The organism is Ruegeria sp. AA6 (assembly GCF_056542865.1).
In genome coordinates, this window is record NZ_JBQGAN010000029.1 from 1 (window position 1) to 46,248 (window position 46,248).

A 46,248-nucleotide genomic window follows, 5' to 3' on the forward strand; every position below is an offset into this window, starting at 1 on the left:
GCGCGACAAGCACGGCGTCGCAACGCAGGCCGCGGAATAAGCACGCCTCAATCCAAACATCAGCGCCGCCCCAACAGGGGCGGCGTTTTTCGTTTTAAGCAGGGGTCGCTTCCTGCAAACAGATATCGCATTCAGTGAGGTGCAATGACCGCGAATCCCCCAGTTTGGAATACAAGATTGGAGGATTGCCTATGAACATCCGAACCGCGTCCCGCGCTGGTGGACGCTCGGCACGCCGCGCCCTGCGAACTGCACCGAACTTTGAAATGTTGCCTGGACTGACCCGCGGCATCCCCCTGTGCGAGGTAATGGACAGCGCGCAGGTTGAACGCATCGACAACGCCTCGATGGACATTCTGGAAAATGTCGGCGTCCAATTCCGCGACCCCATCGCGCTGGAAGACTGGAAGAAAGTCGGCGCGAAAGTTGAAGGCGAATTGGTCTATCTGGACCGGGGGTTGGTGCGCGAGCTGATCGCTACGATTCCAAGCGATTTCACCTATCACGCGCGCGATCCCAAAAAGAACGTGCGGTTGGGTGGAAAGCACTCGATCTTTGTGCCCATGACCGGTGCGCCGTTCCTGCGCGATTTGGATGATGTGCGGCGCAATCCAACGCTGGACGACTTGGCGATGTTCCACAAGCTGAGCCACATGATGCCCGCGCTGCATTCCTCGGCCCACCACATTGTCGAACCTTATGATCACCCGATCAGCCAGCGGCATCTGCGCATCACTTACTCGTCGATGAAACACTCGGACAAGACGTTCATGGGTATGACCACCAGCCCCAAGAACGCCGAGGATGTGATGGATATGTGCGCGATCCTGTTCGGTGAGGAATATCTTGAGGATCACCCCGTCACGACCGGTAACTGCAATGGCAACTCACCGTTGGTCTGGGACGAAACCATGCTGGGCGCGATGCGGGCCTTCTGCCGCCGCAAGCAGCCTGTTCTGTGCTCTCCCTTCGTGCTGGGCGGTGCCAACACCCCCGCATCTGTCCCCGCCACTGTAGCGCAGCTAAACGCCGAGGCGCTGAGCGCGCTGGCCTACACTCAGGTCATTCGCAAGGGTGCGCCTGCGATCTATGGTCACTACCTGTCGACCGTGTCGATGAAGTCCGGCGCTCCGATGGCGGGTACGCCCGAGATCAGCCTGATGAACTTCATGATTGGTCAGATGGCGCGGTACTACGGAGTGCCGTGGCGCACCTCGAACACTTTGGGCGGGGCCAAGACATTCGACGCACAGGCCGGATACGAATCCGCCACCACGCTGCAAGCCGTTGTCCACGCCGGGGCCAACTATATCTGGCACAGCGCAGGTTGGAACGAGGCCGGGATGCACTGTTCCGTCGCCAAGTTCATCGTCGATGCCGAACAATGTGCCATGGCCTATCGCATGGCCGAAGGGCCGAAGTGGCATGATTTCGATCAGGCCCTTGCGGCGGTGCCGGACGTTGGCCCGGGCGGGCATTATCTGGGCCACCCGCATACGCAGGACAACTTTCAGAACGCGTTCTTCATGCCCGAACTGTTCGACAATAACTCGATCGAACAATGGCAGGCCGAGGGCAGTGTCGAGATCACCGAACGCGCCCTGAACCGGGCCAGGTCTTTGCTGGCGGAATATCAGGAACCGAAACTGGATGAAGCCAAGAACGAAGCCTTGCTGGACTACATTGCGCGGCGGGAACGAGAAATTCCTGCCGCCGACGAGCTGAACCAAAGCTACTAAAGCATTTTTTTCCCGCAACTCACCCGCCCAGTCCACTGGGCGGGCTTTTTGAATCCCTATCGGAGGATCGATGGAACTAATTGGTAAAACAGCACTCGTGACCGGAGCCGCGGGCGGGATCGGAGCCTCGATTGTGCAGCGCCTGCGACAGGCTGGGGCGCGGGTTGCGGTTGCCGACCGGACGGTCGACGGAATCGAAGCGGACGCCCATCTGCCTGGTGATCTGCTAGACGGTGCGTATACGGACGCGCTGCCCCAGGCCGCAGCAGATGCTTTGGGAGGGTTAGACATTGTGATCAACAACGCTGGCGTTATTTCGCGCGGTGCGGTCACTGAGACGTCGGATCAGGACTGGTCTCTGTCGCTGGGTGTCAATGTCGAGGCACCATTCCGCATCTGTCGCGCAGCGATCCCAATTATGGCCTCAGCGGGCGGCGGCGCGATTGTTAACACGGCCTCGTGCTGGGGGTTGCGGCCCGGCCCGAACCATGCGGTTTATTGCATGACCAAAGCAGCGATTGCATCCCTGACCCAGTGTATGGGCATGGACCACGCCCACCAGGGTATCCGCATCAATGCCGTCTGTCCGAATGAGGTCAACACGCCGATGCTGCGCTCTGGCTTCGAAAAGCGGGGGTTCGATCCCGATTCTGCCGTTGCCGAGTTGGGCCATACTGTGCCGTTGGGGCGCATCGCCGAACCCGAGGATATCGCTGATGTGGTCATGTTTCTGGTCTCGGACGCGTCACGCTATATCTGCGGGGCATTGCTGGAGGTGAATGGAGGAAAGCCCGTATCATGACCAGATTTGACGGCAAAACTGCGCTTGTCACCGGTGGGCGCAGCGGTATCGGTCTCGCCATTGCGCGGCGGCTTCGCGATGATGGCGCGCGGGTGTTTACCGCCCAGCGAGGGGCTGATCCCGAATTTGAGGGTATCGAGGTCGATTTTAGCGCTTCTGGCGGTCTGCAATCCGTGGTCGATCAGGTCGTTGACCGGGCAGGGCAATTGGACATCCTGATCAATAATGCAGGCATGATGCAGGAAGCCTCGATCGAGGATATGAGCCTGGACGACTGGCAGCGCAATCTCACGGTAAATCTCACCGCACCCTTCCTGCTGATCCAAGCAGCACTGCCCCATCTTCGTCAGACCAACGGAGCAATTGTAAATATCGGATCCATTGAAGGGCTGGGCAGTAATCCCGGACACGCGGCCTATTGCGCGTCCAAAGCCGGATTGCATGGTCTGACCCGCGCGGTAGCTGTGGATCACGGGGTTGACGGCATTCGTTGCAACGCCGTTGCCCCGGGTTGGATTGATACCGAGCTGAACCTGGACTTCATCGCCTCGATGCCGGACCCAGAGGCATTTCAGGAAGACATAAAGCGTATCCACCCTGTGGCCCGAACTGGGGCCCCGGAAGAGGTTGCTGCGTTGGTTGCCTTTCTTGCCTCGGACGACGCAAGCTTTGTCACTGGGCAGATTTACACCGTTGATGGTGGCCGGATGGCTAAGTTGAGCCTGCCATAAGGCAGGCTCATTCCTTACCTGATCGCCATTCTTTCCAGATCAGATAGCTGTTCGCGCCCAGCGAAGCCAAAGGTTCGGGCGGAAGGCGCGGCGGCATTGGTTGTGTCAGGAAGTGATCGGCGACATCGGACCCGCCCTGCGCCACCAGTTCAGCAATGCCCATGCCCTGCAACGTGCCTCGGGCGATACCCAAACCATTCTGACAGCAGGCGGAATAGACCCCGTTGTCCAGTTCTCCAAACGCGGCAGAGCCGTTGCGGCTGAGGCACAGCATTCCGGCCCAACGGTGTTCCATCCGCACATCGGGCAGATGCGGGAACCGTTCGCGGAACTTACGATCGTGCACCCATCCTGCATTGCGCAACCGCATCTGGCTGGTCTCAAGCGTCGGGTTGAAGCTGGAACATGTACGGATCAGGATGCGATCCCCATAGCTGCCCGAAATGCGCCGCACCGACGTGCCCATAGGGTCTGCCGGTGTCACGGACCAGCGCGGCTGACCACCCATCGTTTTGATCTGCTCGGGCGTCAGCGGTTCAGTCATCGAGGCATAGAGGCAGATATGCATCAGCCGACGCTGATAGAAGCCAAAGCTTTCCAGATGGCCGTTATTGGCCAGAATGATGCGTCCGGTAATCACTTTGGCCTTGGCCGTCTTGACCACCCAGCCAGCGCCCTGACGTTCAAAACCAGTAACGGGGGAATTTTCGAAAACACCGATGTCGTCTGACAGCCGCGACGACAGTGCTCGGACATAGGCGGCAGGCTGGATCATGACCGTACCCGGTGCATAAAGGCCTGACGTGTAATGCGGGCTGCCGGTTATCTCCTGCATGTGCTGCCGATCATACAGCGTATGCGGCTCTCCCAGTCGTTCAAGATGAGCGGCGAAGTCGTGATTGTGCTGATCGCCCGCCCGGGTCGCGGCCGCATTGAATTTACCGCAAGGGTCGAACATTTCCTGCGGTAGATCGCACTCGGTTGCGAGATCAGAAGCAAACGCGATGGCCTTTCGGTTCAGCGCAATCGCAGCCCGGTCCGCGTCCAAACCGGAACCTGCATAATTGTCCGAGGACAGATCGTGCGGCAAGTCGATCATGAAGCCCGAGTTGCGCCCGGCCGAACCCTCGGCAAACCGATTGGCTTCCAGCAGAGTGATCTTAAGGCTTGGGTCCAATTGCCAAAGTCGCCGCGCCGCGGATAGGCCGGCAAAACCGCCGCCGATGATGGTGACATCAGCGGTGTGATCCTCGGTCAGCTCGGATAAAGCCTGTTGCGGCGGCAGAATGGCATTCCACCCCGCCGCACCTGTCTGCCGTGGCAGGCGTTTTGCGGTGTAGGCCGTCAATCGACGGCCTCGTCAGCGTCGTCAGCCAGATCGATCCAGATGGTTTTCAACTGGGTGTACTGGTCATGTGCGTGGATCGAGTTGTCGCGCCCGCCAAAGCCCGATTGTTTGAAGCCGCCAAAGGGGGTGCTGATGTCGCCTTCGCCAAAGCTGTTCACCGTCACGGTTCCCGCCCGCAGCGCCCGCGCACCACGAATGGCGCGCTTGCCATTGGCCGTAAAGATCGAGGCGCACAGGCCGTATTCCGTGTCATTGGCGATTTTGATTGCTTCGTCAAAACCGGACACCTCGATCACCGACAGCACCGGGCCAAAGATCTCTTCCCGCGCCAGCACCGAGTCGTTGCCCGGGACTTCGACAACCGTGGCCTCGACGAAACCGTTATCCGCCTTGCCGCCGATCACAGGGTTTTCAGCCTGATCCAGATAGCCGCAGACCTTGTCAAAATGCCGCTCGCTGACCAAAGCGCCCATGCGGGTTTCCGGGTTCAGCGGGTCGCCGACATTCCACTGCTTGGTGTGATGGGCGATGCGCTCCAGCAGTTCGGCCTTGACGTCCTTGTGCACGATCAGACGGGACGAGGCAGAGCAGTTCTCGCCCATGTTCCAGAACGCCCCATTGACCACATGGGCCGCCACGCGGTCCAGGTTTTCTGCGTCGTCCAGAACGATGGCAGGGTTCTTGCCGCCCATCTCAAGCACGACTTCCTTGGCGTTGCTTTCGCCGGAATAGGTCAGGAACCGCTTGCCGGTCACGGTCGAGCCGGTGAACGACACAAGGTCGACATCCATATGCCGACCGATGGGCTCACCCACAGCGGCACCGCCACCGGGCACAACGTTCAGAACGCCGCGCGGCAGACCGGCTTCGGTCGCCAGTTCCGCCAGACGCAGCGCAGTCAGAGATGTTTCTTCGGCCGGTTTCAGAACCACCGAGCATCCCGCCGCCAGCGCCGGTCCGATCTTCCACGCCACCATCAGCAGCGGGAAGTTCCACGGCAGAACCAGACCGACCACGCCGATCGGTTCGCGCACCACCATGGCGATGTGATCATCGCTTGCAGGGGCCACCTGATCATAGATCTTGTCGATCGCCTCGGCATGCCATTTCAGGCAGTGGATGGTCTCGGCCACGTCCACGGTTTCGCAATCAAAGATGGGCTTGCCGCTGTCGATGCTTTCCATAACCGCCAGTTCGCGCGCATTGCGGGTGATCAGCTTGCACAGCCGGATCAGAACGTCCTTACGCTCGGACGGGTGCATCTTCGACCAACGGCCGTCGTCAAACGCCTCGCGCGCCTTTTCAACTGCAAAGTCCACATCTTCTGCACCGCAAGACGCGATGTCGGCCAGCTTTTCGCCGGTGGCCGGGTTCACGGTTTCGAACGTCTCACCCGAGATCGCCGGGCGGCATGCGCCGTCGATATAGGCCCCGTTCGGCAGGGTCAGGCCCGCAGCGATGGATTTGTATTCGTCCTGTGTCAGCAGATCCATGTCTCTTACCCTTCGGCCACGACGTCAGCGATTGTTTTCTTGAGCACGCGTGTAACTTGTTCCAGCGCGCGTTTGTCATCCTTATTAAGACCCTTCAGCGGAGGCCGCATCACACCCGCGTCGATCCCGTTCATGGTCACGCCATGCTTGATGGTCTGAATAAACTTGCCGCCCTGTTCCAACACCCGCATCAGCGGCATCATCGCGTTCATGATGCGGCGGCCCTTGACGAAGTTCCCCTCGATTACACAAGCGTTGTACAGCGCCACGTGTTCGGCTGGCAGGAAGTTCGACCCGCCGCAGACCCAGAAGGGTGCGCCCCAGGCGAAGAATTCCAGCGCCTGATCATCCATTCCACAGCCCAATTGGATATGCGGATAGTCCCGCGCCAGCAGGTGTACCCGGTTGATATCGCCCGAGCTTTCCTTGATGCCGCAGAAGTTGCGGCTGCGGCCCACACGGTCGAGGAATTCCTCATTCATCATCGTACCGGTGCGGTGTGGATAGTTGTACAGCATCACCGGCAAGTCAGCAGCCTTGTCGATTGCCAGCGCGTTCAGTGCGTTTTCCCGGTCGGTGGGCACCGAATAGGGCGGGCTGGCCAGCAGGATCGAGTCCGCACTGATTTCGCGCGCGCCCGAGGCCAACGCTATCGAATCCGGCGTCAGCATCGCTCCGGTCCCAACGACCAAGGGCAAACGCCCCTTCAGCCGCTCATGCGTAAATTTGGCTAGCTCCAGCCGTTCTTCGACGGTCTGGGCATAGTTTTCACCGGTCGACCCACCCGAGATAAGGCCGTGTACGCCATTCTCGATCAGGTATTCGATCACGTCGGACAGGGCGTCCCAATTCACGCTGCCATCGTCGTGATAAGGGGTCACCACGGGGGTATAAATCCCCTCAAACTTGAAAATAGGGTTCATTCCGTCCTCATGCAGGTTTCGATATCGGCGAGACACCCAAAGGGATGTCCAGCGCGTCAGGCATCACGAACAGTTCGATCTGATCGCGTGACAGGTTCCAGTGGTCCTCGGCCAGCTGCGCAGCAGCCGCCTCATCGCCCGCCTCGATGGCGGCGATGATGGCGTCGTGCTGGTTGCTGGCCTCTGACAGGTTTTCGGTCATTTCAGCGGATTGGGGGCGATAAAAAGTCATCCCGATCCGAGCGTGATCAATGAGCAACCGGTTGAATGAAGGCAGCAGGTAAACATTGCCAGACATCTCTCCGGTCACATCGTGAAAGCGGTTGTTGGCCAGCGCAGACTCTTCGGCGGAGCCCGAGCGCAGCGCAGCCTTGAATGCCTGCTGTGCCTCTTTCAGCGCGTCAATTTGGGGGCGCGTGGCGTTCTGTGCGGCCAGACGCAGCACGGCAGCATAGACCATCGGGGCAGCAAGAAAGAAATCACGTAGCGTGGTATAGGACATCTCGGATACCCGCGCGCTGCGGTTGGTGCGCAGATCCAGATAGCCTTCGCCAGCCAGTTGTCGGAACACCTCGCGCAGTGGGGTGCGCGACAGACCAAACGCATCGGACAGATGCGCTTCGTCCAGATCGGTGCCGGGTTGCAGGCGGAGGGTCAGGATCGACACTTTGAGGTGCTCCATCAACTCGGCTTTGCGAGACTTGGCATCGTCTTTCATCTTGCCTCTCCCTTTGTGCCTGCGCGAATCACGACAAATCTTTGCTGCGCGGAATGTATTCTGAAAAAATACAACTTGTATACAGAAAAAAATCGTGCAGCATAGAACATCGACCACGCCAAGCTGAACGGGGCACCAATGCGCCAAACGCGCCACATAACATTCATCCTGATCGAGGAATTTTCACACCTCGCCTTCTCCTGCGCGGTCGAGCCGCTTCGAATCGCGAACCTGGTCAGTGGCGAAGACCTCTATGAATGGACCTTCCTGTCCGAACATGGCGAACAGGCAGTGTGTTCAAACGGATCAGTGACTTTGGTCCATGGCGGCTTGGATGTCCTGCCGAAAACCGACCTGGTGTTTGTTCTTTCTGGCATCCATATGCGAAACCACGTCACGCGGTCGTTGCTGGCCACCCTGCGCCGCGAGCGGGCAAGGGGAACGGCCATAGGTGCGCTGTGCTCAGGTGCTTGGATCTTGGCCGAGGCGGGATTTCTGGACGGAATGCAGGCCGCAATTCATTGGGAATACCATGATGCGTTCATGGAGGCCTTCCCAGAGGTGAACCTTGTCCGAAGCGTCTTCGTGGCCGATGAGAAACACATTACGGCCTCTGGTGGTACTGCTACGGCTGACCTGATGCTGCATCTGATCGGGCAGGATCATGGTGAAGAACTGGCCATCGCGGTCGCCGACCAGATGGTTTACAATGCCGTGCGCAATGCCACCGCCAAGCAGCGTGTTTCACTACAGTCGCGAAATGGCATGCGAAATGCGCATTTGGCCAACGCAATCCATATAATGCGGGACTGTATCGAAGCACCTGTGTCGCCGTCGCAGATCGCCGAGGATCTGGGTATATCTACACGACAGCTTGAGCGGCTGTTCGGGAAGTATCTGAACACTTCACCCAAGAAGTATTTTATGGAACTTCGTCTGGAGCGCGCCCAGAAATTGTTGCTTCAGACCGAAGCGTCCGTGACCGAAGTGGCCATGGCGTGCGGTTTCGAAAGCCCCGGTCATTTTTCGCGCGTCTATCGCTCCAGCTTTGGCGTCACGCCGCATGCACAGAAAAGCAAGATTGACTGACCGTAAACGGCGGGGGGAGCTGCTCTGACCATTGGCGAGCCCGGGTGATCATGCGCTCACCCCCTGTTCCCGCTCGTACCCCCTCGTTAAATTCAAACTCGTAAACTGATCAGCAGGATTAAGTATTAGTATGCGACGAAAGGGGCATAACTATTACAAGAACGTGTCAGAGGTATGTATCTTTTGGCCTAAATCGCAGGCGCTGCCTTATTTCCAGGTGCGCGATTTATCAAAGGCGATGTCAAGATTTGCGCTCGTCATGCCACTTTTGTTTGCGTTAAAAACCCATTTATGACATTTTTGTTTCGCCAACGAAGGGACGTTTTCTGCGAAAAATGGCGTTAAATCGCAACAGAATTTCTTTAAGGGTTTCTATGTCCTCATCAGGAGTTAGTCTTGGAGGATCCGTATGAATTTGGAATCCCACGAAGCCGCAGCGGTATTTGCGCCGCGCGTAATCTCAATAGCCAAGCGCGAGCAGCAAATATGCCAGGCATCCCAAGCTGCTGAGGCCGCTTTCGAGCGTATTTCAAATGTGGCCACTGAAGACGCATTGGTTCGCGGCGAATTGCAAGATCGCGTGTTTTCCATCTTTCGGTGGTATTTCTTGTCGGCCTTTTGCACGCGCCTTTTGACCGATGCTGCCCATCGGCTAGAGCATCAGACTTTACAGGTTTCCGTAGACATCTTCAGTGCGGTGAAAATGGTTCTGACCGAAAGCGAAATCGAGCGGTCAATGGCTCTGGTCAGCATCGAGCACACGTCTCCGGCGCTGGTGCGGGCGAATGACATAGGAAGCCGGGGGCACACCGTGGGGTGGGTTGCCGCTGGGTTGCATGAAAAAGGCCGGGATTTCCCCAGCGAGATCAAGAACGCGCTGGCCGGTGCAATGGCTGCTTCGTCTCGGATCAACTGATTGCCTGACATTCACCGGGGATTTCTCCCCGGTGATAATAGCGTGGATTTCTGCGCGGAACAGACGGCGATCAATTGGCAGGGTCAACCGTTTCAGTTGATATTCAGTACCAGCTTGCCCGTCGTTTCTCCTGCTTCCAGGCGTCGATGAGCTTCGGAAGCTTCGGTGATGGGCAAAGTGGTGATCTGCGGCCGTAAGACGCCCTGTCCGAGTAATTCAAAAACAGTCGCCAAATCACGGTTGAATGCTTTGGGGCGGTTGGTGAAGTAGGTATAGATGTCGCTGACACGCACCGCGACGGACTTTTGGAAATGCTTGGCGAGGTCTTCACCAAAGGTACCTGCAGGGGGGCCGGCCAGAAAGCCGAACAACACAACAGTGCCAAGTGGGGCCAGTGCTTCTAGATCCGATTTCAGACTGTCACCCGAAATCGGATTCAAAGACAGATCGACGCCGCGCCCGTTGGTTATTTCCATCACGCGGGCGACGACATCTTCCGAACGGTAGTCGATTACGTAGTCCGCGCCTTGCGCGCGTGCGTAGTCGACCTTGCCTGTGCTGGCCGAGGCAATCACCGTCATGCCCATATGTTTGGCGATGTGCTGGATCATGGTTCCGACACCGCCTGCGGCTGCGTGGACCAGCACTGATTTACCTGGCGCTGCTCCGCCGAGGTTAACCAGCATGTGATAAGCGGTCATCGCGTTTACCGGAAGCGCGGCAGCCAGATCAAAGTTAATATTATCTGCAATCCGCGTGACGTAGGATGCACCAATGACGGAGTGACTGCCATAGCCGCCCGCGCCAATCGGCCCCATCCATGCAACCCGATCTCCGACCATGAAACCCTCGACATTCGCACCGATGGCTTCGACCACGCCTGCGCCCTCGACCCCCGGCACATGCGGCAATTCGGGCATCATACCCTCGGGCATCTCACCACGGCGGATGATTGTGTCGATAAAGTTCACGGCACCGGCTTGGTTGCGGATCAGGATTTCTCCGGCATCTGGTTGCGGAGCGCTGCGTTCTGCATGGCGCAGAACGTTTGGCGCGCCGGTTTTGGTGATTTCGATGGCGTAAGGCATTGGGTATCTCCTTTGTGTTGCTAAGAAGCTATCAATGCCGACCAATGGAGATAATAGTTGATAATGAGAGTAATAATCCCAAAAATAAGATAATGATATACAATGATCTCGCTCTTTTTACCGCCGTCGCAAGATACCTCAGCTTTTCGGACGCGGCCGAGCATTTGAACATCCCGCTTAGCCGTGTCAGCCGCCGAGTGGCCGAATTGGAAGAGCATCTAGGTGCTAAATTGTTCGAGCGCACCACCCGTCAGGTGCGGCTGACGGAAGAGGGGAGGCGGCTTTTGGATCGCTGTCAGGAGCCGATAGAGGCGTTGCAAGGTGTCGCTGGTTTTGCAGAAGACACCAGACATCACACGATCCGCATCACCGCCCCACCACTGGCCGCGCGTACGACCATTGGCCCGCGTCTATTGGAATTTGCCGCGCAGAATCCTGAGATTCAGATTGATCTGACCACGACCAATACAATGCTGGATTTCTTTCGGGACAATATCGACCTGGCTTTCCGCCTCGGCCCGCTGAGCGATTCAAGCCTGGTGGCAAAGCGGCTTTGGACGGTACCCTATTGCTTTTGCGCGGGGCGCGCTTTCATTGCCGAGCACGAGTTGCAAGATGGATTGTCTCGGCAGCGTTTGCTGGAATTGCCTGCCTTGTCAGCCGGTCAGCCTTGGGTGTTGGAAACTGGCGAGTTGGTCCAGCCGCTGCATGTTGTTCACAGGTTGATTGACCTTGATGTGGTGGCCGAGGCCGCCCGTCGCGATCTAGGCGTTGCCATGCTGCCGACAGACATGCTTGGGCGCGGCTTACGGCCATTGGAGGTTGCGGGCACGACCCCCATGATCCGCGACATGTTCGCCGTCTATCCTGACCGTCGCCTGCTGCCTGCGCGCATCAGGAAACTGATAGATTTCATGGCGGATAAGTGACGCCCACATTGAGGCACGGGGCGGCACTTTCGGGGCAAGGGTATTAAGCTATTTCCGATGCTATCCTTTTTTCACATCCCCGGAAAATCGCGCTGCGTTCTCTTTTGCAAACGCGCTGGCATCTGCATCGGCGTCCCAGAAATGCGGGTTGGGTTTTGGGATGGTCAACGCTTTTTGCACGGCGGGGCGTGCATCGATGCGATTGAACCATGCCTGCAAGTTGGGCAGATCAGCCACATCGACTCGCGCCCAGACATAGGCGCGTGCCCAAGGGTACAGCATCATGTCGGCGATGGTGTATTCATCAGCGGCGATCCATTCCCGCCCCTTTAGTCGAGCGTCCATTACTTCAAGCAAACGGCGGCTTTCGTCGACATAGCGCCGGATCGAAAATGGCTCGACATGGCCATTAGGGGCGGCGATGTGTTGGAAATACATGGCCTGACCCATCATTGGGCCAATATGGCCAATCTGAAAGATCATCCATTGCATCACCTCTGACCGTTTGGTTGGGTCAGAGGGCAGGAATTTTCCGTATTTTTCGGCTAGATGCCACAGGATTGCGCCGCTTTCGAAAATTGCGCGACCTTCGGACCGATCCACGATCGTCGGGATTTTACCATTGGGGTTCAGCGCAAGAAATTCCGGCGTTTTTTGCTCCTGCTTCGAGAAGTTGACGTGTGTCAGATCATAGGGAACGCCGGCCTCTTCCAAAAAAATGACCGGCTTGTACCCGTTCATCGTACCCGCGGTATAGAGATGGATATCAGGCTGGGACATGTTCGACCTCTGCAAAAGCGTGTTTCAAATGGGTTTCAAAGCGGGCGAAATCGGCTTCGATACTGGGGTTCTTCATGACGTCAAAAGCCGCGAAGGTGGGCAAGGGCTGCAGGGCTATAAATCTTGCCGTCAAGTGCAGCGGACGCAGTAGATCGTCGACACTGCTACCGGCAAAGAATGGCTCGGCTGAGTTGTCAAATGCCTCCTTTGGTGCGTTGAACGTTACGGAAAGCATGTATTTCTTATCAGTCAGTTTGCCACCCATGCCATAGTTCGCCTTGGGTGCATCAGAGGTTCGCCCATCGCCATTTGCAAACCGACCATCCATGGCAGACGTATAAACTTCGTCCATGTATTTCTTGAATACCCATGGAACGCCCATCCAGTTCACTGGAAACTGCATGATGATCACGTCTGCCCACAAATGCGCGTCTATTTCTGTGTTCACGTCATAGCCATCAGCAACATTTGTGACGCGCACCATGTGACCCATTCGGGTCAGGCTATCGTGCGCCAGTTCCGTCAGGCTGGCGTTCAGGGTTCCGGGGGCTGAATCATAGGGCTGTGTGCCGTTTACGATCAGAAACTTGCTCATGTCCGTGTCCTTGTTCCGAAGCGCACCACATGACTTGTGGGGGCTGACAAAAAGGTGTGGGTTGCGGTTTATAAAAGCAACCAGTATACTTTTTGTAACCTGGATTTTTGTGAGGGCAACTTAGATGCGTGCGCAAATCAATTCTGACGAAAACGGACGTAAACGGGCTGTGAATGCGTGTCTTGAGCCTTGCCCGATTGAACGCGGAATGCGGATTTTAGGCGGTAAATGGACAGGATCGATCCTGTGGCACTTGAAAGATGGGCCGACGCGTTTCAATGATCTGTCCCGCCTGATCGGAGGCGCCAGCAAGAAGATGATCACAGAGCGTCTGCGTCAGTTAGAGGCGCAGGGTCTGGTTGCGCGCAATGTTCTGCAGACTTCACCGGTTTCGGTCGAATACTCGATCACAGAACTGGGGCAGACAGCACTTGGGTTTTTGGACGAGTTGCGAAAGTGGACAGATTCCTTACCTGCGTCCGTTTCCGGCGTCGAACAGCCATAGTTTGCAAAAAGAGAAAACTGATCTACGATAATTCCGCATACAGGCGTTTGTGGCTCCTGCCTCTTGATGGGTAGGGTGCTGGCATGTTTCAATTTTCTGGCCAACCCGGTGTATCATGCCGTTGGCCAATCGCTCGGGAAGCTTCGCTTGCCGACAATTGCCTGAAAGGTGCGCCACGGTAAAACCGAAAAAAACAAGCACCACAGACGACCAACATGGAGATATCAGATGAAAAAAATTGCAACGCTATTGGGAGGCGCATCAATGGCGATCGCCGGACCGGCGATGGCTGCGGATATCGTGATCGGGGTGCCAAACTGGCCTTCCGTGAACGCTACAGCCCATATCCTGAAGGTGGCGATTGAGCAGAACCTCGGCCTTGAGGTCGAGCTGCAGAACGGCACCAACCCGATTGTGTTTGAGGCGATGGATTCCGGTGCGATGCACGTGCATCCCGAAGTCTGGATGCCAAACCAGCAGAATTTGCATGACACCTATGTCACTGACAAAGGTACCGTCGCGTTCAACACCAACGGCGTTGAGGCATTCCAGGGCATGTGCGTCGACAAGGCAACCGCCGATGCCAACGATATCCGGTCGATTGATGACCTGACCAACCCCGACATTGCCGCGCTGTTTGACAGCAATGGCGACGGTCAGGGCGAAGTGTGGATTGGCGCGCCGGGTTGGGCCTCGACCAATGTTGAGAAAATACGCGCCAAATCATATGGTTACGATCAGGTGATGGAGCTGACCGAGATCGACGAGACCGTGGCCTATGCAAACCTCGACAACGCGATCAAGGCGGGTGAGCCTTGGGTTGGGTTCTGCTACACCCCGCATTACGTGTTCGCGTTGCATGACATGCAGATTCTGGAAGAGCCTGCCTATGACGCGTCCAAGTGGAACGTTCTGCAGCCCACCGATGACCCGGATTGGCTAGAGAAATCCGAGGCGGGCGTGGCTTGGGACCTGGCGTATCTGCATCTGCATTATGCTAAATCCCTCGAGGATGAGTTCCCTGAAGTTGCCCAAATGCTGGCCAACATGAAGCTGGACACCGAAGCCGTGTCAGCCATGACCTATGCACTGGTCATCGAAGGCCAAGAGCCGCTGGCCTACGCAGAAGAATGGGTAACCGCGAACGAAGATGCTGTTCTGGGCTGGATGTCACAGTGATTGACGCCGACCAGAGCTGAAACTCGGGCAGGCCGTCGGAAATGTCCGGCGGCCTGTTCTGCATCAAAGGGACAAGTATGACCGAAACAGTCGTAAAATTGACGGATGTCTGGAAAATCTTTGGCGCGCGCGCCGAAGAAGCCATGACCGCCGTGCGGAACGAGGGCATCGGAAAGCCCGAGGTTCTTGAGAGATTTAATTGCGTCGTGGGTGTGCAGGGCGCCACCTTCGAAGTGCCTCGGGGTGAGATTTTTTGCATCATGGGCCTGTCGGGTTCGGGCAAATCCACGCTGGTGCGACACGTAAACCGGTTGATCGAACCGACATCGGGCACGATCGAGATTCTGGGACATGACGTGTCCAAAATCTCTGAGTCCGAGTTGCGCCGCATCCGGGCGCAGCAAATCGGGATGGTGTTCCAGCACATGGCGTTGATGCCGCATCGCTCGGTGCGGGACAACGTGGCCTATCCGCTGGAAATTCGCAAAGTGTCGAAATCCAAGCGCTGGGCGGTGTCCGATCACGCGCTGGGTCTGGTGGACCTTACGGGCTACGAGGATCGCCTGCCCAAGGAATTGTCCGGTGGTATGCAGCAGCGTGTGGGGATTGCTCGCGCTTTGGCATCAGACCCGGAAATCCTGCTAATGGACGAGCCGTTCTCGGCCCTTGATCCGTTGATCCGCCTGCAGTTGCAGGATCAGTTCAAGGCGCTGGTGGCACAGCTTCAGAAAACCACGCTGTTCATCACCCACGATCTGGACGAAGCCATCCGCATCGGTCATCGGATTGCGATCATGAAGGACGGGGTGATCGTGCAGATCGGCACACCGGAAGACATCGTTATGAACCCGGCAGATGATTATGTGCGTGAGTTCGTTCAGGGTATTTCGAAGCTGAAACTGGTCAAGGCACATTCGATCATGGAGCCGATGGGCAGCTATTCGGGGCCGCTGGACGGTGCGCCGCGTGCAGATGAGGGAGCGGATCTGGATCAGTTGATCGACCTTGCAGTGAACACCGATATGCCGGTCGTCATAACAGATGCAGGCGCTGACGTGGGCGTTGTGACCAAGCCGCGCCTGTTGCGCGGAATTCAGGGGGGCAAAAATGACTGATGCAGCAATGGAAATGAAAGTCACAGCCGCCTCTGACATCGAAGTCGACCGTGAGGCGCTGGACCAGTCCATCCACGAATTTGCGGGACCGAGCGGCGACTACTACGTCACCGCGTTCCACAAAATCCACGATGCGACCAGCCCGATTCCCAATACATTCAACCTATGGGCGGCAGTGTTGGGGCCGTTCTGGTCGGCCTCGCGCGCCATCTGGGGCATGTTCTGGACCTTCCTGATCCTGGAGATCATCGCCTGGGTTCAGATCGGACGTGGGGCTTGGGGCAATCCCGGTGCTGACCTGGCCGAACGCGCCGGGCGTCAGCAAGCCCGCGCGAACGAACTGTTGGAACGGGCGGCGGCTGCTACGGAACAAGCCGATATCGACCGGTTCAACCGTCTGGCCGAAAACATCCAGAAAGCGGCGGACAACAGTTTTGCGCAGGCGCAAGCGGCGCAGGCCGAGGCGACAGGGATCATGATCACCGGCCTTCTGATGCTTCTGGTATTCAAACTGGTGCAAGGCTTCTACGCGGACAGGGTGTACGAAAAGCAGTACTCGAAATGGCGGATTGATCCGGCCAGCACGGAAAGTGGCCGGTCCACGCGCAACACGGTGCTGGGTGCCGTGCTGGTGGCCGCGATTGCACCTCTGATCGTTTATAAGTTCACCGTGAACGCCTCACTTCCATTGCTGGATGCTTTCCCGGAACAGCAGGTATCAGCGATGATCCTGGGTGAGGGCGAAGGAACGATTTTCTCGAACCTTGCCAGTTGGATGGAGGCGCAGATCGACGCCGCCGCCGCCGCAGGGGGCGATGTGTTTGACGGTATTGTCGCCGGTGTCCGATCAGTTCTGGACGCTTTGACGGTGGCTCTGATCGGGTCGCCCTGGCCGGTTGTGATGCTGGTCATTTGTGTGACCGCGTGGCGTGCGGCGGGCCCGCGTGTGGCGATCTTCACGGCTTCGTCGCTGGCCTATATCGCGCTGCTTGGCTACTGGGATGTGGCGATGGAGACGGTGGCATTGGTTGGTGCAGCGGTGCTGCTGTGCGTTGTGTTCGGTATCCCGCTGGGTATCTGGTTCGGCAAGTCCAAGCGTGCCTATCGCGCGGCTGAGCCGGTGCTGGACCTGATGCAAACCCTACCAGCCTTCGTCTATCTGATCCCGATCATTGCCTTCTTTGGCACCGGCAACCCGCCGGGTATTCTGGCCACGATCATCTTTGGCATGCCGCCGGTCATTCGCCTAACCGCGCTGGGCATGCGCGGTGTGCCGGACAGTATCAAAGAGGCAGCGGTCGCCTTCGGGGCGTCGAAATGGCAATTGCTGAAGGATGTGGAAATTCCGCTGGCCTTGCCTTCGATCATGACCGGAGTGAACCAGACCATTCTGATGTGTCTGTCGATGGTGGTGATCATCTCGCTGATCGGCGGTGGCGGTCTGGGCAAGGAAATCCTTGAGGCGCTGCAATACGCTGCCAAGGGTCCGGGCCTTCTGGGCGGTTTCGCCATCCTGTTCCTAGCCATGGTGATGGACCGGATCGTGCAGGGTGCCTTCCGGCGAGAAGACGAGAAAATCTGAACGCGCACGCCCCCGGTTCCCGCCGGGGGCGTTTTTCTTTGAGCGGGGGAAAACTATGACTGATCGCTATGAACAGTCCATGATGGACAATCTCTATTGGTGGGGCGTGCCGACCCTGTTCCGCTGCCCGAACGAAGGCCCCGAGGGGCAGGACATCGCGCTGGTGGGCGTGCCGCATTCCACTGGCAATGGTACGACCGAGCGGGATCAGCATTTGGGGCCGCGCGCTTTGCGCCACATCTCGGCCGTGCAGCGCCGTGTGCATTCGGTATTCAAGATCGACCCATGGAATAGCGCAAAAATTGCAGATGTTGGCGACGTTCCGTTTCCCCGTGCCAATGACAACGAGGACTGCATCGAACGTATTACTGCTTTTTACAAAGGTATCGACTCGGCCGGCGCACGTCCTGTCTCGGTCGGGGGTGATCATTCCATAACCGGAGGCATCGTTCAGGCGTTGGGACGCGGTAAGCTGGCAGGTGGAGAACCGATCAGCTTTCTGCATCTGGACGCACATACAGATGTGTTCACCAAAGTTGACCACTTTCTGGGTGCAAAGAAATCGGCGGCGCACTGGGGTGCTTATCTGGCCGATCAGGGGCAGGTCGACCCGACACGATCCATGCAGATCGGGCTAAGGGGACATCCGCGCAGTCTGGACTGGCTGCAGCCATCCTATGACTATGGCTATAACATCGTCACGATGCGCGAATTCCGCCAGCGTGGACTTGCGGAAGTGGTCGCGCAGACCAAAGAAGTTTTAGGCGACCGACCTGTCTATATTACGTTTGACCTAGATTGCCTCGACCCCACAGTGGCGCCAGCAGTGTCCAATCTGGAACCCGGAGAGAAGGGCTTTGACATAGACGAAGCCGTTGGCATCCTGCGCGCCGCACGCGGGTTGAACATTGTGGGCGGAGACGTTGTTTGCATGATGCCCACCAAGGACAGCCCCAATAACATCACCGCCCTGACGGCTGCGGCGGTGATGTTCGAGATGATCTCAATGATCGCCGAAAACGTCAGTGCGGCCTAAAGCCGCCGCGCATCCACAGCCTGCGCCAAAACGCAGAGCAGTTCGAACATCAACGAGATGCCAAGCCATGCCGTACCGCCCTCGGGGTCGAAGGGCGGCGCGACCTCGACCAGATCTGCTCCGATCAGATTGATGCCTGCCATCTTACGAATGACCTGTTGCGCCTGAAAACTGTTCGGCCCACCAATTTCCGGTGTGCCGGTGCCGGGGGCATAGGTTGGGTCGACGAAGTCGATGTCATAGGTACAGTAGGTGGGCGCGGTGCCAACAATGCTGCGAACCTCGGCCATGACGTCATCAATGCCCCGGTCGAACAGTTCCTCGATGCGGATGATGCGGATGCCCTGTGCCTCGCCCCATTCGATGTCCTCGGTGTTGTAGGCTGTACCCCGAATGCCGACCTGAACAAAGCGCTTGGGGTCGACCAGCCCTTCTTCGACTGCGCGACGAAACGGTGTGCCGTGGGTGAATTTATGACCGCCGAAATAGGTGTCGAACAGGTCGGTGTGGCTGTCGAATTGGATCAGACCCAATGGGCCAGATGCAGCCAGAGCGCGCAGAACCGGCAGGGTAGTTAAGTGATCCCCTCCGGCGGTTAGCGGGGCAATGCCGCGGGTGCGGAGGTCCGTATAAAAGGCGGTTACCCGGTTCAACGTGTCTTCGATATCTACCGGATTTGGCGCGACGTCCCCCAAGTCGGCGCAATTGGCCATCGAGAAGGGCGCAACACCCGTGACAGGGTTCATCGCGCGGATCATGGTCGAGAAGTCCCGCAATTGCCGTGGCCCATGGCGCGCTCCGGGGCGGTTGGTCGTGCCGCCATCCCAAGGGATGCCAACCAATCCCACCTCAACCTCTGAGATGCGTTCATGGTCAAGTGAAACACTGGGCAATCTCATGAAGGTGGGGATGCCGGCGAACCGGGCAAGCTCCATCGCCGAAACAGGCTGAAAAAACGCATTGGTCATGTGGTCCCCCCTCGCTGGTTCTGGCGCGAGACTAGCGGTAGTTTTGGGGCTTGAAAATGGGCTGACGCGCCTAGATCAGGATGCCTAAACGTTTGCGCATTCCAGCGCGCAGCGCGTCACACAAGTATTGGTTGTGACAAACGCCTTACGCTTAGTTTCGATATCAGCGAAACCTGCCGTGCGGCCGACGCGGCCACTGTTTGTCCGCTCTACGATCTAAGATCTGAACAAAGGTAGGATTGTTTCTTGCTTGTTTATTCAACATCACCATTGCCGCCAGCGCTAAACTTTGCTTGGCTTCGTTTCGAAGAAATCGAAACAAGGGATGTGCGCTGTGTCGAAACCCCTGAGCCTTCGTTGGCTGGAAGTCTTCCGTCTGATCGCCAAGTCGGGATCAATCCAACAAGTCGCGTCCGAGACGGGACTGTCGATCAGCACCGTGTCGAACCACCTGCGCAGCCTTGAAGCTGCTTTGGGCGTTGGTCTGGTCGATCACAAGAGACGGCCGATGGGGCTGACGCCTGCAGGCGAGGTTTTTGCGCGTTACGTCCGCGACGGGCTGACGGTGCTTAAACGGGGTGAAGCAGAAATTCGGTCGGGCAACTGGCGGCACGCGACGGACTTGCGACTGGCGCTTATCGACGATTTCGACAACCAGATTGCACCAGATTTGTTCCGATTTCTTGCACAAGCTCTGCCGCGCTGCAGTTTTCGCCACTATACCCGCCCCAGCCATGAAATCATCGCCAACCTGCAAGAACACAAACTGGATGCAGGGGTAGCCACCCGGCCCTCGGAACGGACCGAAGGGCTGATTGAATACCCGCTGATGCGGGATCCGTTTATCGTGATCCTTCCCAATACGTATCACGGTGCACCCGAAGATTTGCTGAAACCGGACGCTGAATTACCGCTGCTGCGGTATTCGCGGGACTATATGATCGGCAAGCAGATCGAGATTCAGCTAACCCGCAATAAGTACAAACTGCCGAACCGATTTGAGATGGAATGCAATCACTCGATCATCGGTCTGGTGGCAGAGGGCAGCGGGTGGGCGATAACGTCTGCTGCTTGTTTCCACCGCGCCCAAAGGTTCCATGACAGTGTTCGGGCCATTCCGTTTCCGGGGCGGAACTTTGTGCGGACGGTGTCTTTGTTTACAACCGAGGTGTATCCAGAGACGACTTCGAGGCTGATCCAAAAGGCGATGGTCGAGCTGATCCGGCAGCATTTCACGGACCCGATGTGCAAAAGCCATGCCTGGTTAAAGGACGATTTCCGCACCATGGAAGCCGAGGCCGCCTAGGTGCCGGGCGGCGGACCAAGCGATTGACGCTCGATGATATGTGTCGCAAGCCGCGCACTCGTGCCGGTTCCCTGGTTTTCCAGAATTCTAACCAGTTCCAAAGCTGCCCTTCGGCCCATTTCCCTGTGTGGTACGTGTACGGTGGTCAGCGCCGGGGTCGCAATCCGCGCCAGTTCGATATCGTCGAATCCGGTGATGGAAACGTCCTTGGGAACTTGCAGCTTCATTTCTTGCGCCCGGTGCAACGCACCCACGGCCAGAACATCGTTGCCGCACAGAACGGCGGTGGGCGGTTCGGCTTGTGACATCATCTGGGAAAACGCGTCGCCACCGTTTTCAATTTCATAGGGCGTTTCGATGATGGTCAGATTTGACGAGGGCAGATCATTCTGTTTGATCGCGTCCTGTACGCCTTCAATCCTCAGACGCGCGCGATCATTGCCTGCGCTGATGCCTGAAATCAGACCGATCTTTTTGTGACCCACCTCGATCACGCGGTTCGCAAGTTCAGCCATCGCCGTGCGATTGTCAAAGCCGATTGAGGCGACCTTTGCGTCAGGCAGAAACGACCATGCGACCAAGACAGGGATATTCCTGCGCTCAAGACCCTCGTAAATTCGTGGGTCACGATCATGCCCGATCAGCAGCAATCCGTCTGCTCCACGCGCGACCAGCGTGCGGATCTGTTCTTTCTCGATCTCGGGTTTGTAGGCCGAGCTGGAAACCAGCAATGTATATCCATGTTGGTGCAATTCTTCCTGAAACGCCTGCAGACCACGGGCAAAAATTGCATTCTCCATCGTGGGAATGATCGCGCCAATTGTCGATGACCGCTTGGCTGCCATCACACGTGCAGCAAAGTTGGGCATATACCCCAACGCATCCACAGCTGACTGCACGCGCTGGCGCGTCGCCTCAACCACCCGATCCGGGTTGTTCAAACAGCGTGAAACGGTCGCGGTCGAAACACCGGCGAGTTTGGCCACATCATCCAGCGTTGGTGCTGATCCAAGTTTCGACATTTCCAAACCTGCTATTCGCTTTTGCCAATAAGTTTAGACTTAAGCGCGTCTCAAGAAAAGTGGCTATGTAAGCGCTTGCATTTTTCATGTAAGCGCTTACAAATGACATTGGACCGATTCCAAAGGGAGTCCGTGAAATGTTTCTGACCGCATCGATCATCGTGTTCGTCATCTACTTTGCGAACGTCGCCATGGGTGCGTTTGCGGGCAGCGCATTTCTGGGGGACGTAGGAGAGATGTTGGTCCTGTTCGCGGCGTCGATCCTGTTCGTTGTCGCAATTCTGAAAAAGGAAGCCGATCGCGACGCCAAAGGCGACGGCTGACTTTTTTGCTTGGGAGGGCAATTGATGAACAACGACAAAACCGAACTGGGTTCGGAAGAACGCCGTAATTTCCTGAAGCTCAGCGCGACTGGGGCCTTTACCGCTGCGATGGTGGCGGGCGCGGCTGGCGTGCTTTGGTCGTCCGAGGCCGCAGCGCAAACCGCCAAAGAAGAGAGCGAGCGTGAGAAGGCCGCCGAGCATGTGATGACCATCGCCACAGCGTACGTGCTGGGCGCATCGCGCAGCTATCCGATCATGCAGTTGGACCTGAAGGAAAACATCCAGAACGCCACGAACGGCAAGGTCTACGTAAAGCTGGCTCCGGGCGGGCAGCTAGGTGCAGGTGGCTCGCTGGTACAGAAGGTGCAAGGCGGCACCATTCAAGCCGCGCAGCATTCGCTTTCGAACTTCGCGCCGTTTGCTTCGACCGTTGACCTGATAAATATGCCGTATCTGTGCGGCTCGAACCAGCGTTTCACCAATCTTGTGCATTCCGACACCTGGAAGAACGAAGTTCATCCAAAGGTCGAAGCCGCTGGGTTCAAAGCGCTCTTCTATGTCGTAATCGACCCGCGTGTCGTTGCTGTGCGTCAAGGGGGCAACCCCATCGTCACTCCGGCAGATATGAGCGGCGTGAAATTCCGTGTTCCGGGCTCGAAAATGCTGCAACAATACTACCGCATGGTAGGTGCAAACCCGACACCTGTTGCTTGGGGTGAGACCCCCTCGGCCATCAAGCAGGGCGTCGCGGATGCGCTCGACCCGTCAGTCGGCGCGCTGTATGTGTTCGGCTTCAAGGATATCCTCAGCAATGTGACCTTCACGCAGGCGGTGCCGGACAGTCAGGTGTATTCCTGTAACCTTGAATGGTTCAACTCGATGCCGGCCGACGTGCAGGAAGGCATCATGTGGGGGTCCGAGATGACCAGCCACCAGAACCTGTCCAAAGTGCCGTCGGCCCGCGCCTATGCCATGGCCGAGCTGAATAAGGCCGGCGTACAATTCCAGTCGCTGTCCGACGATCAGTTGGCGGAATGGCAGGACGTTGGCGGCTATCAGCGGTCGGAATGGGATCCGTTCAAGACCGAGTTGGCGGGGTCGATGGAGAACTTCGAAAAACTGGTCGAGGCGGCGGGAACGCAGGGCAAATACTACGTCCACGACGCATAACGCCATCTGGGGCGCCCGCATCGGGCGCTCGGTTTTTCCACGGACAGTCAGGCCGAAAAGGGCCCGAAGCAGAAGGCTTGTGCCTGGCTGTTCTATTGCCGAGGGATTCGGATGACCGTTCTTCAAAACATAGACCGCAACGCCGAGCGCTGGCTGCTGCTGGTGTTCTACGTGATGTTGGTCATTACAATGGCCATCGAGGTTCTGAGGCGTGAGATTTTTGCGTTTTCCTCGATCTGGGGCGAGGAAATCGTCCGTTATTCCTTTATCTACCTCGCGTGGATCGGTGCGGCGGCGGCGGTTAAAGAGCGTGCCCATATCCGCATCGACGTAATCATGCACTACCTGCCGCCGCGTCCCAAGGCATTGCTGTATATCTTCGGTGATCTGGTCATGTTCGTGGTGGCGATTATCGCGTTGTACTGGTCATACGAGGCCGTGCATGTCTCGGCCAAGTTCGGATCGGTGACGGATGGCCTGCGGGTGTCCAAGGTCTGGTTCCTGATGGCCGTGCCCACCGGATTTGCGCTGATGATATGGCGCCTGATCCAATCCTTCCTGCGTGATGTGAAATCTCTTCGTGACGGCACTCCCGTCTTCGAAGGCGACAAGCTGTTTGACTGAGGAGAAACCGAATGCTTTGGAATTCCCTCAATCAAACCGTTGAACTGGGCTGGGATTTTTACGTCCCCGTCATCCTATTCGTTGGCCTGATCGCATTGGCCGTTCCGGTCTGGGCCGCCATCGGCACGGCCGCGATCGTCATGCTGGTCATGTCCGGCGACCTGCCGCTGAGCCTTGTGGGTGAGAGCCTGTTCACCGGTATCGACGCGTTTGCCCTGACCGCCGTGCCGCTGTTTATTCTGACCGGGGACGTCTTGGTACGCACCGGGCTATCGCGCAAATTCCTTGACGTGGCCGAGGCGCTGACCTGCTTCGCCAAGGGCGGCTTCGGATCGGCGACCGTGCTGGTCTGCGGCATGTTCGCTGCGATTTCGGGATCGGATGCAGCCGGTGCTGCTGCTGTGGGCCGAATGACCATCAACCGTCTGGTCGAAAGCGGCTATCCGCGCCCCTATGCCTGTGCGCTGGTCGCGGCGGGGGCGTGTACCGGCATCCTGATCCCACCGTCGATTGCCTATATTATCATCGGCCTTGTGCTGGGCATTTCCGCCTCGACCCTGTTCCTTGCGGCGCTAATCCCTGGCTTGGCCATTTTGGTCTCGATCCTGATCACCAACATCATCATGAACCGCCTCTATGCCTATGAGGGCGGCGGCATGATGACCATGGGCGAGTGGCTGGCCAATCTGGGCAAAGCGCTGAAATCTGGCTGGTATGCGTTTATCGTACCGGGCATCATTTTCTACGGCATCTTCTCGGGTCGCCTGACGCCGACCGAGGCCGGTGCGACCGCCGTGGTTGTTACCATCATCATGGGCTTTATCCTGCGTACGCTGACACTGGCCGATTTTCCGTCGATGCTGGTCAGTTCAGCCAAGGTGAATGGGGTTATCCTGCCGATCATTGCGTTTTCGGCCCCCTTAGCCGAAGCTTTGGCGATAATGGGTGTGCCGCAGGGGTTCGTGACCTCGGTGACAGCCATGACCGATGATCCATACCTGCTGATCCTACTGATGATCGGCATCCTGATCGCGGCGGGCTGCGTGATGGAGACGACCCCGAACATTGTGATCCTTGCACCGATCCTCAAGCCGCTGGCCGACAATATCGGCATGAACGAGATCCAGTTCTGCATCATGATGATTACCGCACTGGGCGTGGGCTTCATTACCCCACCGCTGGGTCTGAACCTGTTCGTGGTATCTGGCATTACCGGTGAATCCATTCTGAAGATTGCCGCCCGTGCCGTGCCTTTCGTACTGACCATGCTGATCGTGGTGATCCTGATCGCCTATGTTCCGGCGGTGTCGACCACCTTGCTTCCTGAAATCTACCAATAGGACCTGCTGACCATGCCTCGTGACTATCTCAAAAAGGCGACTTTGACGGCGCAATCTCATGCCACCGAAGTACATGATACGGTCAAGACCATCCTTGCCGATATTGAGGCGGGCGGTGACGCTAAGGCGTTGGAATACGCGGCTAAATTCGACAAGTTCGATGGCAATGTCCTTATGACTCAGGACGAGATAGACGCCGCCATCGCACTGGTACCCGAGAAGCTGAAGGCCGATATCCGCTTTGCCCACGACAATGTCCGCCGCTTTGCCGAAACGCAAAAGGCCACCGTGTCAGATGTGCAGATGGAGATCGTGCCGGGGTTTATCGCGGGTCAAAAGGCGATCCCGGTGGATGCGGCTGGGTGCTATGTACCCGGCGGGCGCTACAGCCACATCGCCAGCGCGATCATGACAGTGACCACGGCCAAGGTGGCCGGGTGCCGCCATATCACCGCCTGTTCGCCGCCAAAGCCGGGCGAGGGCGTCGCGCCTGCAATTGTCTACGCGGCGCATATCTGCGGGGCGGACAGTATTCTGGCCATGGGTGGCGTGCAGGGTGTGGCCGCGATGACCTATGGCCTGTTCGGCCTGCCACGCGCGAATATCCTTGTGGGTCCGGGCAACCAGTTCGTGGCCGAGGCCAAACGTATTCTCTATGGCAAAGTCGGGATCGACATGATCGCGGGGCCTACCGATAGCCTTATCCTTGCCGACAGCAGCGCCGACGCGCATGTGGTTGCGACTGATTTGGTCAGTCAGGCCGAACATGGCTACAATTCTCCCGTCTGGCTGGTGACCGATGATCGTGCGTTGGCGGAAAAGGTTATGGAACTGGTTCCGACTCTGATCGAGGATCTGCCTGAACTGAACCGCGAAAACGCCTCTGCCGCGTGGCGCGACTATGCCGAGGTGATCGTTTGTTCGGATCGTGAAGAAATGGCCGTTTGTTCCGATGACTATGCGCCCGAACATCTGACTGTTCAGGCCAAGGATCTGGATTGGTGGCTGAACCGTCTGACCTGCTACGGCTCGCTATTCTTGGGCGAGGAGACTACCGTCTCTTATGGAGACAAGGCCACGGGAACCAACCACGTGCTGCCAACCTCGGGTGCGGCCAGCTATACGGGCGGCCTGAGCGTCCACAAATACATGAAGATCGTGACATGGCAGCGCGCTACGCGGGAAGGGTCGAAACCCATCGCCGTGGCGACCGCGCGTATTTCCCGGTTAGAAGGCATGGAGGGGCACGCCCGTGCCGCCGATGTGCGATTGGCCAAGTATTTCCCCGACGAACAGTTCGACCTGACCGCAGATGGATGACCCACGGGCGCTTTTTGATCTGACAGGGCGGGTGGCCTGTGTCACCGGTGCCAGCTCGGGCCTTGGTCGACGCGCGGCTGCGGTTCTGGCTGCCGCTGGTGCCAATGTAGTCGGCGTGGCGCGTCGAGCCGACGCTTTGGCTGAGATGCAGGACGAGATAGGCGAACGCGCTGACACCGTTGTTGCGGACGTGGCTGAGCGGTCGAAAATCGGTTCGCTGGTCGATGACATCGGGTCCAAATTTGGCCCACCTGACATCGTCATCCATGCCGCCGGAGTGAACACGCGCGAAGCGGCGGATGACGTCACGCCAGAAGGCTGGGACGCGACCTTAGCGCTGAACCTGAGCGCTCCGTTTTTTCTGAGCCAGGCGATGGTCCCTGCAATGAAGGACCGTGGCTGGGGGCGGATCGTGAACTTTGCCTCGCTTCAAACCACGCGGGCCTTTCCGGGTGGTATTGCCTATGGCGCAACCAAGGCTGGGATTGGCCAACTGACCCGCGCTATGGCCGAGGCGTGGTCGCCTCACGGCATCACCGCCAACGCAATAGGTCCGGGGTTTTTCCCAACCGAACTCACACAGGCGGTGTTCGGTGATCCTACGCGCGCTGCGCGGAACGCGGCCCAGACGTGCATTCAGCGCAACGGGCGAATGGATGATATCGACGGCCCGATCCTGTTTTTGTGTTCAAAGGCTTCCGATTACGTCACCGGACAGGTCCTGATGGTTGATGGGGGGTTCACAGCGAAATGAAAGCGCTGGTTTATGAAGGTGTGGAGCAGGTGGCGTTTCGGGAAGTGCCCGATGCCACCCCGCAATTTGGCGAACACCTCATCCGAATTGAGGCAGCGGGCATTTGCGGCTCGGACATGCATGCCTATTTGGGCCACGATGCGCGCCGTCCTGCACCCTTGATACTTGGGCACGAGGCAGCAGGCACAATCGTGGGCGGTCCTCGGGATGGCGCGCGTGTTACGATTAACCCGCTGGTGACGTGTGGCACCTGCGCGGCCTGTCGGTCTGGGCGAGAGAACCTGTGCGCGGATCGCCAGATCATCTCGATGCCGCCGCGCGAAGGGGCTTTCGCCCAATTCGTCGCCATGCCCGACACCAATCTGGTCGAGGTGCCGGATCACGTAAGTTTCGCCAAGGCAGCGCTGGCCGAACCACTGGCGGTCAGTTGGCATGCGGTTCGGCTGGGCCTTGAAGCACTGCACCCGGCAATGGATCGCAAGGCGCAGGTGATCGGTGGGGGCGCCATTGGCGTCGCGGCTGCGCTGGCCCTGTCCGCGATGGGTGTAGATGATGTTGTGATCGTTGAACCCAACGATCTGCGCCGCGCCTATTTGCAGGGTTTCGGAGATTTCAATGTCGTCGGCGAAACGCAAGACAGCTTCGGTTTGATCATTGACGCGGTCGGCTTTGCGGTCACCCGCGCTATGGCGTCGTCGCTGGTCCAACCGGGCGGTGTGATCGCTCATGTCGGACTGGGTGAAGACGCTGGAGGGCTGGACATCCGCCGCATGACCTTGCAGGAAATCACTTTTATCGGCACCTATACATATACGGCCGAGGATTTCCGGCAAACCGCCCAAGCCATCTTTGACGGTCGTCTGGGTGCGTTGAACTGGGTCGAGGAACGGACACTGTCCGAAGGGGCAGATGCATTCCGGGATCTACGTAAAGGGGCTGTTGCAGCCCCGAAAATCATCCTCGCGCCATGGGCATAGGCCCGACAGATACGGAGGGATTCATGTATAAGAAAGTTCTTGTTCCAATGGCGCTGGATCACGGCATTTCACAACACACGCTTGAGGTCGCGCGCGCGCTGTCCGGGGAAGATGGCGAAATCGTCGCGCTGCATGTCTATGAGATGCCGCAAGGTTCGGTCAGCGCCTACCTTGACAAGGATATGGTTGCCGAGGGCTTTCGTGCCGCCACCAGTTTGTTGCGCAAAAAGACCGAGGGGATTGAGGGTGTCACGCTCGAGATCGTCAAGGGCCACACCGCCCGGACTATTATTGACTACGCCAATGCCAACGGCGTGGATTGCATCGTCATCGGCTCGCACAAACCGGGCCTCAGCGACTACTTCCTGGGCTCGACCGCATCTCGCGTCGTGCGCCATGCCGGATGTGCAGTGCACGTCCATCGCAGAATCTAACCCGTCAATCGCGCCAATAGCGCCCCAAACAGGACTGACAGACCGGATATGAACATAGACAAGAAGATCACTGACGATCTGGTCGCAAACGATATCTCGTTTGTAACCACCGTGCCGTGCAAGCAACTGGCCGGGGTCATAGATGAAATCGACCAGCGCGACGGCATCTATCACATCCCCTCGAACAAGGAAGACGAAGGCATGGGCCTGTGCGCGGGCGCTTGGATGGGCGGTAAGCGCCCGGCGATCATCATGCAGAACACCGCCATCGGCGTGACAATCAATACGCTGGCGACACTGATCCAGTACTACCGGATGCCGCTGCCCATGCTGATCTCATATCGCGGAGAGCTGCGTGAGCCCATCGCCTGTCAGGTCGAGATGGCAGTCCACACCAAAGCCTTGCTGGCGCAGCTGAATATCCCGACCTACCACTTCCACCATCAGGCGGACGTCGAGGAATTGGACGCGATCCTGAAATACACCTTTATGTGCAACAAGCCGGTCGCCATCCTGACCGACGCCAATTTCTGGGGAGGCTACGGCGACCAATGATCCGTTCTGAGATTCTGAAAGAAATCGCCCCGATCCTGCGGGATCAACTGGTGGTCTGCAATATCGGCATCCCCAGTCAGGAGCTGCACGCCATCGATGATCAGCCGACCAATTTCTACATGCTGGGCACGATGGGTCTGGCCTCGTCCATTGGCCTCGGGCTGGCGCTGTCGCAGCCGAAACCGGTGATCGTGATTGATGGTGATGGCTCAATCCTGACCAATTTGGGCACGCTGCCGACCATCGCCAACAACGTGGCGGACAACTATATCCTGCTGATCGTCGACAACGGCTCATATGGGTCCACCGGGGATCAGCCGACCTATGCAGGTCAGAAAACCTCGCTGGCGAAAATGGCCGAGGCTGCGGGCTGTGATCGGGTCATCGAATGTCAGGCTGAGGAAACCGGTCGGGTTCTGCAAGAGGCGCTGGACGCCAAGCAGATGACCATCATCGTCAGCAAATGCGAAAGCGGCAATGCCAAGATGCCGCCGATCACAATGGACCCGGTAGTAATCCGCGACCGCTTTATGAAGGCCGTTCAGGCCTGATGACAGCCAGCGCCATCCACAGCGCCGAGGACGCCCGCCGTCTTGCGCGGCGGCGTCTGCCGTGGATGGTGTTCGATTACATAGACGGCGCGGCGGGGGCCGAGGTCGGGGCGACTCGAAACCGTGTCGCCTTGGATGCTATGGCCCTGCGCCCGCGCGTATTGCGAGATGTGAGCACACGATCTCTGGCGACGTCACTGTTTGGCACTCCTGCGCAACGTCCTTTTGGCATCGCGCCGATGGGCATGTGCAACCTGTCCGCGCCCGGCGCTGACTTGATGCTGGCGCGTCTGGCGGCGTGCTACAAGGTTCCGTTAGGTGTGTCGACCGTGGCCTCGACCCCGATGGAAGAGGTGATTGAGGTCGCCGAAGGAAACGCTTGGTTTCAGCTATACTTCAGCGGAGACGGAGAGGGCACGTTCAAGCTGGTCGAACGCGCGCGCGCTGCGGGGTATGAGACTCTCGTTCTAACCGTGGACGTCCCCGAGGTTGGCCGCCGACCGCGAGAATTGCGCCATGGGTTCAAGATGCCCTTCCGCATCGGCCCGCGCCAGTTCATCGACTTTGCCCTGCACCCAAGGTGGTCGTTGGCGACTTTGGCTGCCGGAAAACCTCAGATGGCTAACTTTTTGAAGGACGGTTACGAGTTCGACCGCACAGAAAGCCGGGCCAAGGCAACGTGGGAAACACTCGCCCGGCTGCGCGATCAGTGGGGTGGGAAACTTGTCGTCAAAGGCGTCTTGGACCCCGAGGACGCCTTGGCCGTGAAAGCCGCTGGTGTGGATGCCATTCAGGTCTCAAGCCACGGCGCGCGGCAATTGGACAGCGCCCCCCCGGCCTTTGAGATGTTGCCGCAAGTCCGGGCTGCTGTGGGTGATGACTACCCTGTGTTCTACGATAGCGGGTTGCGGTCGGGCGAAGACGCCGTGAAAGCACTGATGGCGGGCGCGGATTTTGTTTTCTTTGGCCGGGTCATGCAGTTTGCGATGGCCGCCGCAGGTGAGGCCGGTTTGCAGCAGCTCTGGGACGTCCTCAGTGATGAGTTCAGCATTACGATGGCTCAGATCGGGGCAACCTCAATCGACGTATTGAAATCCTGAATTTCACACCTTTGCGTACCCCGCGCAGATTTGGTGCAATTCCTTGAATATGATATGACGTAGGGTAAGGCGCATCCCACACTGAACTGCATCAAAAGGGGGTAAGTCATGTACTTCAGTCATTTCAAACACAGCATTCTGATCGGAGCGGGCCTGATACTGGCTGGCCTGTCCCCAGCACTTGCGCAAGACCGCGAAGAAAGCCAAGGCATGGTTCTGCTGCGCGGGCTGCCCACGTTGGACACCAGCCACAGCGTTGCGATCATCGAGTTGGACCCGGAGTCTGACCGGTTTGGAGAAATCCTCAGCGAAGTTGAACAGCCCGAAATGGTGCATCCTCTGCACCACCTGTATTACAGCCCAAACGGCAGGCTGTATTCCACCGGGCTTGATCCGTCGTGCAGTCTGGCCGAGGTCGGCCTGTCCCGTGACTCCAGCGGCGCGCCTGTGATCTCGGGTTTTAACTGCCTGGATACGCAGGGGCAGATGGTCGGCGAAGACATTATGTGGGCAAATTCCAACGGTCAGGAATATATGTTCGTGACCTTCCTTGGAGGGACCGGAGGGGATGACGGTGGCTCGGTCGGTGTGTTCGACACCCAAACCAACGAAGTCGTCAAGATTATCGAAGCGCGCAAAAGCCAGGTGGGTGAGGGCGCGCCCTATATCATGTACCCGCACGGCATTTCCGCCTTCGAAGACCGCATGGTCGTAACTTCGACCGTACACCCGGACCTGAAGACCGGGGTCGGGAATGTGCTGACGATCATTGATCTTAACGCTTTGGAACCCATAGAAAATATTGTGGTCGAGAAGGAAAAGCCTCTGAATTTCCCATCGTCTCCGGTTGAGGTTCTGTTTGCTCGCCCAAGCATGCACCCCGAGATTGAACCCGCCATTCTGGCCAACACGATGTTTGGGTTCGAGACATGGAAAGTGCCCTACGACGCCAGTTCGAAGACCTTTGGTGAGGCCGAGGTAATCTATAGCGGCGTTGCCAATGAAACAGCTGTGCCGCTGGAATTTTACGGCACCGAGGATGAGCTGTTCATCTCACACGCCCTTCCGGGTGTGGTAAAGCGTTATGAACTGGTGGCCTTGCCCGAACTGGTGTCCAGCGGCCCGGACATCGTTGCTGATCCGGGGGCGCATCACATGATCTTTTTCACCTCGGCTTCGGGGCGCGACCTGATCGCGGTTCAGAACAACCTGCTGAACTTGGGCAATGCTGCGGACGATGATCCAACGGATGTGGATTTCATCGCCGGTCTAAACAGCCATACAATTACGGTCCACGACCTTGAAACTGGTGAACGTCTGGCCACGGTCAACATCAAGGACCGCTATAACAAGGGGATCGAAAACCTCGAAGGGCTGTTCGGCTCTGGCTTTGTTCATCACCACTGACGATCCGGTGGCGTGATGCTTCGGGTTGTCTTGATCCTTACCATCGCCGCCGGGGTTGCGGCGGTGGGGTGGGTGGTTTGGGATCGCGCGCGCACCCCGATTGCGACCCCGATCGCCGACTTTTCCGCACCGTTTGTTTTCGGGCGCTTTGCCGTCCCACCCGACAACCCGCTGACCGAAGAAGCCTTCGCGCTGGGCCGTCACCTGTTCTATGATCCTGTTTTGTCCGGCAATAACGAAATCTCCTGCGCCACCTGCCACGTGCAGGCGCTGGCCTTTACCGACGGGCGCGCGAAATCTCCGTCCTTGTCAGGGGGCGAGTTAAACTTCAGTTCGATGAGCTTGGCCAACCTGCTTTGGGGGCAGCAGAGGTTCTTTTGGGATGGTCGCGCGACCTCGCTTGAGGAACAGGCGCTGATGCCGATCCAGCACCCCGACGAGATGGGGCAGGATATTGACGCGCTGATGTATGAACTGCGGGCCTCGGATACGTATCGCAAGATGTTCCGTAACGCCTATGGTGCGGTTACGCCTGAGAATACAGCCAGCGCGCTGGCAACGTTCATGCGGATGCTGATCTCATCGAACTCGAAATACGATCGGTATTTGCGCGGTGAGGTCCGCCTGACCGCGCAGGAGGAACACGGGCGCAAGCTGTTCATGGCGCACCCGGACACCAAAATATCCCTAAGGGGCGGCAACTGCATCGACTGCCACAGTCAATTCCTGACGTCGGGGTTCCGCGACGCGCTGGATGGGTTTTCCAACAACGGTCTGGACCCGGACGAAACTCTGCCCGATGGCTTGATGGCTGTGACAGGGAACCCCGCGCATAAGGGGTTCTTCAAGGTGCCGACCTTGCGCAACATCGCCGTTACCGCGCCGTACATGCATGATGGCAGGTTCGACACGCTCGAAGACGTGATGGCGCACTACAATGACGGTATTGCGGTCAGTGACACGCTGAGTCCCCTGATCCTTGAGGCCGACAACGCACCCAACACTGATCAAGACACGGTTGGCCTGCGTATGACGCCCGAAGAGATGGAGGCCATCATCGCGTTTCTACACACCCTGACAGACGAGGACTTCCTGACCAATCCACTTTTCTCTGATCCGTTTGAAGGAGGTTCTTGATGCGACTGATCCTTGGAATGCTGACCGGTGCGGCTGTGATCATAGGGTGGGTTGTTCTGAACCCGGGGCAAAAGACACCCAGGCCGATCACACTGACGTTTCACGCCGAAATGGCGGGCGAACCTTTGGTTTATGATCAGTTCGTCTATGACAATCCGGGCGGGGAGGGACAATTCAGAGTTCGCGATTTCAGGTTTTACCTGAGTAACTTGTCCTTTGGGCAAGGGGATCAAACCTTTGCCGAACCGGAAAGCTATCACCTTTTGCGCTTCGATAACGCGGACAAGACGCACTCAATCACTTTGCCCGAGGTGCCTCTGGCTTCGATTGACACGGTACGGTTCTTGATCGGGGTCGATCCTGCCGCAAATACGTCCATCGAGGTGCGGGGCGACCTGGATCCTAACAGCCAGATGGCGTGGAACTGGGAAGTAGGCTACAAATTCGTGGTCTTCGAAGGCGCGTTGCAGGTGGATCAGGATGTATCACCCTTGGTCTACCATGTCGGGTTTTCCGAAAATGCGCGCGAAGTCGTGTTACAGCTTCCGAGTGACATTCTAGCAGAAGAGGATGGTCAGTTACATCTGTCGGTCGATCCTGCGAAACTTTTCGAGGGCAGCGCAAAGATCGACATGGAGGCACTGCCTTCGGTCAAGTTTAATCGCACAGATGCCGAGATGCTGGCCAACAACTATGCGGCCATGATTGCTCCGTCATTCTGAGACACGTTGCAACGGTGGAAAATGCTGTTTTGCACGTTGGCAAGAGTGATCTTAAGAAAAGTGTTGCTGGACTGATCTCGACGTTTCAACAAAGTCTTACTTCTGCCTATATTTTGTCAGATCAACCACAAATTCATCTTTCACGTTCATTCTCAACCCAGTTGAGAGGATTTGATCGATGCAGGCCATTTTCCGACATGTCTTCCTTGAGCGACGCAGACTGGCGTTGATCGGTGCTTTGTCGTTCGTGGCCGGCGTCGTGTTGTACTCGCATATGGGCTCCACCAAAGGGGGGGTGCCGGTTCCAATCATTATCGGCCTGATCTACATGGTCGCAGTTGTTACGGCGGCGGCGATGACCACCTATTTTCTACCGCGCCTGCGCCGGATTACCGACGCGGTTGCTGTCACGCGGCTTGGGTTTGCATTGTGGGTCGCATCAACGCAAAGCTATGAGTTGGTGTCGTCGCCGCTTGTCAGCGCGTCAATTGTTGTCGGAAGTGCAATACTTCTGTTGGAAGTTAGCCCCAGACTTCCGGCCATTGCACGTGTGTTGTCGGTCCCAGAGGTGCATTTAGGCATCACGCAAAACATGCGGGAGTTTCTTGGCTGGCTCGACAACGCAGCGGGATATCACGCACAGACCCTTTCAGCCATGACAACTGAACGAGTCCACGCCCACGGTTGAAGCCTGAAAAGTGGCCCCAAAAAGTCAGAACCGATAGGTGGCGCCGATCAGCGGGCCGGATTGATTGAATTCGTAGTCATTGCCGTCGATCTCGTGTTCGAACGATATGTACCGATATCCACCGCGCAACAGCCATCTGTCGTTGATGGCGTAATCGGCCGTCAGCAGAACGGACCAAGTCTGGCTACCACTGCGGAATCCTCCATAATCTGCGTAGGCCGTGCCGCTCCAAGAGTCGGACAAGGCAAAGCGGGCTCGGACGCCAACAATCGGGTCGACCCAACTTGCATCGGCATCAGTCTCGCGAGAAGGGCCTCTTTCAGAAGTCACGGTAAATTCCGTGTCAGTGCTGTACCACCTGAAACCACCTGCTAAATCCACCTTAACAGATTGGTCGTTGCGCACCCGGTATCCCAGCAATGCTGTTAGAAACTGTGTTTTGACCGAGGTGTCCAATTCTCCGGCTAAGGGTCCGGACAAGGAGTTGTTGAAAGAGAGGTTGGTATAGTTGTAATCGGCCAGCACGCTCCATTGCCCATTGGTTGCAGCGAATGCGCCCATGAAGGCAAAATCCAGATTTTCCAGCGCGTCGGAAAAACTCAAAGTTCCATCCAAAGTGCCTGAAGGGGTGTCCAGTTTGGTCTCGGTTTCGGGCATGAACAAATAGATCGTGGCTTCATAGGACCACCCGGATTGCTGGGCCGTTGCCGCTGTTGCTAACGTGAGTAAGGCCGCTGCAAGTGCGCTGGAATTCGTTCCTCGTAGTGGTCTCATTCTATCCCTCTCTTATTATTTTCTTTGGTTTCCAAAATAGAAGCTAGGCAGCCACATCATTTGATTTTTTTGCGCCAAAGCCCACACGATTGATGTCTGTGTCCGGGAAAAACTCGGACCAGACATGCCAGAAGACGCCGGCTCGCAAGGTCTCGACCCTTTGTAACTGACCTTGGTCTGACACTCCCCAGAAGTCGCAGCGGGTTACCGGTTTGCCGCTGTCATTGTACCATATGCCAAGGCTTTCATATTTTGGGTCAAGGCTGACGACGACACCACGACCGCCAACGGTGGCATTAACGATCCAGTTGTTGTCGATTATAAAATCGTCGGTCCAGCAGGCCGCGTCTTTACCGATGGTGATGCCCCAGACATAGGTCTTGTTTGGCAGCCGGTCGTCTGAACGGTCCATGTTGTCCATCACCGGGGCATCCTCTTGATGTTGGCGCCCAATGCCCCATCCAAAGGTAATCTCGGTCACCATGTCCAGCAGCCGCAGAAATGGGTTAGGTGAGGGTTTGTTCAGGTAAACTTCGCCATCAGGAAAGGCCTTTTGGAACCCGCGAAAGGTCATCCGATAAGTTGGCCATGGTTTCATCTGCGCCTCGGGACGCAGGGGGCAGGCCAGCCCGTCCGGGTTCGGGTCGCGGTCGGCTTCGCGAAAACCATAGATATGTTGGATCGGTTCGCCGGATTCGTTGTCGCGCAGGATAAGGTTGTTGCCGTGCTGGGCCAGAACCTCAAGGTCCAGCCGTTTGCCCTCGACCCGGGGAACGTAGCCTTGGCCGAGGTTAGCCATCGCGCAATAGGTCATGATAACGTCTTCTCCGCCCAGCCCATCCGCACTCCCGGCCAGATGTGGGCGCATGATCTGTGCATCCGGGTGCGCGCGGGCATGGCCGTTATTGTCGATCACCAGAACAGGCGCAATAGGCCCGACATATTTCTGCGCCTCGCCAATGGGAAAGAAGGCAGCTTCATTCATCTGGTTGCGCAGGCCCAGATGTACCCAGACGTAGGGAAAGCCGTAAAGAAACAGCACGAGCAAGGTCGTTACGACCCACACCCAGAACGGCCCGCCACCCAGTATGAAATGTGCCAACGTTGCAATAGCAAAACCGCCTAAACCCACTCCGATCAAACGATATTCGTGTCGGATAAAACGCACCATATTCTCGCGCTTTACCTTCAGCAGCATTTGCGAGATGTCGCCCAGATCGCGGAAGTAGACAAAGCCGATCCCGAGCGAGACAACCAAGCCCAAGGCGAAGAGTATAGTTCCGACCATATGCACCTCCTGCTTGGTGTTATTGCTGTGGCGAGGCGCGCTTGATCATGAACGCGTCGACGGCCTGTTGGGTTTCTGGGCGGATGTTCTCTATCCCCTCATAAGGCACGCCATAGGCAGGCGTGGTGTCGGGGAATTTCTCTTTGCGGGCCATGTGGCGACCCAAAATGCGCGCGAATTCCTGACCTCCCCAAGCGCCAACCTCGGTCGAGACAGAGTATTCTTCACGTGTGTCCCGATAAAGGTCAAAGAACTTTGCCAAAATCGCGCTTTCCCCAGGTCCCGGCAGTTTCAGCTTTAACTGGTCTTTCACAATCGCCTCGGGTTTGTTCACCGAATAGACAATGACGTGATCGCGGCGGGCTTTGGATTCGTCGGCAAACAGCAGGGCGGCGGATTGGTCCACGCCGTCCACCAGGCGATCCCGCGGAATGAACGCATCAGCCCCTGCAAAGCGCGACAGTGTCGTATAAAGGTCAGAGACGTGGATGATGCTGTTCAGCAGCCCATCGGCTTCGATCATACCGGGCCAGCGAATGAAAGCATCGACGCGAACGCCGCCTTCGGTCGTGTCGCCCTTGCCGCCCGCGTAGATCAGCGGTGTGAAGCCCGATTGCGGCGCGTATTTGGTGAAATGGCCGTTGTCGCCCATGACGATGACAATGGTGTTCTCGGACAGTCCCAGCTCATCCAACCGCGCGAACAGATCGCCCAGCCACTGGTCCAGCAGCTGCATCTTGTCCACATAAAGGCCGCCATTCACACTTTCTGGTCCTGACCGCCCGGCGCGGGTGTTGTCCAGCGGGATCATCGGCCAATATTGCAGGAAGAACGGGTCGTCTCCGCCTGCAAGACGTTCCAGTTCCTCCAAGGTCTTATCCTGAAACGCCTGGTTCATTTCGTCGTACTTTGCGGCGTTCCAGCGTTCACCGGGTTCCATGCGAATCTCGCGGATCGGGCCGCCGGTTTCGCCCTCGATCACGGTCATCATCGCCGCCGCGTCCGGGCGGAACCAATCATCCAAAGTGTATTTGTCGTCATAGTCCCGGATCGCGACCGAGACCTGCTCCTTGATGGCGTCGTCATTAAAGATAGTCAGCTGACCCTGCTGGTGAATGGCGTGTTGGGCATAGTCAAAGCCTTGGTTCATCGCCCAGCTTTCGGCGATGTCGCCCATGTGCCATTTGCCCACATGGCTGGTGGCATAGCCCGCCTGTTTCAGCACTTCGGCCAGAGTGACCTCGTTCTCCGGAAGCCCAAATCCTGCGATATCGACTGTCGTGTCGCCCATGCCCATACGCACTGGCAACCGCCCGGTCATCTGCGCGACACGTGTCGGCGTGCAAGAGGGTTCGGTATACATCCGCACCATCCGCATGGCCTGATCGGAAAAGTCGTTGATGTTCGGTGTCTCGTATCCCCGAACGGCGTTCAACTCGGGGATACCCATGTCCCCAAAGCCCATATCGTCGATCAGGACGCTGACGATGTTCGGAGGATTGCCCCCGTTGCCGTCCCGAAACGACGCCAGCGCCGTATCAACCGCCGCATCATCCTGTGCCCATTGTTCCGCGTGTTGTGCCTGAAGAATGTAGAATTCCGCATCGTGTTGAATAGGGCTCTCTTGTGCCACCGCTGGTGCGGCCGCAAGCCCCGCTGTCACTGCAATCCAACATCTCAAATCCATTCCGTCCTCCCCCTCCGTTGTCAGAATGCCCCACGGTCGAGTTCGCAGAGCAGTCTCACATTAAAACATTACGATACTTGCGCTGAATTTTCTACCAAGCAACGCTACTGCCAGCTCATGAACACATCGCGGGTCAGTTCGGATTCCGGGCGCAGGTTCTCGATGCCGTCATAGGGTCGGCCTTTGCCGATTTCGGAATGTGGGTATTTCGCGATCATCTTCTGGTGACGTTTTATCATGTCCTGAAACGACGCCCCGGCCCAAAGGGAATACCCGACCAACGGGTGCCGCTCGCGCGGGTCGCGATAGATGTTGTAGGTGGGAGCAGCAGCGCCGGGCTGACCGGGGGCGGGCAGGTGCATCTTGAACTCTTGCTTGACCACTGAACGCAGCACCGGGCCTTCGTAGACATACACATAGTCGCGCCGCCCATGGCCTTCACCGTTTAACAGCAGCGCGGTCTGGTCAATGCCGTCGATCACCCGGTCGCGCGGGATATAGTCAGTCGCGCCCGCAATCCGCGCCATCGTGGTGTAGATGTCCGAGACGTGAAAGATGTCACCCGCCGCGCTATTGGCTTCGATCACATTGGGCCAGCGGATGAACGCATCTGTGCGCACGCCGCCCTCAAGGTGCTGGGTCTTGCCGCCTCGATAGATCAGCTGGTTGAGGCCCGAGCTGCCTTCGTAGTGGTACATCAACCCATTGTCGGCCATCAGGATCACGATGGTATTGTCCGCCTTGCCGGTTTCCTCCAGTGCCTGCAGCAGGTCGCCAATCCAGCCGTCCAGCAGTTGTAACTTGTCTGCATGAAAACCGCCATTGCGTGAGATTGCCTGATCTGCATAGACAAAGTTCAGGGGATACAGCGGCCAGTATTGCAGGAAGAACGGCGCATCCTCTGCCGCGACGCGCTGTAGCTGTTCTATCGCCTGCTGCTGATAGCGCAGGTTCATGTCCTCGTATTTCGCTTGGGTCCAAACCTCGCCCGCCGCCATGTCGACTTCGCGCGCGGGGTCTCCGGCCTCGGCCTCGACCCCGGTGACCAGACCGTAGGGTTTGAAACGCTCATCCAGAAGGAACTGGTTGTTCTGGCCCTCGGGAACATAGCCGAGCATGGCATTGGACCGCATCGCCTCGGGGGTCATGAGGCTCAGCTGGACTTGCTGGTGCAGGGGGAAGGCGGCCCAGTCAAAACCCTGATTGTGGGGATAAGATTCCTCAATATCGCCTTGATGCCACTTGCCGACGTGTGTGGTGGAGTAACCCGCCTGTTTCAGGATTTCAGGCAGGGTGACTTCAGAGGCCGGAAGCCCCTCACCAACCAATGCAACCTTGACCTCTTCCACTCCGGCGCGCACCGGGTGGCGACCTGTCAGTAACGCGGTGCGTGTGGGGGTGCAGGACGGTTCGGTATACATCCGCATCAGCGACAGGCCCTCAGTTGCCAGTTGGTTGATGTTCGGCGTCTCTATCCCCATGACGTAGTTCATCTTGCGGTCGCCCATCTGACCAAAGCTCACATCATCAATCAGGATGTAGAGAAGATTGGGGGGCTGACCGTCGTTGGCGGCGCGGATCTCGGCCAGTCTGGCGTCAATCTCGGCATCCTGCGCATCCCAGGTCTCACCGAACTGCGCGCGCAGGTATTCGAACTCGCCATCGTGAATGATTGGAGCGTCCTGAGAAATCGCCGGACTGGCTGTCAGAAACAGCAGGGGTAGAAGGGTACGAAGTTTCATGATCAACCTTTCACTCATTCGCGCAATCGCTTTTCGATACTGTTCCGCAAATCCGAGACGCTTTCGGCCAAGTCCGCGAGGTAGCGGTTTTGCATTTGGCTGGCGGCCTGCGGGGCTATGGCCAATTCACAAAAGACCTCGTGGTAGTCGGCGCAGATTTGATCGAATTCCTTGTCTCGGGCGCGCAGGACACGCAGCCGATGGGCCGTGCCGGGAAACTGTGCGTCAAAGAAGTCATCATCTGTCATGGGTCTGCACCCGCTGGATTTGCCCTGCAAGCATGCCTGCCGAAGAATATGTCTTGAACGTAAAAGGTCGCATGCTACCGTAGCATCATGCCGCCAAGTCCTTACCTTGAAAGGATAGTTCTTGACTGTCCGAACTGACGACACAGCGCGACAGAACGCAGGATCGCTCCCGACGGAGCAGATCAAGGCCGCGCTTGAACGGGTGCTCGCGTCGAAAGATTTCAAGGGGTCGGCGCGGATGCAGTCGTTCCTAACTTATGTCGTGACCGAAGCGTTGGCCGGGCGTACCGACGAAATCCGCGCCAAGACGATTGCGATGGATGTCTACGGCTATGACGCGGATGATCTGACCCGACGCGAAGGGGTAGTGCGCGTTGATGCTGGGCGTGTGCGGCGCAAGCTCAAGGCGTATTACGGTGGCGAGGGCGCGGCGGACCCGGTGATCATTTCACTGCCGGTCGGAAGCTATGCGCCGGAATTTCATGTGGGCACAGACAGCGGGTATTGGGGCGTGCGGCGTCTATACCTGATCGGCGCGGGGCTTGGAGCGGTAGCATTAGGAATTGGCCTTTATTTGGCAACCGCGTCGGACGCCCCGACACCAAGTGCGGGAGATCAGTCGACGATATACGATGTTTCCCCGACCCGAGTTGAGGCGATCAATCTTTGCAACGCGGGGCGAGACCTGATTTTTCCTGTTGTGGACCTGTCACGCCTTCGGCCCGCACTATTGGTGTTTGAAACAGCGACACATCGAGACCCGCTTTATTACTGCGGCTATGCGGGCGCGGCGCAGGTCGAAACGATGTTGGCCATTCTGCAATTCTGGACCCCCGAGGCCCAAGAGTTGCTCAGCACTGCTGATGACAACAGTGCGCACGCGCTGGAACTGGCCCCTGATGCGCCAGGGGCGCTGTCCGCACGCGCGTGGTTCGAATTTGCCGCCGGAAACTTCGACAAGGCTGTCAGCCTGACGCATCGTGCAACCGATAGGGCGCCGGATGATCCGCATGTTGCCGAATTTGACGCTTTGATCTCGCTGTATACTCTGGATTTCGACCGCGTTCTGTCTGATGCGGAGCGGTATCAGGAAATGGCCGAACGGGGTGGCGGCTCGGTGGCTGGAAATGCGCTGGGCGCGGCTCGGTTTCACACGGGTGATTATGAGGGGGCGATCCGAACCTATGAAGATACGATCGCTCGCGGGGGACCTTTCGGACCGATCTCGACCGCGTATCTGATGGCTGCGCATTGGAACAGTGGGGACCATGCCGAAGCCCGCAGGTTGGCTGACCTCTATACAAAGACCTGGCCGAGCTTCCCTTTGGAGGGATTGAAATCCCGGGTGTTTGCAGATCCAGCACCGGTTGAGGAGCTGACATCAGCCATGCGCGCCGCCGGGTGGACCAGCGCAGAGATCACAACCGCAGAGTGACTCTGCGGTTGTGGTTGGATGCAAAGGTCCGGCTTACGCGGGAACCTCTTCCATCGGCAGTTTGCGCGGATACGGATCGCCTTGCTTGTAAGACCCGGCCGCCGTGAACAGTACGTCGGTTGACGAGTTCAGACCGGTTTCCGCCGAGTCCTGCAGGACGCCGATGATAAAGCCGATGCTGACCACCTGCATGGCAGTCGCGTTGTCGATGCCAAACAGGCTGGCGGCCATCGGGATCAACAGCAGCGACCCACCTGCCACGCCGGACGCGCCGGTTGCGGCAATGGATGCGATGATGCTCAGGAACAGGGCCGAGAAGAAGTCGACCTGAATACCCATCGTATGCACGGTTGCCAGTGTCATCACCGTGATGGTGATCGCAGCACCCGCCATATTGATGGTGGCACCGATTGGAATGGTGACCGAATAGGTTTCCTCATCCAGATCCATGCGGCGGCACAGTTCCATGTTGACCGGAATGTTGGCGGCCGAGCTGCGCATGAAGAACGCGGTGATCCCGGATTCCTTCAGGCAGGTGAAAACCAGTGGATAGGGGTTCTTGCGGATGCGCAGGAACACGATCAGCGGGTTCACGACCAGCGCCATGAACGCCATACAGCCGATCAGCAACGCCAGAAGCTGGCCATAGCTGGCGAGCGTTTCAAAGCCGGTTTCGGCAATGGTCGAGGCCACGATGCCAAAGATACCAATGGGCGCGATCCGAATGATGACGGATACGATCTTGGTGATGGCTCCGTCCAGATCGGACATCAGTGCCTTGGTTGTGTCACTCGCGTGGCGGAAGACCAGCCCCAGACCAACGGCCCAGGCAAGGATGCCGATGTAGTTGGCCTGCGCCAATGCGTTCACCGGGTTGTCCACGATCTTGAGAAGGATGTTCTTCACCACCTCTGCCAACCCGTCAGGGGCATTTATAAGCTCGGGTGTGCCGGTCAGGTGCAGCGTGACCGGGAACAGGAAACTGGCTGCCACCGCGACCAGCGCCGCCGCAAAAGTGCCAAGGATATAGAGCAGCACCACCGGCCCCATCCGGGCCTCGCTGTCTTTTTTGTGGTTCGTGATGGCGGCGCAGACGAGGATCAGCACCAGTACGGGCGCGACGGCTTTCAGCGCGTCGACAAAGAAATCACCCAGCAGGCCGACGGCCATACTAGCCGAAGGCCAAAGGGTGGCGAGAAGAGCACCGGCCACAAGACCGATGATGATTTGAGTAACCAGGCTACCGCGTAGAATAAAATTCATCGGGACCATCCTGTTTTCTGGGGGCTTGCCGGGTGAAACACACCCGCTTGGGCACGGTTAAGTTATAAGATTGGAGCTATATGGGTACTTTGGATCCAATTTAAACATCTGGACTTAATAAATGAGTCCAGATGGTCGCGCACTTAGTCAGCCGCCGTCTCGCACGGCCTGACTTTGGGCACCTCTGTGGACACGCGTTTCAGGCTCCAGGTGCAGGATTGAACCGTCAGGCCGGGCAAGTTAGGCACCTGATCCGAGGCCCAAACACTGGTGACGGCAAAGCTGAAGGACGCGTCCGTCGCAGCCGGGAAAATCCGGGCCAGTTCCTTTGAAGGAAAGGTTCCGCCGCAGGCTTCGAAATACCCACTGACCAGCGTACCCGTCGGGTCCAGCGCAATTGAGCCGGTGTATAGCGAGTATTCGGCCCCAAGCTCTTGTTTGTCGGTGTAAAGCAAGTCGATGGAGATTTGATCCCCGTCCTGAACAATCCCCGCAGTCATTGGATCTGACCAACTTGAGGGAACGCCGCCTGTGGTGCTGTCACAGGCGTAAATACCTTCATACTGACCGGTCAGCGAAAACTCTTCCGCATAGGCCCCTGTGCAATAGCCGGCCGCGACAAGTGCAAGTGCCGTTTGTCTAAAAATACGTTTCGAGGTCATAATGGCTCTCCTCTCCGCTGCGGACAGGGATTGCGCCGTCACAAAATATCCGAGTGCTTCTCAATCACCTGACCAAAATGATGTCGCCACAAATCCACGCCCAGCTTGCCACTGCGATCCAGCGAAGACCCGACAACCGTGTCGGCAATTATGGTCGGTTGCAGGCCCGCGTCAAATAGGGCGAATCCAGCAGCCAGTACGCAGGTATCGGCCTGAATGCCGCAAACCAGAACGCGGTCGACCTTTTGGGTGCGAAACCAGTCAATCACCTCCGGGGGCGGACCGTATCCATACTTCAGAATGGTATAGTCCGTCTGCACAAGGCTGTCGTCGACCGATCGGGGTTTCCACCCAAGCTGCCTGAAGAATGGAACCTTGGCCTCATCATGGCGTTCGACTGTCGCGACCGAAGGGAATTTGGCCGCCAACAACTTGCTGCGCTCAACCAGCCAATCTGGTGGATCAAAGCAGGGTTGGACATCTACGACGAGTAGGGCCTGTTTCAATCATTGCCTCCCGAGTGTGTCAAAGCGCTTGATGGACCTCAATGATATTGCCTTCGGGGTCGTGGAAAAACACTTGATGCCATTCTTTTGCAAAGGCAGTGCCGTAATCCGAATAGGGCACCCCGTTGTCGTCCAGCAACTTCTTGAAGGCTTCGATGTCGTCTGTTCGAAATGCAATATGGCCGCGTTCAACCGGGTTGATGGTTTCGCCGTGCTTAAAGGCAACGTCGAGGTTCTTTTCGGCCAGATGCATTTGCATCCCACCATCGGTCGCAAAGCGGATTTTCCCGCTATAACCTTTGTCGTCTGTTTCGTCTGGCCGTGGGAAATTCTCGATCGGGATATCATCCAACCCAAGGACCTGAGTATAGAAGCGGTGCAACCGCTCGACGTCCTCTGAGACAAAATTGATGTGATGAAATTCAAGTTTCATTCCAGCCCGGCCTTGTGGATTGTGAATGAAGCCAGAAAATCCCAAGAACCGGTGACAGGCAAGCCCCACATCATCGGGTTTGACACAACGATTTAATGCGGTGCGGGATGTACCGACAACGCTCCGGCAAAGCGGCGGCTGCGAACCGTCTCGGGTGTCGTTTTATATTGGTCTTTGAACGCGCGCGCCAATGCGGCAGCGGATGAAAAACCCGTCGCTGCCGAAATCTCAAGCTGCGGCATGTCTGTGTGACGCAGCAAGCTATAAGCGCGCTCCAGCCGCAGCTTGCGATAGGTGGTCAGCAGTTTGACACCTGTCTTATTCAAAAAACGCCGCTGCAGTTGCCGTGTCGATGCTCCAAGCGCCTCGGACAGATCGGAGATTTTCAGTGGATCTTCTACGTTATTCAGCATCTTCTCGATCACTTGGCGCACCAACGGGTCTTCGCCTGACCTGTGAATAAGCCGAGTGCCAAGCTGGCTGGCACAGTCGCGTTTAGGCTCAGTCATACCAATGTAGCTGCGTAGCGTTTCAGCCAGATGTTCTCCGTGATCCAGTGCGACAAATTCCGATAACAGGCGCAGTGCGCTCAGTTTGGTTGCTGCGCTGTGGACCCGGCCATCAGGGGATCGGTGGGTGCTTTGACCACAGTTTGCAAGGCCAATTTCCTGCGCTGCAACCAAGAAATTAGGATGAATGGCGGCAATGGGGTGGTCGCCCCGTCTGGCTTTCTCCAGCAGTAGTACCGCCCCGCCGACCAGTACTGAACGGGAAGCAAGGTTAAGCACCTGCGAAAGCCGTGTCGCATCGTGGCTCTCGTCCGACCAAGCCTTGCGAATATCGCCCCAGAATATGGCTGTACGTCCTGACCAGTACAGCGGATCACCCGCCGAGGCCCTAGCGGCACAGCGAATGTTCACGACGTAGGTATGATCTTCCACAAGGTCATTCAGAGCCTGAAAGAACTCGACAACCATCTCTGCTGAAGCTTTGGTGTCTGGTACGCGTAGAAAGACGTCGACGTTGTGCTGTCTGTTCGTTGTCGCTCTGGCCCGTTGGGAGCGGCCGTTTCCGAGGACATAGTGTTTCATTGTTCCTCCACTTCCCTTGAGGGGAATAACCCCGTCGCGGCACTGCCAAATTCGGCTGCTACCCCCCCGCCTTTTGGGCGGGGGATTTGTTTTTGTGTTTTGGTGATTATTCGGCGGCGTCTTGGTATGCGTCCATTGGGGGGCATGTGCAGA

Annotated in this window: 47 protein-coding genes; 28 read left to right on the forward strand and 19 right to left on the reverse strand. The window is 57.5% G+C overall.

The window, feature by feature from the left end; genetic code table 11:
* Positions 1-191 precede the first annotated feature (191 nt).
* The 3 genes from ACR0LN_RS20775 (at position 192) to ACR0LN_RS20785 (ending at position 3,272) form a co-directional block, all read left to right on the forward strand.
* Positions 192-1,739 carry a trimethylamine methyltransferase family protein gene (locus tag ACR0LN_RS20775; protein WP_480432400.1) on the forward strand — a complete coding sequence of 516 codons (1,548 nt, stop codon included), beginning with the start codon at positions 192-194 and terminating at the stop codon, positions 1,737-1,739.
* Positions 1,740-1,809: 70 nt separating this feature from the next.
* Positions 1,810-2,541, forward strand: a complete 732-nt coding sequence (locus ACR0LN_RS20780; protein WP_480432401.1) for an SDR family NAD(P)-dependent oxidoreductase — start codon at positions 1,810-1,812, stop codon at positions 2,539-2,541.
* Positions 2,538-3,272 (forward strand): SDR family NAD(P)-dependent oxidoreductase, encoded by a 735-nt coding sequence (locus tag ACR0LN_RS20785; RefSeq protein ID WP_480432402.1) that lies wholly within the window; start codon positions 2,538-2,540, stop codon positions 3,270-3,272. Before ACR0LN_RS20780 ends, ACR0LN_RS20785 begins: the two co-directional genes overlap by 4 nt.
* Before the next feature lie 7 nt (positions 3,273-3,279).
* On the opposite strand, the gene ACR0LN_RS20790 is transcribed toward ACR0LN_RS20785, so the two are convergent.
* From ACR0LN_RS20790 to ACR0LN_RS20805, 4 genes are read right to left on the reverse strand one after another with little or no spacing between them, the layout of a single operon-like run.
* A complete protein-coding gene (locus ACR0LN_RS20790) occupies positions 3,280-4,620 on the reverse strand; it encodes an NAD(P)/FAD-dependent oxidoreductase (protein WP_480432404.1) in 1,341 nt (446 codons plus the stop codon).
* Positions 4,617-6,113 (reverse strand): aldehyde dehydrogenase, encoded by a 1,497-nt coding sequence (locus tag ACR0LN_RS20795; RefSeq protein ID WP_480432406.1) that lies wholly within the window; start codon positions 6,111-6,113, stop codon positions 4,617-4,619. The genes ACR0LN_RS20790 and ACR0LN_RS20795 overlap by 4 nt, the downstream gene beginning before the upstream one ends.
* 5 nt (positions 6,114-6,118) lie before the next feature.
* On the reverse strand, positions 6,119-7,036 hold the full coding sequence (locus ACR0LN_RS20800; protein WP_480432407.1) for a dihydrodipicolinate synthase family protein: 918 nt from the start codon (positions 7,034-7,036) through the stop codon (positions 6,119-6,121).
* 7 nt (positions 7,037-7,043) lie between these two features.
* Positions 7,044-7,754 (reverse strand): GntR family transcriptional regulator, encoded by a 711-nt coding sequence (locus ACR0LN_RS20805; protein WP_480432409.1) that lies wholly within the window; start codon positions 7,752-7,754, stop codon positions 7,044-7,046.
* 138 nt (positions 7,755-7,892) lie between these two features.
* On the opposite strand from ACR0LN_RS20805, the gene ACR0LN_RS20810 reads away from it, so the two are divergent.
* Complete coding sequence (locus tag ACR0LN_RS20810; RefSeq protein WP_480432410.1) at positions 7,893-8,843, forward strand: GlxA family transcriptional regulator; 951 nt, start codon at positions 7,893-7,895, stop codon at positions 8,841-8,843.
* Between the two features lie 409 nt (positions 8,844-9,252).
* The gene (locus ACR0LN_RS20815; RefSeq protein ID WP_480432411.1) at positions 9,253-9,759 is read left to right on the forward strand and encodes a hypothetical protein; all 507 of its coding nucleotides are present in this window, start codon (positions 9,253-9,255) and stop codon (positions 9,757-9,759) included.
* 92 nt (positions 9,760-9,851) lie between these two features.
* On the opposite strand, the gene ACR0LN_RS20820 is transcribed toward ACR0LN_RS20815, so the two are convergent.
* Entirely contained in the window at positions 9,852-10,847 is a 996-nt protein-coding gene (locus tag ACR0LN_RS20820; protein WP_480432413.1) for a quinone oxidoreductase family protein, read from the reverse strand.
* Between the two features lie 92 nt (positions 10,848-10,939).
* Here ACR0LN_RS20820 and ACR0LN_RS20825 point away from each other — a divergent pair, with 92 nt between their 5' ends.
* On the forward strand, positions 10,940-11,776 hold the full coding sequence (locus ACR0LN_RS20825) for a LysR family transcriptional regulator (protein WP_480432414.1): 837 nt from the start codon (positions 10,940-10,942) through the stop codon (positions 11,774-11,776).
* 60 nt (positions 11,777-11,836) lie between these two features.
* Here ACR0LN_RS20825 and ACR0LN_RS20830 read toward each other — a convergent pair whose 3' ends face one another.
* Entirely contained in the window at positions 11,837-12,556 is a 720-nt protein-coding gene (locus ACR0LN_RS20830; protein ID WP_480432416.1) for a glutathione S-transferase family protein, read from the reverse strand.
* Positions 12,543-13,151 (reverse strand): NAD(P)H-dependent oxidoreductase, encoded by a 609-nt coding sequence (locus ACR0LN_RS20835; protein ID WP_480432417.1) that lies wholly within the window; start codon positions 13,149-13,151, stop codon positions 12,543-12,545. The genes ACR0LN_RS20830 and ACR0LN_RS20835 overlap by 14 nt, the downstream gene beginning before the upstream one ends.
* Before the next feature lie 124 nt (positions 13,152-13,275).
* Here ACR0LN_RS20835 and ACR0LN_RS20840 point away from each other — a divergent pair, with 124 nt between their 5' ends.
* From ACR0LN_RS20840 to ACR0LN_RS20860, 5 genes are all read left to right on the forward strand, one after another.
* Entirely contained in the window at positions 13,276-13,656 is a 381-nt protein-coding gene (locus tag ACR0LN_RS20840; protein WP_480432419.1) for a winged helix-turn-helix transcriptional regulator, read from the forward strand.
* Positions 13,657-13,884: 228 nt separating this feature from the next.
* Positions 13,885-14,835: an ABC transporter substrate-binding protein gene (locus ACR0LN_RS20845; protein ID WP_480432420.1), complete on the forward strand. Its 951-nt coding sequence runs from the start codon at positions 13,885-13,887 to the stop codon at positions 14,833-14,835.
* A gap of 77 nt (positions 14,836-14,912) precedes the next feature.
* Positions 14,913-15,950, forward strand: coding sequence for a quaternary amine ABC transporter ATP-binding protein (locus ACR0LN_RS20850; RefSeq protein ID WP_480432421.1), 1,038 nt, complete (start codon positions 14,913-14,915; stop codon positions 15,948-15,950).
* Entirely contained in the window at positions 15,943-17,532 is a 1,590-nt protein-coding gene (locus ACR0LN_RS20855; protein ID WP_480432423.1) for an ABC transporter permease, read from the forward strand. The genes ACR0LN_RS20850 and ACR0LN_RS20855 overlap by 8 nt, the downstream gene beginning before the upstream one ends.
* Before the next feature lie 55 nt (positions 17,533-17,587).
* Positions 17,588-18,568, forward strand: a complete 981-nt coding sequence (locus ACR0LN_RS20860) for an arginase family protein (RefSeq protein ID WP_480432425.1) — start codon at positions 17,588-17,590, stop codon at positions 18,566-18,568.
* Here the strand turns inward: ACR0LN_RS20860 and ACR0LN_RS20865 are convergent.
* A complete protein-coding gene (locus ACR0LN_RS20865; RefSeq protein ID WP_480432426.1) occupies positions 18,565-19,536 on the reverse strand; it encodes an agmatinase in 972 nt (323 codons plus the stop codon). The genes ACR0LN_RS20860 and ACR0LN_RS20865 overlap by 4 nt on opposite strands.
* 325 nt (positions 19,537-19,861) lie before the next feature.
* Here ACR0LN_RS20865 and ACR0LN_RS20870 point away from each other — a divergent pair, with 325 nt between their 5' ends.
* The gene (locus ACR0LN_RS20870) at positions 19,862-20,842 is read left to right on the forward strand and encodes a LysR family transcriptional regulator (RefSeq protein WP_480432428.1); all 981 of its coding nucleotides are present in this window, start codon (positions 19,862-19,864) and stop codon (positions 20,840-20,842) included.
* Here the strand turns inward: ACR0LN_RS20870 and ACR0LN_RS20875 are convergent.
* Positions 20,839-21,864 carry a LacI family DNA-binding transcriptional regulator gene (locus ACR0LN_RS20875; RefSeq protein WP_480432430.1) on the reverse strand — a complete coding sequence of 342 codons (1,026 nt, stop codon included), beginning with the start codon at positions 21,862-21,864 and terminating at the stop codon, positions 20,839-20,841. The two genes, ACR0LN_RS20870 and ACR0LN_RS20875, sit on opposite strands and share 4 nt — an antisense overlap.
* A 137-nt stretch (positions 21,865-22,001) precedes the next feature.
* Here ACR0LN_RS20875 and ACR0LN_RS20880 point away from each other — a divergent pair, with 137 nt between their 5' ends.
* From ACR0LN_RS20880 to ACR0LN_RS20950, 15 genes are all read left to right on the forward strand, one after another.
* Positions 22,002-22,187: a hypothetical protein gene (locus ACR0LN_RS20880; protein WP_480432432.1), complete on the forward strand. Its 186-nt coding sequence runs from the start codon at positions 22,002-22,004 to the stop codon at positions 22,185-22,187.
* A gap of 24 nt (positions 22,188-22,211) precedes the next feature.
* Positions 22,212-23,357, forward strand: coding sequence for a TRAP transporter substrate-binding protein (locus ACR0LN_RS20885; protein ID WP_480432434.1), 1,146 nt, complete (start codon positions 22,212-22,214; stop codon positions 23,355-23,357).
* A gap of 111 nt (positions 23,358-23,468) precedes the next feature.
* Positions 23,469-23,981 carry a TRAP transporter small permease gene (locus ACR0LN_RS20890; RefSeq protein ID WP_480432436.1) on the forward strand — a complete coding sequence of 171 codons (513 nt, stop codon included), beginning with the start codon at positions 23,469-23,471 and terminating at the stop codon, positions 23,979-23,981.
* An 11-nt stretch (positions 23,982-23,992) separates the two neighbouring features.
* Positions 23,993-25,321 carry a TRAP transporter large permease gene (locus tag ACR0LN_RS20895; protein WP_480432438.1) on the forward strand — a complete coding sequence of 443 codons (1,329 nt, stop codon included), beginning with the start codon at positions 23,993-23,995 and terminating at the stop codon, positions 25,319-25,321.
* Positions 25,322-25,333: 12 nt separating this feature from the next.
* Positions 25,334-26,641 carry a histidinol dehydrogenase gene (gene hisD, locus ACR0LN_RS20900; protein WP_480432439.1) on the forward strand — a complete coding sequence of 436 codons (1,308 nt, stop codon included), beginning with the start codon at positions 25,334-25,336 and terminating at the stop codon, positions 26,639-26,641.
* A complete protein-coding gene (locus ACR0LN_RS20905) occupies positions 26,634-27,395 on the forward strand; it encodes an SDR family NAD(P)-dependent oxidoreductase (protein WP_480432442.1) in 762 nt (253 codons plus the stop codon). The genes hisD and ACR0LN_RS20905 overlap by 8 nt, the downstream gene beginning before the upstream one ends.
* Positions 27,392-28,372: an alcohol dehydrogenase catalytic domain-containing protein gene (locus ACR0LN_RS20910; RefSeq protein ID WP_480432443.1), complete on the forward strand. Its 981-nt coding sequence runs from the start codon at positions 27,392-27,394 to the stop codon at positions 28,370-28,372. The genes ACR0LN_RS20905 and ACR0LN_RS20910 overlap by 4 nt, the downstream gene beginning before the upstream one ends.
* Before the next feature lie 23 nt (positions 28,373-28,395).
* Positions 28,396-28,806 carry a universal stress protein gene (locus ACR0LN_RS20915; protein ID WP_480432445.1) on the forward strand — a complete coding sequence of 137 codons (411 nt, stop codon included), beginning with the start codon at positions 28,396-28,398 and terminating at the stop codon, positions 28,804-28,806.
* Positions 28,807-28,854: 48 nt separating this feature from the next.
* Entirely contained in the window at positions 28,855-29,361 is a 507-nt protein-coding gene (gene comD / locus ACR0LN_RS20920) for a sulfopyruvate decarboxylase subunit alpha (protein WP_420584840.1), read from the forward strand.
* Positions 29,358-29,912, forward strand: a complete 555-nt coding sequence (gene comE / locus ACR0LN_RS20925; RefSeq protein ID WP_480432447.1) for a sulfopyruvate decarboxylase subunit beta — start codon at positions 29,358-29,360, stop codon at positions 29,910-29,912. The genes comD and comE overlap by 4 nt, the downstream gene beginning before the upstream one ends.
* Positions 29,912-31,012 carry an alpha-hydroxy acid oxidase gene (locus ACR0LN_RS20930; protein WP_480432449.1) on the forward strand — a complete coding sequence of 367 codons (1,101 nt, stop codon included), beginning with the start codon at positions 29,912-29,914 and terminating at the stop codon, positions 31,010-31,012. The genes comE and ACR0LN_RS20930 overlap by 1 nt, the downstream gene beginning before the upstream one ends.
* A 108-nt stretch (positions 31,013-31,120) precedes the next feature.
* Positions 31,121-32,419 carry a hypothetical protein gene (locus tag ACR0LN_RS20935; RefSeq protein ID WP_480432451.1) on the forward strand — a complete coding sequence of 433 codons (1,299 nt, stop codon included), beginning with the start codon at positions 31,121-31,123 and terminating at the stop codon, positions 32,417-32,419.
* A 15-nt stretch (positions 32,420-32,434) separates the two neighbouring features.
* Positions 32,435-33,556 (forward strand): cytochrome-c peroxidase, encoded by a 1,122-nt coding sequence (locus ACR0LN_RS20940; protein WP_480432453.1) that lies wholly within the window; start codon positions 32,435-32,437, stop codon positions 33,554-33,556.
* Entirely contained in the window at positions 33,556-34,278 is a 723-nt protein-coding gene (locus tag ACR0LN_RS20945) for an MbnP family protein (protein ID WP_480432454.1), read from the forward strand. Before ACR0LN_RS20940 ends, ACR0LN_RS20945 begins: the two co-directional genes overlap by 1 nt.
* Before the next feature lie 178 nt (positions 34,279-34,456).
* Positions 34,457-34,966 (forward strand): hypothetical protein, encoded by a 510-nt coding sequence (locus tag ACR0LN_RS20950; protein ID WP_480432456.1) that lies wholly within the window; start codon positions 34,457-34,459, stop codon positions 34,964-34,966.
* Positions 34,967-34,990: 24 nt separating this feature from the next.
* On the opposite strand, the gene ACR0LN_RS20955 is transcribed toward ACR0LN_RS20950, so the two are convergent.
* From ACR0LN_RS20955 to ACR0LN_RS20975, 5 genes are all read right to left on the reverse strand, one after another.
* On the reverse strand, positions 34,991-35,740 hold the full coding sequence (locus ACR0LN_RS20955) for a porin family protein (protein ID WP_480432458.1): 750 nt from the start codon (positions 35,738-35,740) through the stop codon (positions 34,991-34,993).
* A 43-nt stretch (positions 35,741-35,783) separates the two neighbouring features.
* Positions 35,784-37,028, reverse strand: coding sequence for a DUF3179 domain-containing (seleno)protein (locus ACR0LN_RS20960; protein ID WP_480432459.1), 1,245 nt, complete (start codon positions 37,026-37,028; stop codon positions 35,784-35,786).
* A gap of 19 nt (positions 37,029-37,047) precedes the next feature.
* Entirely contained in the window at positions 37,048-38,715 is a 1,668-nt protein-coding gene (locus ACR0LN_RS20965) for a sulfatase-like hydrolase/transferase (RefSeq protein ID WP_480432461.1), read from the reverse strand.
* A 104-nt stretch (positions 38,716-38,819) separates the two neighbouring features.
* Positions 38,820-40,457, reverse strand: coding sequence for a sulfatase-like hydrolase/transferase (locus ACR0LN_RS20970; protein ID WP_480432463.1), 1,638 nt, complete (start codon positions 40,455-40,457; stop codon positions 38,820-38,822).
* 14 nt (positions 40,458-40,471) lie between these two features.
* Positions 40,472-40,705 (reverse strand): hypothetical protein, encoded by a 234-nt coding sequence (locus tag ACR0LN_RS20975; RefSeq protein WP_480432465.1) that lies wholly within the window; start codon positions 40,703-40,705, stop codon positions 40,472-40,474.
* Between the two features lie 121 nt (positions 40,706-40,826).
* Here ACR0LN_RS20975 and ACR0LN_RS20980 point away from each other — a divergent pair, with 121 nt between their 5' ends.
* Positions 40,827-42,140 carry a tetratricopeptide repeat protein gene (locus tag ACR0LN_RS20980; protein ID WP_480432467.1) on the forward strand — a complete coding sequence of 438 codons (1,314 nt, stop codon included), beginning with the start codon at positions 40,827-40,829 and terminating at the stop codon, positions 42,138-42,140.
* A 33-nt stretch (positions 42,141-42,173) separates the two neighbouring features.
* On the opposite strand, the gene sstT is transcribed toward ACR0LN_RS20980, so the two are convergent.
* The 5 genes from sstT to ACR0LN_RS21005 form a co-directional block, all read right to left on the reverse strand.
* The gene (gene sstT / locus ACR0LN_RS20985; RefSeq protein WP_480432468.1) at positions 42,174-43,403 is read right to left on the reverse strand and encodes a serine/threonine transporter SstT; all 1,230 of its coding nucleotides are present in this window, start codon (positions 43,401-43,403) and stop codon (positions 42,174-42,176) included.
* A gap of 143 nt (positions 43,404-43,546) precedes the next feature.
* Positions 43,547-44,065 carry a hypothetical protein gene (locus ACR0LN_RS20990; RefSeq protein WP_480432469.1) on the reverse strand — a complete coding sequence of 173 codons (519 nt, stop codon included), beginning with the start codon at positions 44,063-44,065 and terminating at the stop codon, positions 43,547-43,549.
* A gap of 38 nt (positions 44,066-44,103) precedes the next feature.
* Entirely contained in the window at positions 44,104-44,571 is a 468-nt protein-coding gene (locus ACR0LN_RS20995; protein ID WP_480432471.1) for a cysteine hydrolase family protein, read from the reverse strand.
* A gap of 19 nt (positions 44,572-44,590) precedes the next feature.
* Complete coding sequence (locus tag ACR0LN_RS21000) at positions 44,591-45,004, reverse strand: VOC family protein (protein WP_480432472.1); 414 nt, start codon at positions 45,002-45,004, stop codon at positions 44,591-44,593.
* Between the two features lie 92 nt (positions 45,005-45,096).
* The gene (locus ACR0LN_RS21005; RefSeq protein ID WP_480432474.1) at positions 45,097-46,095 is read right to left on the reverse strand and encodes a helix-turn-helix domain-containing protein; all 999 of its coding nucleotides are present in this window, start codon (positions 46,093-46,095) and stop codon (positions 45,097-45,099) included.
* Positions 46,096-46,248: the final 153 nt, after the last annotated feature.

Bases quoted from the DNA above. Each gene is read 5' to 3' on its own strand.
- ACR0LN_RS20775 (WP_480432400.1), top strand. From the start codon at position 192: ATGAACATCCGAACCGCGTCCCGCGCTGGTGGACGCTCGGCACGCCGC.
- ACR0LN_RS20780 (WP_480432401.1), top strand. From the start codon at position 1,810: ATGGAACTAATTGGTAAAACAGCACTCGTGACCGGAGCCGCGGGCGGG.
- ACR0LN_RS20785 (WP_480432402.1), top strand. From the start codon at position 2,538: ATGACCAGATTTGACGGCAAAACTGCGCTTGTCACCGGTGGGCGCAGC.
- ACR0LN_RS20795 (WP_480432406.1), bottom strand. From the start codon at position 6,113: ATGGATCTGCTGACACAGGACGAATACAAATCCATCGCTGCGGGCCTG.
- ACR0LN_RS20800 (WP_480432407.1), bottom strand. From the start codon at position 7,036: ATGAACCCTATTTTCAAGTTTGAGGGGATTTATACCCCCGTGGTGACC.
- ACR0LN_RS20805 (WP_480432409.1), bottom strand. From the start codon at position 7,754: ATGAAAGACGATGCCAAGTCTCGCAAAGCCGAGTTGATGGAGCACCTC.
- ACR0LN_RS20810 (WP_480432410.1), top strand. From the start codon at position 7,893: ATGCGCCAAACGCGCCACATAACATTCATCCTGATCGAGGAATTTTCA.
- ACR0LN_RS20815 (WP_480432411.1), top strand. From the start codon at position 9,253: ATGAATTTGGAATCCCACGAAGCCGCAGCGGTATTTGCGCCGCGCGTA.
- ACR0LN_RS20820 (WP_480432413.1), bottom strand. From the start codon at position 10,847: ATGCCTTACGCCATCGAAATCACCAAAACCGGCGCGCCAAACGTTCTG.
- ACR0LN_RS20825 (WP_480432414.1), top strand. From the start codon at position 10,940: ATGATATACAATGATCTCGCTCTTTTTACCGCCGTCGCAAGATACCTC.
- ACR0LN_RS20830 (WP_480432416.1), bottom strand. From the start codon at position 12,556: ATGTCCCAGCCTGATATCCATCTCTATACCGCGGGTACGATGAACGGG.
- ACR0LN_RS20835 (WP_480432417.1), bottom strand. From the start codon at position 13,151: ATGAGCAAGTTTCTGATCGTAAACGGCACACAGCCCTATGATTCAGCC.
- ACR0LN_RS20840 (WP_480432419.1), top strand. From the start codon at position 13,276: ATGCGTGCGCAAATCAATTCTGACGAAAACGGACGTAAACGGGCTGTG.
- ACR0LN_RS20845 (WP_480432420.1), top strand. From the start codon at position 13,885: ATGAAAAAAATTGCAACGCTATTGGGAGGCGCATCAATGGCGATCGCC.
- ACR0LN_RS20850 (WP_480432421.1), top strand. From the start codon at position 14,913: ATGACCGAAACAGTCGTAAAATTGACGGATGTCTGGAAAATCTTTGGC.
- ACR0LN_RS20855 (WP_480432423.1), top strand. From the start codon at position 15,943: ATGACTGATGCAGCAATGGAAATGAAAGTCACAGCCGCCTCTGACATC.
- ACR0LN_RS20860 (WP_480432425.1), top strand. From the start codon at position 17,588: ATGACTGATCGCTATGAACAGTCCATGATGGACAATCTCTATTGGTGG.
- ACR0LN_RS20865 (WP_480432426.1), bottom strand. From the start codon at position 19,536: ATGACCAATGCGTTTTTTCAGCCTGTTTCGGCGATGGAGCTTGCCCGG.
- ACR0LN_RS20870 (WP_480432428.1), top strand. From the start codon at position 19,862: ATGTGCGCTGTGTCGAAACCCCTGAGCCTTCGTTGGCTGGAAGTCTTC.
- ACR0LN_RS20875 (WP_480432430.1), bottom strand. From the start codon at position 21,864: ATGTCGAAACTTGGATCAGCACCAACGCTGGATGATGTGGCCAAACTC.
- ACR0LN_RS20880 (WP_480432432.1), top strand. From the start codon at position 22,002: ATGTTTCTGACCGCATCGATCATCGTGTTCGTCATCTACTTTGCGAAC.
- ACR0LN_RS20885 (WP_480432434.1), top strand. From the start codon at position 22,212: ATGAACAACGACAAAACCGAACTGGGTTCGGAAGAACGCCGTAATTTC.
- ACR0LN_RS20890 (WP_480432436.1), top strand. From the start codon at position 23,469: ATGACCGTTCTTCAAAACATAGACCGCAACGCCGAGCGCTGGCTGCTG.
- ACR0LN_RS20895 (WP_480432438.1), top strand. From the start codon at position 23,993: ATGCTTTGGAATTCCCTCAATCAAACCGTTGAACTGGGCTGGGATTTT.
- hisD (WP_480432439.1), top strand. From the start codon at position 25,334: ATGCCTCGTGACTATCTCAAAAAGGCGACTTTGACGGCGCAATCTCAT.
- ACR0LN_RS20905 (WP_480432442.1), top strand. From the start codon at position 26,634: ATGGATGACCCACGGGCGCTTTTTGATCTGACAGGGCGGGTGGCCTGT.
- ACR0LN_RS20910 (WP_480432443.1), top strand. From the start codon at position 27,392: ATGAAAGCGCTGGTTTATGAAGGTGTGGAGCAGGTGGCGTTTCGGGAA.
- ACR0LN_RS20915 (WP_480432445.1), top strand. From the start codon at position 28,396: ATGTATAAGAAAGTTCTTGTTCCAATGGCGCTGGATCACGGCATTTCA.
- comD (WP_420584840.1), top strand. From the start codon at position 28,855: ATGAACATAGACAAGAAGATCACTGACGATCTGGTCGCAAACGATATC.
- comE (WP_480432447.1), top strand. From the start codon at position 29,358: ATGATCCGTTCTGAGATTCTGAAAGAAATCGCCCCGATCCTGCGGGAT.
- ACR0LN_RS20930 (WP_480432449.1), top strand. From the start codon at position 29,912: ATGACAGCCAGCGCCATCCACAGCGCCGAGGACGCCCGCCGTCTTGCG.
- ACR0LN_RS20935 (WP_480432451.1), top strand. From the start codon at position 31,121: ATGTACTTCAGTCATTTCAAACACAGCATTCTGATCGGAGCGGGCCTG.
- ACR0LN_RS20940 (WP_480432453.1), top strand. From the start codon at position 32,435: ATGCTTCGGGTTGTCTTGATCCTTACCATCGCCGCCGGGGTTGCGGCG.
- ACR0LN_RS20945 (WP_480432454.1), top strand. From the start codon at position 33,556: ATGCGACTGATCCTTGGAATGCTGACCGGTGCGGCTGTGATCATAGGG.
- ACR0LN_RS20950 (WP_480432456.1), top strand. From the start codon at position 34,457: ATGCAGGCCATTTTCCGACATGTCTTCCTTGAGCGACGCAGACTGGCG.
- ACR0LN_RS20955 (WP_480432458.1), bottom strand. From the start codon at position 35,740: ATGAGACCACTACGAGGAACGAATTCCAGCGCACTTGCAGCGGCCTTA.
- ACR0LN_RS20960 (WP_480432459.1), bottom strand. From the start codon at position 37,028: ATGGTCGGAACTATACTCTTCGCCTTGGGCTTGGTTGTCTCGCTCGGG.
- ACR0LN_RS20965 (WP_480432461.1), bottom strand. From the start codon at position 38,715: ATGGATTTGAGATGTTGGATTGCAGTGACAGCGGGGCTTGCGGCCGCA.
- ACR0LN_RS20970 (WP_480432463.1), bottom strand. From the start codon at position 40,457: ATGAAACTTCGTACCCTTCTACCCCTGCTGTTTCTGACAGCCAGTCCG.
- ACR0LN_RS20975 (WP_480432465.1), bottom strand. From the start codon at position 40,705: ATGACAGATGATGACTTCTTTGACGCACAGTTTCCCGGCACGGCCCAT.
- sstT (WP_480432468.1), bottom strand. From the start codon at position 43,403: ATGAATTTTATTCTACGCGGTAGCCTGGTTACTCAAATCATCATCGGT.
- ACR0LN_RS20990 (WP_480432469.1), bottom strand. From the start codon at position 44,065: ATGACCTCGAAACGTATTTTTAGACAAACGGCACTTGCACTTGTCGCG.
- ACR0LN_RS21000 (WP_480432472.1), bottom strand. From the start codon at position 45,004: ATGAAACTTGAATTTCATCACATCAATTTTGTCTCAGAGGACGTCGAG.
- ACR0LN_RS21005 (WP_480432474.1), bottom strand. From the start codon at position 46,095: ATGAAACACTATGTCCTCGGAAACGGCCGCTCCCAACGGGCCAGAGCG.